This is a genomic window from Vibrio sp. Makdt, from assembly GCF_027587015.1.
In the GTDB taxonomy this organism is placed as follows: domain Bacteria; phylum Pseudomonadota; class Gammaproteobacteria; order Enterobacterales; family Vibrionaceae; genus Vibrio; species Vibrio chagasii_B.
Window position 1 is genome coordinate 1 of record NZ_JAPPTH010000026.1, and the last position, 57,671, is coordinate 57,671.

Annotated in this window: 51 protein-coding genes and 2 pseudogenes (1 of these 53 running past the window's edge); 22 read left to right on the top strand and 31 right to left on the bottom strand. The window is 42.8% G+C overall.

All coding sequences use genetic code 11. The features are described from left to right. From OH460_RS22690 to OH460_RS22700, 3 genes are all read left to right on the top strand, one after another. The coding region (locus OH460_RS22690) for a site-specific recombinase (protein ID WP_269999593.1) at positions 1 to 1,788 on the top strand (1,788 nt) is incomplete at its 5' end. After that, positions 1,781 to 2,293, top strand: a complete 513-nt coding sequence (locus OH460_RS22695) for a hypothetical protein (protein ID WP_269999594.1) — start codon at positions 1,781 to 1,783, stop codon at positions 2,291 to 2,293. The genes OH460_RS22690 and OH460_RS22695, both read left to right, overlap by 8 nt. Before the next feature lie 8 nt (positions 2,294 to 2,301). Beyond that, positions 2,302 to 3,696, top strand: coding sequence for a tyrosine-type recombinase/integrase (locus tag OH460_RS22700; protein ID WP_269999595.1), 1,395 nt, complete (start codon positions 2,302 to 2,304; stop codon positions 3,694 to 3,696). A gap of 39 nt (positions 3,697 to 3,735) precedes the next feature. Here OH460_RS22700 and OH460_RS22705 read toward each other — a convergent pair whose 3' ends face one another. From OH460_RS22705 to OH460_RS22725, 5 genes are all read right to left on the bottom strand, one after another. Further along, entirely contained in the window at positions 3,736 to 4,332 is a 597-nt protein-coding gene (locus OH460_RS22705) for a nucleoside triphosphate pyrophosphohydrolase family protein (protein ID WP_269999596.1), read from the bottom strand. A gap of 368 nt (positions 4,333 to 4,700) precedes the next feature. After that, positions 4,701 to 7,976: a type I restriction endonuclease subunit R gene (locus OH460_RS22710; RefSeq protein WP_269999598.1), complete on the bottom strand. Its 3,276-nt coding sequence runs from the start codon at positions 7,974 to 7,976 to the stop codon at positions 4,701 to 4,703. A 16-nt stretch (positions 7,977 to 7,992) separates the two neighbouring features. Then, positions 7,993 to 8,922, bottom strand: coding sequence for a COG2958 family protein (locus tag OH460_RS22715; protein WP_269999599.1), 930 nt, complete (start codon positions 8,920 to 8,922; stop codon positions 7,993 to 7,995). Next, a complete protein-coding gene (locus tag OH460_RS22720; RefSeq protein WP_269999600.1) occupies positions 8,922 to 10,247 on the bottom strand; it encodes a restriction endonuclease subunit S in 1,326 nt (441 codons plus the stop codon). Before OH460_RS22720 ends, OH460_RS22715 begins: the two co-directional genes overlap by 1 nt. Further along, a complete protein-coding gene (locus OH460_RS22725) occupies positions 10,237 to 11,940 on the bottom strand; it encodes a class I SAM-dependent DNA methyltransferase (RefSeq protein WP_269999601.1) in 1,704 nt (567 codons plus the stop codon). Before OH460_RS22725 ends, OH460_RS22720 begins: the two co-directional genes overlap by 11 nt. A gap of 109 nt (positions 11,941 to 12,049) precedes the next feature. Between OH460_RS22725 and OH460_RS22730 the strand changes: the two genes are divergently transcribed. The 4 genes from OH460_RS22730 to OH460_RS22745 are packed head-to-tail and all read left to right on the top strand — an operon-like array spanning position 12,050 to position 14,804. Beyond that, positions 12,050 to 12,646, top strand: coding sequence for a tyrosine-type recombinase/integrase (locus tag OH460_RS22730; RefSeq protein ID WP_269999602.1), 597 nt, complete (start codon positions 12,050 to 12,052; stop codon positions 12,644 to 12,646). A 9-nt stretch (positions 12,647 to 12,655) separates the two neighbouring features. Then, complete coding sequence (locus OH460_RS22735) at positions 12,656 to 12,829, top strand: hypothetical protein (protein ID WP_198599911.1); 174 nt, start codon at positions 12,656 to 12,658, stop codon at positions 12,827 to 12,829. Then, the gene (locus OH460_RS22740) at positions 12,822 to 13,421 is read left to right on the top strand and encodes a hypothetical protein (protein ID WP_269999603.1); all 600 of its coding nucleotides are present in this window, start codon (positions 12,822 to 12,824) and stop codon (positions 13,419 to 13,421) included. Before OH460_RS22735 ends, OH460_RS22740 begins: the two co-directional genes overlap by 8 nt. Positions 13,422 to 13,451: 30 nt before the next feature. Beyond that, positions 13,452 to 14,804 carry a KAP family P-loop NTPase fold protein gene (locus OH460_RS22745; RefSeq protein ID WP_269999605.1) on the top strand — a complete coding sequence of 451 codons (1,353 nt, stop codon included), beginning with the start codon at positions 13,452 to 13,454 and terminating at the stop codon, positions 14,802 to 14,804. A gap of 257 nt (positions 14,805 to 15,061) precedes the next feature. Here OH460_RS22745 and OH460_RS22755 read toward each other — a convergent pair whose 3' ends face one another. From OH460_RS22755 to OH460_RS22780, 6 genes and pseudogenes are all read right to left on the bottom strand, one after another. Next, positions 15,062 to 16,180, bottom strand: a complete 1,119-nt coding sequence (locus OH460_RS22755; RefSeq protein WP_269999607.1) for a hypothetical protein — start codon at positions 16,178 to 16,180, stop codon at positions 15,062 to 15,064. 116 nt (positions 16,181 to 16,296) lie between these two features. Further along, positions 16,297 to 16,449 (bottom strand): annotated as a pseudogene (locus OH460_RS22760) (recombinase family protein); the annotation flags it as partial. A 211-nt stretch (positions 16,450 to 16,660) separates the two neighbouring features. Further along, positions 16,661 to 18,463, bottom strand: a complete 1,803-nt coding sequence (locus OH460_RS22765) for a UvrD-helicase domain-containing protein (RefSeq protein ID WP_269999609.1) — start codon at positions 18,461 to 18,463, stop codon at positions 16,661 to 16,663. Between the two features lie 2 nt (positions 18,464 to 18,465). Next, complete coding sequence (locus OH460_RS22770) at positions 18,466 to 20,676, bottom strand: ATP-dependent nuclease (RefSeq protein WP_269999610.1); 2,211 nt, start codon at positions 20,674 to 20,676, stop codon at positions 18,466 to 18,468. Positions 20,677 to 20,953: 277 nt separating this feature from the next. Beyond that, a complete protein-coding gene (locus OH460_RS22775) occupies positions 20,954 to 21,412 on the bottom strand; it encodes a hypothetical protein (protein ID WP_269999611.1) in 459 nt (152 codons plus the stop codon). Between the two features lie 260 nt (positions 21,413 to 21,672). After that, positions 21,673 to 22,572, bottom strand: coding sequence for a hypothetical protein (locus OH460_RS22780; RefSeq protein ID WP_269999612.1), 900 nt, complete (start codon positions 22,570 to 22,572; stop codon positions 21,673 to 21,675). Positions 22,573 to 23,092: 520 nt separating this feature from the next. Here OH460_RS22780 and OH460_RS22785 point away from each other — a divergent pair. Further along, positions 23,093 to 23,614, top strand: a complete 522-nt coding sequence (locus tag OH460_RS22785; protein ID WP_269999614.1) for a hypothetical protein — start codon at positions 23,093 to 23,095, stop codon at positions 23,612 to 23,614. A 306-nt stretch (positions 23,615 to 23,920) separates the two neighbouring features. Here the strand turns inward: OH460_RS22785 and OH460_RS22790 are convergent, their stop codons facing one another. Then, a complete protein-coding gene (locus OH460_RS22790) occupies positions 23,921 to 25,138 on the bottom strand; it encodes a hypothetical protein (RefSeq protein WP_269999616.1) in 1,218 nt (405 codons plus the stop codon). A 157-nt stretch (positions 25,139 to 25,295) separates the two neighbouring features. Between OH460_RS22790 and OH460_RS22795 the strand changes: the two genes are divergently transcribed. Beyond that, a complete protein-coding gene (locus OH460_RS22795; RefSeq protein WP_269999618.1) occupies positions 25,296 to 26,483 on the top strand; it encodes a DNA sulfur modification protein DndB in 1,188 nt (395 codons plus the stop codon). A gap of 24 nt (positions 26,484 to 26,507) precedes the next feature. After that, positions 26,508 to 26,870, top strand: a pseudogene (locus tag OH460_RS22800) (nucleoside triphosphate pyrophosphohydrolase family protein); the annotation flags it as partial. Between the two features lie 135 nt (positions 26,871 to 27,005). Here the strand turns inward: OH460_RS22800 and OH460_RS22805 are convergent. The 5 genes from OH460_RS22805 to gntH all read right to left on the bottom strand — a co-directional run bounded on the left by OH460_RS22805 (position 27,006) and on the right by gntH (position 31,085). Next, positions 27,006 to 27,494 (bottom strand): GNAT family N-acetyltransferase, encoded by a 489-nt coding sequence (locus OH460_RS22805; RefSeq protein WP_008217559.1) that lies wholly within the window; start codon positions 27,492 to 27,494, stop codon positions 27,006 to 27,008. 285 nt (positions 27,495 to 27,779) lie between these two features. Continuing rightward, positions 27,780 to 27,959, bottom strand: coding sequence for a hypothetical protein (locus OH460_RS22810; RefSeq protein WP_269999620.1), 180 nt, complete (start codon positions 27,957 to 27,959; stop codon positions 27,780 to 27,782). A gap of 171 nt (positions 27,960 to 28,130) precedes the next feature. Beyond that, complete coding sequence (locus OH460_RS22815; RefSeq protein ID WP_269999622.1) at positions 28,131 to 28,640, bottom strand: hypothetical protein; 510 nt, start codon at positions 28,638 to 28,640, stop codon at positions 28,131 to 28,133. Between the two features lie 179 nt (positions 28,641 to 28,819). Further along, a complete protein-coding gene (locus OH460_RS22820) occupies positions 28,820 to 29,335 on the bottom strand; it encodes a hypothetical protein (RefSeq protein ID WP_269999623.1) in 516 nt (171 codons plus the stop codon). A 124-nt stretch (positions 29,336 to 29,459) separates the two neighbouring features. Continuing rightward, the gene (gene gntH / locus OH460_RS22825; protein WP_269999624.1) at positions 29,460 to 31,085 is read right to left on the bottom strand and encodes a guanitoxin biosynthesis MBL fold metallo-hydrolase GntH; all 1,626 of its coding nucleotides are present in this window, start codon (positions 31,083 to 31,085) and stop codon (positions 29,460 to 29,462) included. 193 nt (positions 31,086 to 31,278) lie between these two features. On the opposite strand from gntH, the gene OH460_RS22830 reads away from it, so the two are divergent. From OH460_RS22830 to OH460_RS22840, 3 genes are all read left to right on the top strand, one after another. After that, a complete protein-coding gene (locus OH460_RS22830) occupies positions 31,279 to 32,118 on the top strand; it encodes a LysR family transcriptional regulator (protein ID WP_269999625.1) in 840 nt (279 codons plus the stop codon). 97 nt (positions 32,119 to 32,215) lie between these two features. After that, positions 32,216 to 32,935, top strand: coding sequence for a hypothetical protein (locus OH460_RS22835; protein ID WP_269999626.1), 720 nt, complete (start codon positions 32,216 to 32,218; stop codon positions 32,933 to 32,935). A gap of 59 nt (positions 32,936 to 32,994) precedes the next feature. Next, the gene (locus OH460_RS22840; protein ID WP_269999665.1) at positions 32,995 to 33,162 is read left to right on the top strand and encodes a hypothetical protein; all 168 of its coding nucleotides are present in this window, start codon (positions 32,995 to 32,997) and stop codon (positions 33,160 to 33,162) included. 189 nt (positions 33,163 to 33,351) lie between these two features. Here OH460_RS22840 and OH460_RS22845 read toward each other — a convergent pair whose 3' ends face one another. The 12 genes from OH460_RS22845 to OH460_RS22900 all read right to left on the bottom strand — a co-directional run bounded on the left by OH460_RS22845 (position 33,352) and on the right by OH460_RS22900 (position 46,334). Beyond that, on the bottom strand, positions 33,352 to 34,812 hold the full coding sequence (locus OH460_RS22845) for a lytic polysaccharide monooxygenase (protein WP_269999661.1): 1,461 nt from the start codon (positions 34,810 to 34,812) through the stop codon (positions 33,352 to 33,354). A gap of 380 nt (positions 34,813 to 35,192) precedes the next feature. After that, positions 35,193 to 36,638, bottom strand: a complete 1,446-nt coding sequence (gene gbpA, locus OH460_RS22850; protein ID WP_269999628.1) for an N-acetylglucosamine-binding protein GbpA — start codon at positions 36,636 to 36,638, stop codon at positions 35,193 to 35,195. A 419-nt stretch (positions 36,639 to 37,057) separates the two neighbouring features. Next, entirely contained in the window at positions 37,058 to 37,417 is a 360-nt protein-coding gene (locus tag OH460_RS22855) for a DUF6559 family protein (RefSeq protein WP_105057019.1), read from the bottom strand. Positions 37,418 to 37,477: 60 nt separating this feature from the next. Further along, the gene (gene btuD, locus OH460_RS22860; protein ID WP_269999630.1) at positions 37,478 to 38,236 is read right to left on the bottom strand and encodes a vitamin B12 ABC transporter ATP-binding protein BtuD; all 759 of its coding nucleotides are present in this window, start codon (positions 38,234 to 38,236) and stop codon (positions 37,478 to 37,480) included. Continuing rightward, complete coding sequence (btuC, locus tag OH460_RS22865) at positions 38,223 to 39,218, bottom strand: vitamin B12 ABC transporter permease BtuC (protein WP_269999632.1); 996 nt, start codon at positions 39,216 to 39,218, stop codon at positions 38,223 to 38,225. Before btuC ends, btuD begins: the two co-directional genes overlap by 14 nt. Before the next feature lie 134 nt (positions 39,219 to 39,352). Further along, entirely contained in the window at positions 39,353 to 40,381 is a 1,029-nt protein-coding gene (locus OH460_RS22870) for a succinylglutamate desuccinylase (RefSeq protein WP_137407745.1), read from the bottom strand. A 266-nt stretch (positions 40,382 to 40,647) separates the two neighbouring features. Continuing rightward, positions 40,648 to 42,444, bottom strand: a complete 1,797-nt coding sequence (locus tag OH460_RS22875) for a M3 family oligoendopeptidase (protein ID WP_269999634.1) — start codon at positions 42,442 to 42,444, stop codon at positions 40,648 to 40,650. 125 nt (positions 42,445 to 42,569) lie between these two features. Continuing rightward, positions 42,570 to 43,187 carry an alpha-ribazole phosphatase family protein gene (cobC, locus tag OH460_RS22880; protein ID WP_269999635.1) on the bottom strand — a complete coding sequence of 206 codons (618 nt, stop codon included), beginning with the start codon at positions 43,185 to 43,187 and terminating at the stop codon, positions 42,570 to 42,572. 9 nt (positions 43,188 to 43,196) lie between these two features. Beyond that, a complete protein-coding gene (cobU, locus tag OH460_RS22885; RefSeq protein WP_269999636.1) occupies positions 43,197 to 43,790 on the bottom strand; it encodes a bifunctional adenosylcobinamide kinase/adenosylcobinamide-phosphate guanylyltransferase in 594 nt (197 codons plus the stop codon). A gap of 26 nt (positions 43,791 to 43,816) precedes the next feature. Continuing rightward, positions 43,817 to 44,623 (bottom strand): adenosylcobinamide-GDP ribazoletransferase, encoded by an 807-nt coding sequence (locus tag OH460_RS22890; protein ID WP_269999637.1) that lies wholly within the window; start codon positions 44,621 to 44,623, stop codon positions 43,817 to 43,819. Further along, complete coding sequence (cobT, locus tag OH460_RS22895; protein ID WP_269999638.1) at positions 44,623 to 45,651, bottom strand: nicotinate-nucleotide--dimethylbenzimidazole phosphoribosyltransferase; 1,029 nt, start codon at positions 45,649 to 45,651, stop codon at positions 44,623 to 44,625. Before cobT ends, OH460_RS22890 begins: the two co-directional genes overlap by 1 nt. 71 nt (positions 45,652 to 45,722) lie before the next feature. After that, positions 45,723 to 46,334 (bottom strand): flavin reductase family protein, encoded by a 612-nt coding sequence (locus OH460_RS22900; RefSeq protein WP_269999639.1) that lies wholly within the window; start codon positions 46,332 to 46,334, stop codon positions 45,723 to 45,725. 185 nt (positions 46,335 to 46,519) lie between these two features. On the opposite strand from OH460_RS22900, the gene OH460_RS22905 reads away from it, so the two are divergent. The 3 genes from OH460_RS22905 to OH460_RS22915 all read left to right on the top strand — a co-directional run bounded on the left by OH460_RS22905 (position 46,520) and on the right by OH460_RS22915 (position 49,234). Further along, positions 46,520 to 46,777, top strand: coding sequence for a hypothetical protein (locus OH460_RS22905; RefSeq protein WP_269999641.1), 258 nt, complete (start codon positions 46,520 to 46,522; stop codon positions 46,775 to 46,777). Positions 46,778 to 46,979: 202 nt separating this feature from the next. Continuing rightward, a complete protein-coding gene (locus OH460_RS22910; protein WP_269999643.1) occupies positions 46,980 to 47,675 on the top strand; it encodes an NAD-dependent epimerase/dehydratase family protein in 696 nt (231 codons plus the stop codon). A 185-nt stretch (positions 47,676 to 47,860) separates the two neighbouring features. Continuing rightward, complete coding sequence (locus OH460_RS22915) at positions 47,861 to 49,234, top strand: L-cystine transporter (protein ID WP_116870446.1); 1,374 nt, start codon at positions 47,861 to 47,863, stop codon at positions 49,232 to 49,234. Between the two features lie 97 nt (positions 49,235 to 49,331). Here OH460_RS22915 and OH460_RS22920 read toward each other — a convergent pair whose 3' ends face one another. Then, positions 49,332 to 49,724 carry a GlcG/HbpS family heme-binding protein gene (locus tag OH460_RS22920; protein WP_269999644.1) on the bottom strand — a complete coding sequence of 131 codons (393 nt, stop codon included), beginning with the start codon at positions 49,722 to 49,724 and terminating at the stop codon, positions 49,332 to 49,334. A 9-nt stretch (positions 49,725 to 49,733) separates the two neighbouring features. Beyond that, positions 49,734 to 50,744: an aldo/keto reductase gene (locus OH460_RS22925; protein WP_269999645.1), complete on the bottom strand. Its 1,011-nt coding sequence runs from the start codon at positions 50,742 to 50,744 to the stop codon at positions 49,734 to 49,736. A 142-nt stretch (positions 50,745 to 50,886) separates the two neighbouring features. On the opposite strand from OH460_RS22925, the gene OH460_RS22930 reads away from it, so the two are divergent. From OH460_RS22930 to OH460_RS22955, 6 genes are all read left to right on the top strand, one after another. Then, a complete protein-coding gene (locus OH460_RS22930; protein ID WP_269999646.1) occupies positions 50,887 to 51,771 on the top strand; it encodes a LysR family transcriptional regulator in 885 nt (294 codons plus the stop codon). 307 nt (positions 51,772 to 52,078) lie between these two features. After that, complete coding sequence (locus OH460_RS22935) at positions 52,079 to 52,840, top strand: YdcF family protein (protein ID WP_269999647.1); 762 nt, start codon at positions 52,079 to 52,081, stop codon at positions 52,838 to 52,840. 460 nt (positions 52,841 to 53,300) lie between these two features. Continuing rightward, entirely contained in the window at positions 53,301 to 54,773 is a 1,473-nt protein-coding gene (locus OH460_RS22940) for an aerolysin family beta-barrel pore-forming toxin (protein WP_269999649.1), read from the top strand. A gap of 217 nt (positions 54,774 to 54,990) precedes the next feature. Beyond that, positions 54,991 to 55,212, top strand: a complete 222-nt coding sequence (locus tag OH460_RS22945) for a hypothetical protein (protein WP_269999651.1) — start codon at positions 54,991 to 54,993, stop codon at positions 55,210 to 55,212. 330 nt (positions 55,213 to 55,542) lie between these two features. Next, the gene (locus OH460_RS22950; RefSeq protein WP_050634483.1) at positions 55,543 to 56,193 is read left to right on the top strand and encodes a DUF3299 domain-containing protein; all 651 of its coding nucleotides are present in this window, start codon (positions 55,543 to 55,545) and stop codon (positions 56,191 to 56,193) included. A 67-nt stretch (positions 56,194 to 56,260) separates the two neighbouring features. Next, positions 56,261 to 57,671: the 5' portion of an amidohydrolase family protein gene (locus OH460_RS22955; RefSeq protein WP_248383601.1), read on the top strand. It continues 146 nt past the right edge of the window; only the first 1,411 of its 1,557 coding nucleotides appear in the window; the start codon lies at positions 56,261 to 56,263; its stop codon lies off the right edge, out of view.

A 57,671-nucleotide genomic window follows, 5' to 3' on the forward strand; every position in this document is an offset into this window, starting at 1 on the left:
ATAGCAAAACTTCCCTATATTTCCGAAGAAGTCTCTTTTGAAGATTTTCTAGAAGAATACCCTTACCTTCTAGATAATGTTAACATATTATTTGTTTCAGAAAAAGAAAGACAAAGGCATCTCGATAATGCCTACAAGCTTTATACTAATGGGTTTTATAGAAAGTCATTAGAAAAAAAAGATCTTTTGCCTCAACCTAATTATGCGAGAGTTACAAAGGCAATCTTTGGTAGAAGCATTATCCCACTAACGAACTATAGCAATATTAGTGCTTTAGAGAAGTATCAAATCAAACCAAATAGTAGTGACCGTAAATATAAGGCTATAAACCATTATACGGATAAAGATAAGGAGTCAATGTCTCAATCTTCGGTTACAGCCTTAATCTACATTATTAAACACATTCCAGTTAGCGCACAACTTGCAAAATTAGATAACCTTAACATTGATCCATCATTAATCACCCTGAAAAGGCTAAAAAACTTACATGATTTCAAGCCAGTAGGACGAACATTCAGCTTACCACCAATATTTGTCTTAAGATCAATGGAGAAAGCATTTGAGTTAAACCTTGGACAAAAGTTTAAAAAGGATGACTTATGGTATCCAGATTTAATAACTAGCAATGAACCCGTGTTAATGATTGACCTACTATTTGATACCATTTTAAAGTTTACAGAAGAAACAAAAGGGTTAAAAAGAAATAGCAGTCCATATAAAAACATAATTAAAAAGTCTACATTTATCAGCGATAAGCTGAAAGATTTAGGATTTAACAAGTTCCTTAATAGTAAAGGTTATGATCCTCATGAAGTAAACTCAGTTGTGTACTTTTACAAGGTTTTGATGGGTTCAGTTCATGTGTTGACGGGGACATTAAATGCTCGAAGAGTCAGTGAATTCATAAGCCTTCCACCTTTTGAAAATCTGGTTCCAAGTGATGAAAACCCATGGCTCAAAAATAATTCAGTAGCGTTTGCTGACTATAATTTAAGATTCTGGCCTGCAAAGACAGGGGTTGGCGGAAAAATTTCTTTGCTTGAATGTATAGAAAGACCAACTCCACTTATTATTGCCAAACTCATTTACAAAATAGAAAAATACAACATGCTATTTATTGAAAAAGGGTTGTACTCGAAAGAAAATATTGCCCTATTCAATGGGGTTTCATTCAATAATTTTAAGTTACACCCTTTGGACAATAAGCAATTTAATGAGGCTATAAGTTATTTTTGTGATTATATAAACACCCCAACGACAATAATAAATGGGACGATATATAGGTACTACATTCTTGAGCACGAACTAAGACGGTTTTTCGCACTCTTATTTTTTTGGTCTTCAGGAGATAAAAAAATGGACTCTCTACGATATCAATTAGCCCAAAGTGATGTTAAGCACTTATATAATTATATTTCAGAGTCTATTACTGGCGATGTGTTAAATAGCACTAAAGCAACTTACTTAGCATACACGTTTAGAAACTTGAATAGCACAGACTTGGAAAAGCTAAGTGTTGCACTTATAAATCAGTTCGGAGTCGATAGCATAAACCTCAAGTCGCAAATCGATTTTATGGAATTGTATTTCCCTAATGGTGCTCTAGACGAGGACTTCAATTTGAATATAGATTCAAAAGTTTTGATAGAGCAGTCTAAACTTGAAGGTCAAATTCAGTATCTTCTTGACCATGATATTATTACATTAGAACCAGAGTTTTTTAAGAATGAATCAAATGAAACCGCATTTAACTTCGTAATCAAAGTTAAGGATTTAGATAATGAATAGTAGAGATAGGAAGATTCAATCCATACACAATATGATGAGCTTACTTGCCTCAATTGAGTCACATCCTAAAAAATTCAGTAAAGATGAAAATTTAATGTCCATTCTTTCATCACAAACATCCCTAGCTAAAGCATCATTGCCCGGAAATGACTCCAGTGAATCAATTATTCCGATGTCTTTAAATACTCAAAAATCTTTATGTGCTCTGGAGTTCCTAGAGGGTTATAGTAAACTCGACAAGCAAAGGTTAAAAGCAATAGCAGCAATAAATAAAATCAAGAACAAAGGAAACAAGCGTAAAGAGCAAAGTACCATCACTACACTTGAGGTTAACCAGTCATTAATGTTAGAGAATTCTCTATATGCTCAAATTATTGACAAACTTAGGGGAGAACTGAAAAAAGCACTATTGTCTAGACCTGACAATCCTGAAGAAGAGTTTGAAAACATAAACAGAATAATTAACTTGCAATTACAGCATGTAAAATTAGCTAAGAAATCTTAAGGTTACTTATGACTGTTAGATATATTGAGAATCATGTTCTTTGGTATGGGTATAACCCATTAAATGATGAGTTAGATACTCTCAAGCCCATAACGAGATACCCCTTTATCATGTACCCAAATGGAATACCGTGCTATGAAGCAAACCTTTATATAAGAAAACTGGTTGAAGAAGGCGTATCTACATTCGGGAAGAAGGGTGGAACTTTACACGCTTACGCTTCTCAAATAAGCTTGCTCGTTGATTTTACTTATAACAATAATATCAGCCTATCCCAACTAACAGATTCTTTTTTTACGATATTTATTAATTCTCTTTCTGCTGAGAGACGAGCGGATAAAGTAACTGCAAAAAGAAAATACAACACCGTCATAAGCATTGGTAAAAGATGTTTGGATTTTTTAAAACTAGTGGAAGAGACCAATCATTTAAAATTTTTTATTGGTACGACGTCGGGACATGCTATAACCATTTCTGTTGAAAAAAGATCAAGGAAAATTGAGGGATATTCTGGAACTCATGACACATTCTCATATAAACACATCTCATTTCCAGATCCAAACGCCACAAATAAAAAGACACCTATATCAATAGATGTACATGATAAGTTGTTCAACTACCTAAGATCTAATAATAACATTCAAGTTAGAGAGCGTGACTTAGCTCTATTTCACGCTCTCGATCAATTGGGAGCTAGGAGGGCTGAAATCATTAACATACGTGTATCTGATATCAAGGATGCACTAAGATCAAACGACAAGTTCCCACGGTTGCGACTTATAAATTTGAAACAAAAAGATGCCGAGAGGAAAGAAAGGTATGTACCTGTATCTAGGGTGTTTCTTTCAGAGATATCAAATTATATAAGACGCTATAGACGCGTGCTTATAAAAAACAAATTAGGCAAAGCAAAAGCGAATGATCATGGGTATCTATTCGTAAGCACAACAACTGGAAAGCCCTTATCCGAGGACACATTAACGACATATTTTACAAATTGGCGTAATGCTCTAGGTATAGAAGAGGAACTACATGCACACTTGTTTAGACACACCTATGTTACGAATAAACTAATTGAAATAATTGAATCACGAGGCGATGTGAAAAATCCAGACGACTTTCAGCGCTTAATAGTCAACACAGAATGGTTCAAACGTCAGCTACAGGAATGGACAGGCCACAAATATCTTTCTTCCATGGAAGACTATATAAACCTTGCATTCGCTAGACGCTTTAAATTTGACGCTCAGTATAAAACTCTACAGATTCGGTCAGCTATTGAGTCAACAAAAAAGGCTATTGGTAGAATCAAATCAAATCTTGAGAGCGGCGCAGTCACCAATCATCAGGCTACTGAGGAAATTCAAACTATATTAAAAAGTTTGGAGTTAGATATTGCATAAAAAGGAGGCACTACGCCCCCTACTTATTTTAGACGCCCATTAGGCTTCTTTTAGTACTCTCACAAGATCAACAGGTGTATATTGCACAGACTTTAATACTTTACCTTTGCGTATTGTTGAACCTGTTTCATCGATTGAATCTTTGCTACACTTAATCAGGTATTTACCACTGTCAGCAACAAAAATCTCACCTGCAATTCCACGATTTTTATAGTGTTCAACAGTCGCCAAGGCTTCTTCTTCGCTAGACGCTGCCTTAGTCATATTTGATGCGTGGATAGCTCTCCAACAAGCTTCGTAAGGAATTTCTAGCGTTAACGCCGTAGCTAGTAGGATATCCACCATATGGGCTACAGCAGAGCTTTCCATGTCGTATTCACCAACTTGAGCTGTGCGACCGACCAACGTGTAAACGGCATCAAGAATTGCATCAGCTTGCTCTTCTTTATTCGTTGCTAATGCTAGCTCGACTAGCTCTTCAATGTGTAGTGCATTGTGAACATTACAATCATTCTCTGAAACTGGTTGATTTACAGGAAGCTGAAATGTAGTTCTGAAATCATTGATGTCTTGGCACATCTGTAACCAAAACTCTGGGCTAAGTGTTGAAAACTTAGAGGAAAACTCACGAAGCATAACTATCTCTTTAGGTTTAACTTTCCATTACTTTAACACATTTGACGTGGAGATAGTAAAACCGCAATACGTTATAGCATAAAGTGATGAAAACATACCCAACCCCCTTTGTTTTACTGGACCAATTTGAGTAAAAAGCATATCCACGAACATAAGAGTAATGAGCATCAAGTAATTAACACTCAACAGAAGGTATGACAATTTTCTTGACGGAACTTAGGCAGTTCAACAATTAATCTAAACTGGACAAAGCACTGAAGCACTCCATACCTTTTGACACTGGAATTGAGTCCCAGATTTACGCTCCTTTTCAATTAGTTATGGCGAGAGATGCAAAACATAGCTTTCACACCTACTCCCCAATATGCTTAAGCCACACACCACCCATCGGCCAACACCTCAGCCTGCTCTAACACAAGCTTAATCGCCTCTTCAGCAGCATCAGGCGGGTACTTCCATCTGCGCAGTAGTCGGCGAACTAGGTTACGCATACGAGCACGGACACTTTCCCGCTTCTGCCAATCTACCGTTGCAGACTTACGAAGCTGATGAGTCAGCTCTATAGCAAGCTTACGTAGGTTGTCATCCCCCAACTCTCGAACAGAAGACTCGTTCTCGATCAAAGCTCGATAGAATGCAATCTCATCAACAGATAAGTTTAACCTATCCAACATGGCCGCATCCTCCTGCATCTCTTTCGCCCATTGAATCAGCTCTTCAATAACCTGAGCCGTTTCAATATTGCGGTTGTGATACTTTTGAAGCGTGGTCATGATGCGATCAGAGTATTTCTTCTCCTGAATCACATCATTTTTCATGCGAGCTTTCACCTCATCACGTAGTAGCTTTTCTAATAGCTCTACTGCAAGGTTCTTCTCTTTCATGTTCTTGACGTCTTCAAGGAACTCTTCTGACAGCAAACCAATGTTCGGTTTGTCTAGCCCTACCATTGAAAAGATATCATCAACGCCATCGGCAACGACCGCATTGTTAAGGATTTGCTTAAGAGCGGTATTACGCTCTTCGTCGGTACGCTTTTTATCAACCGTTGAGTGCTTGATGAATGCAGCTTTTATCGCGGAGTAGAAAGCAATTTCGTTCTTGTAGCCGCCAGTCTCATCCATCGTGTTACATAGCGAGTAAGCCTTGGTAAGTGCCGCCATTACATCAAGAAAGCGTCGTTTACCATCTCGAACTTTTTTACCACTGCTATCGTTATGGGACAGACCGGATAAATGGTTCACAGCACCGGGCAACAATCGAAGTGCATCGGTTTCAAAATCAGGTCGATAATTGAAGGTGTGACCATCGACAGGTGTTGCGAACATGCCTCGAATGATATCAACCTTTTCCATCAACACTGCAAAGGCTTCTGCTGTGTCTACCGTTGGCTGACCTTTACCCTGACTGTTGGTATAAGTCTTGAGAGCATTTTTCAACTCGTTAGCAATACCGATGTAATCCACCACTAAGCCACCGGGTTTGTCTTTAAACACACGGTTTACTCGGGCGATAGCCTGCATCAAGTTATGGCCTTTCATCGGTTTATCGATGTACATGGTATGACAACACGGTGCATCAAAGCCTGTTAGCCACATGTCACGTACAATCACCAATTGAAGTTCGTCTTCGGTATCTTTGTAACGCTTCTCAAACAGCTTTTTTGTTTTCTTATCATGAATATGAGGCTGCATCTTTTCTTTGTCTGATGCACTACCTGTCATAACGATTTTGATTGCACCTTTTTCAGGATCATCGTTATGCCATTCAGGCTTTATTGCTACGATAGCATCATACAGGTCGACACAGATCTCACGGCTCATCGCCACAATCATCGCCTTGCCGGGGAATGTAGAAGTACGTGTTGTGAAATGATTAACGAGATCTTTTGCCACTTGCTTTATACGAGGTTCCGCACCAACAAGTTTCTCTAACGCAGCCCATTGTGATTTGATTTTTTCGCGGTCTGCGGTCTCTTCATCTTCACCAATTTCATCCTCTACTTCATCGTTAAGAGCTTCGATCTTGTCCTGATTGATATCAAGTTTCGCTAGGCGTGATTCGTAGTAAATCGGAACGGTTGCACCATCATCAACGGCATCTTGAATATCATAGATTGATACGTACTCGCCAAATACACCGCGAGTGTCTTTGTCATCCATGGCGATAGGAGTGCCTGTAAAGCCAATGAACGAGGCATAAGGCAAAGCGTCACGCATGTACTTAGAATAACCAAAAACGTACTTGTAGGCTTTTACAGCGCCATTTTCGTCTTTAACTTCAACCAGTTTGGAATTGTTACCATACTGACTTCGGTGTGCCTCATCCGAAACGACAACAATATTTGCTCTCTCCGATAAAACTGGATGCTCGGTTTCATCGGCCAATAGCGCAAATTTTTGTATGGTGGTGAAAATGATGCCGCCTGATTGACGGTTAAGTAATAACTCACGCAGGGCATCACGATCATCAGCTTGCTGTGGGATCTGTTTGAGCGTCTCTTGCGCCATGCCGAACGTGTTGTAGAGCTGACCGTCCAAATCATTTCGGTCTGTGACGACAACAATCGTTGGGTTGTTCATAGTTGGCTGCTGAAGCAGTTTGCTGGCGTAGCACACCATTGAGATACTTTTACCACTTCCTTGAGTGTGCCAAACAACACCTGCCTTACCACTTCCGGGTTTAATTTTGTCTAAGCCTTTTGTGGTTTGAACCTGATACTTTGCAATATTATCAGCCACTAAAGGTAAGTTGGCATCGGCTTGCTTCGCTTTTACTGTTGCTTCTACTGCCGCTCGAACAGCATGGAATTGGTGGTAACCAGCGATCTTCTTGATGATTTTGTCGTTGTCAGTTTCGAATAGGACAAAGTAGCGAATGTAATCAAGCAATAAATCAGGTTTAAAGAATCCCTTAACGACAGTTTCAAGCTGGTAATCCCAAAGTGGTTTATCATCTTCACCAGAAACGGTTTTCCAAGGTAAAAAACGTTCTTTGTTTGCAGTCAGAGATCCAATCCTCGCCGTCCAACCATCACTGACGACTAACGACTCGTTAAATGCAAACAGATCAGGGATCTCATCTTTGTAGGTTTGCAGTTGGTTGTATGCGTTCCAAATATCGGCGTGCTCATCTGCTGGGTTCTTTAACTCAACAACTGAGATAGGAAGGCCATTAATAAACACCACCACATCTGGTCGACGATTGCCCTTGGTGCCAGTAATAGTGAACTGATTAACAACTAGGAATTCGTTGTTATCTGGATTGATGAAATCCATTAAGCGAGCATGGGTATGTTTTGGAGTTAACTGACCATCTTCAATGGTAGTGTATTCAACAGGTACACCCTCAATCAAAAGCTTATGGAATGCGCGGTTATTTTTGATAAGCACGGGGGTTTCAGGTGTGCTTACCGTGTTCACAACCTGATTGAGAGTCTCTTCTGGCAATTCAGGGTTCAGCATCCCTAGCTGACTAAGCAAACGTTGTTTGAGAACTACCTGATGATAGTCATCACGCTCAGGGACGCCTGTAGCTGGGTTAACAGGGCCATCCGGTGCGATGTCATAGCCATTTTTATATTGGTAGCCAAGCTCTTTAAACCAATCAAGGCATTGTTGTTCTAGTTGGTCTTCTGTGATCATTAAGCCTTTATCCTAGTTATTTATTCCATGCACTCTTAATCAAACGTCCGGTTTGGTTATAAATTCCAACCTGCTCAACGTAGTGGTGGAAATCCCTATTTTCAGTGACTATTCGGTTTGCAGATTGCCAATCGACGTTGACTCTCTCTTGAGCTGGAATGAGTATTTGGCTATCAAACAAAGATTCAGTATCAAGGATCAGCACGCCAATCCCATGTAAGCTCGACAGCATTTGCAGCTCACCTTCTACGTCGCCATTTAGGCCAGTCGCCACAAGGTAGCCGAAATTAGCCCAACTCGAATTTGATACCGCTTGGAAAAAGTATTTTCGTACATTGCCTTTGGTAAGGTGCTTCTTCACTTCAAAAGACCAAAGCCGAACTGAGCTATGATTGCCACTGCGCACACAGCTCCTCACAATTTCATCCCAACCTTGGTCAAGCGGCTCTAACGCCACGATATCAGGGTGTAGCCAGTGGTTACCCCCGTTGCCGTGAGAGTTTTTAGACTTACGCTCATCAATTCGCTGGCAGTAGAGACCCAGATCTTTACTGAGGTAGTCTATGAGCATAGGGTACAAGTCATGTTCACTGAAGCTTTGTGAAACAAGGGGGGTGTCAATTTCCGGCTCATCGGCTTCGTCTTGGATATCATCAAGAGAAGATAAATTAGGATTCTCATCCCAATAATAGATTCTTGGGCGGGGTTTATCGCGAGTTGCTACATTGGCACACGCCTTTTGTGCTCTGCGAGTTCGTTGTCCGCCAACCTCGGCGGCCAACTGTGCAATCAAGCGTTCTTCGGTATCGTAGCGTGGGTTCGTTTGCTTCTCAGCGATTTCTTCTGGGTATCGAATTAAAAACTCTTTAGCCAAATCCCGAGCAGTAAACTTCTTGTCGGGATTCGCCTTGAGCGTTTCGATAATCATTTCTACTCGGGTTGCCATTACTCGACCTCAGCTAATTCTTGAGCCTGTCCTAACTCGATTTCGCCGGAAAGCAATTTAGGAAGTAGCGTGTCACGTAGGTCTTCAAGAACTGTATTTTGAGCATTATTTTTCGCTGCCATATCGACTAGATTACTAGCTACAGCACTGTACTTTTCTAGCAGCTCTCGTGGCGGGGTCAAAATCTTAACCTTACGAAGCTCAGCTTGCTTGATGCCTAATGCAGTTGTACCTGAAGCTCGACCTTCCATATCTGCCTTTGCTTTTGTTGTTTGAAGCCAGTTAAACAAAAATTCTGGACTACAAACATCACTATTAGCTCTGAGGCCGTATAGTCGTTGGCTTAAGCAAAAATCTTCTGAACCATCAAAAAAGTACAGTTCGCCCATAGGCGCTTCAGAAGTCATGATGATGTCACCTTTAACAAGCGGCTCTTTCATCCATTTCTTGTATGTAGCTTCATCGATAAAACGAATTGTGTCTGGGCGAACAATCTTTTTTGATTTAATATTTTTTGCTGATATCGCTGGGTAACCTTCCTCGACCCAATCACTACCTAACTTCTTGGGTGTTTTGCCACGATGATCGATAATCATAGATGTGTGACTGTCCAGTGTTCCAACTTCCCAACCTTCCGGGATCAACCCTAGCTCAGACTCAACTAGCTTTTCTGGGAATAGCGAGGTAGTCGCAGCATCCATACCTTCTGGCTGTTTGCCATTCATTTTGGCTTTAACTGGATCGAAATCGACAAACCATGATTTAAAGATAGTTTGCGCCATTTCCTCAAGGGTTTGGTTGGTTTCTGAATTGAGCATTAGCTTTCGATCATAGCCCTTCAAAACATCAACTATTTTCCGTTGTTCCGAGAGTGGTGGTACTTGTATAGGAAAACTAGGTAGTTCTTTTAATGCAATTCGATCAACTGTCGCCCCATGAATTGTTTTTGAGCGAATAGTCTCTTGAAATGCAGGCGATTGATATGCGTATAGAAGATACTCAGGCAATATTTTAGAGCGGTCAGGACGCAACAGTCCCATTCGTCGCCCCAAACAAGCTGTTACCCCTGCGGGCATCATTGCTACTTCACCAAGCCTTGTTTCATAGGAGAACAAAATATCACCTTCTTCAGGTGTTACTCTACGTGTCCACTTTACGAAATCTTCGTCACTGACATGAGCTGATTTAGATAGATCTAATTTGCCATTTTCTAAGCTAGATATGCTTAAAAAATATGGGCCTGCTTCTATTTTCTTTGGTGTTGCATGAGGGCCATCAAATACTTGTGCAATATCACCAACTGTTAGAGTTTGATTACAACTCATAACCCAACCCCACTAGATTTTTCTTGATTTCAGCCTCTAGCATTGCTGATTCTGCAAACTGCTCGCCTAACTTTTCCGTCAAGGTTGCCATTTTTTCAGCAAAAGGAACACCATCGTCCTCTTCCTCAGCAGCACCTACGTAACGACCGGGAGTTAGAACAAAATCATGCTTAGTGATTTCTTCGAGCGTTGCTGATTTGCAGAACCCCGCTTGGTCTTCATAGCCAACATCATGCACTTCTTCGCCTGTTTTCCATGCGTGGTATAGATCAGCTACTTTCCGAATGTCATCAAAACTAAAGTCCCGTAGAACACGGTCTTTCATGTAGCCAAGGTTACGGGCGTCAATAAACAGCACTTCACCTTTACGAGCACGTAGCTTACGACCTGCTTTATCAGTACGAGCTGTTTTGTTCTTCGTTAAGAACCAGATACATGCTGGGATCTGCGTGTTGGTAAACAGTTGACCGGGCAACGCGACCATACACTCAACAAGGTCGTTCTCGATAAGCGCTTTACGGATTTCACCTTCATTGTTGGTTGTCGAACTCATCGAGCCGTTTGCCAATAGAAGCGCCTGAGAGCCATCAGGAGCAAGATGATGAAGCATGTGCTGCATCCATGCGAAGTTCGCATTACCTGACGGTGGTTGGCCATATTTGAAGCGCGGATCATTATCATCAACACCCGTATTCCACTCTTTCATGTTAAATGGAGGGTTAGCCATGATGAAATCAGCACGTAAATCAGGATGTTGTACATTGGTGTAGGTACTTGCTGGCTCTTTACCGAAGTCGTAATCAAGACCACGGATCGCCATGTTCATCGCCGCTAGTTGCCACGTTGTATGATTGTATTCTTGACCATAGATAGAGATCTTCTGCTTCTGCGTTAGCGCATCGACTTTCTTCTCATTAGCATGACGCTCAATGAACTTCTCTGATTGTACAAAGAAACCGCCTGAACCCATTGCAGGGTCATATACTCGACCTTCAAACGGTTCAATCATCTCAACGATTAGCGTTACGATAGAGGCTGGCGTATAGAACTGACCACCTTTTTTACCTTCAGCCAGAGCAAATTGACCAAGCATGTATTCGTATACGTGGCCGAGGATGTCTTTACTGTTTAGGTCAGCATGAACAAACGGGATAGTCGCTATCAAGTTGATAAGCTCGTTCAACTTGGCCTGATCTATTTTTAAACCAGAGTATGACTTGTTTAGTACACCTTTCAATTTCGGGTTATCACGCTCGATACCTTCTAGAGCATTATCGATTAGGTGACCTACTGAAGTAATCTTCTTAGCTTTACCGTCAATCTCAAGGTCGGCACCACCAATAACCAGTGGTGCGTTATCTTGTAGGAACTGCCAACGAGATTCCGTAGGTAGCCAAAACACGTTCTTCTCAGTGTAGAAATCCCGTTGCTCTAACTCGATAGCAATCTCTTCAGCTAACTCTTCTTCTGAGAAGTCAGCCGGATCTAGGTAATATTCATGCTCAGGGTTAGCAAGTTCAGCTTTAATCTCGTCCTGACGCAGCTTAAACGCATCAGAGACGTATTTGACGAAGATTAAGCCAAGCACAGCGTGTTTGTATTGCGCTGCATCGAGAGTGGAACGTAGCTTGTCTGCCGCTGTCCAGAGCTTGCTTTCAAGCTCTTTAAGGAATTGTTGTTCTTGTTGGTTCATTTCGGTGTTCTTTAAAACGAAAAATTTTTGCCATGATACCACCCAAGCCTCAAAAGTCCTTGATTTATGCCTTACTTAGAAGTGGATTTTATGAAGTAAGGAGCACATCATGGTCGCTTGGAACAAAGGTAAACGAGTTGGTCAGAAGAAAGCGTTCAAATTAGAGGATATTTGGCGTATTCGAATTCGTTTGGAGCTGGAAGAACGACTGTTCGAGTTAGCGCTTTTTAACCTTGCTATCGATAGTAAGCTTCGGTCTTGCGACTTACGGAATTTGAAAGTGCAAGATGTCAGTCGCAGTGGTTGTGTGATGTCCAGAACCATCGTTAAACAGCAGAAAACTCACCAAGAAGTTCACTTCGAGATCACTCCCAAGACGCAGCAGACGTTGTCGCAATGGATCATTAAGAATGCGTTGTCACCAACCGACTTCTTGTTTCCTAGTCCACGCAGAGAGGGTCAGCCGATTTCGTATCACTACTACACAACTTTAGTAAATAAATGGGTGACTGATATCGGCCTAGACAAAACGCAATACGGGACGCACTCATTACGACGTACCAAAGCATCTTTGATCTACGCCAAAACCAAGAACTTACGTGCTATCCAGTTGCTTCTTGGTCATGCTAAGTTAGAAAGTACAATTGAATACCTTGGTGTTGAAATTGAAGATGCGCTAAGGATTTCAGAGAGTTGTGAGACTTGAGGAGCCGTTATGCAATGCCCCGAATGTGAGAATCACTTTGGCTGGGACTGGATTGAAGACGAATGCATTGAACCAAACGAAGAGTTTGATTGCCCAAGTTGTGGCGTCGCGCTGCGTTACACCATTGATGAGGGCACCTACTTCGGTGCGCAACATAAGACCGTTGAGGTTGTAGATGAGTAATTCACTACCTGATAAAGAGCTATTCGTTGAGTGCCCTCAATGTAAAAAGGATATCAAACAGAAAAACCTTAAACGCCACCTTAGAAAAATACATGGCGAAAAAATAGCGTCTATTCAACCAACATCCTCCTCAGTAACGCCAAGTACCAGCAGAAGAACATCTAGAACAGAGCGTATAAACGCTCTGTTTTCAAAGATAAATCAAGGGCAATACGATAACCAAGATAGTCTAGTTAGGCTTATGAAAAATGCTGAAGCTAAAGGCGAACAAACAATACTGAAAGCAGTACAACAACGTTTACGAAAAGTATTTCCCAAGCTTTACCGTCGATATGTAGGCCCAATAACACTGCGAGACCCATTAGGTAGTAAAAATTGTTACTGCGCCAAACCTACATCACTCCACAATATAGCACACGACATTTTAAACATGACCATCCCTACAGAAGCATTACAGTGCGACCTTTGCTGGGACGAAGACATTACAGTCGCGTGGGGTGTATATGGGCCTTTTGGAGCAAAAGTGATTGATAAACACACATGGACGACTACTTGCCACGAGCGTGGCGATGTCAAGTACGCTACTCACTAAGAATATAATTTATAAGGCTTAATTAAAAAAATGAACAATATAACCTTTGCTTGTCGTGACGAGTTCAAACGAGAAACCGTAGCAGAAAAAGTAGCTCTATTGCTTGAGTCGTCAATAGATATCTCCCCAATGGTCGTTGACGGTGGATGGGGAACCGGAAAAACGGAGTTCTGCCATAAACTAATCAACTTAATGAAAGGCAGAGATTCGCATCATCTGATTTACGTTGATGCATTTCAGGCTGATCATGCCGATGAACCTTTGCTAACAATACTAGCTGAAATCTTGAAAGTTCTACCTGAAGGTGAGCAGCGAGACAGCTTCGTACAAAAAGTCTTACCAACCGTTAGGTATGGTCTAAAAACTTTAGCAAAAGCAGGTGTTGCCCATGTATTAAAACAAGATACAGAAACTGTCCTTGATGGATTTGATAAAGAGATCCAGAAAGTAGCAGACAAAGCGATAGATTCATCCGTAGAGTCGCTGTTAAAAGATCATATAAAGGCTAATGAAAGCCTAGAAGCTCTACAAAAAATGATGGCTGATATTACGGAAGAAAAGCCTATTGTAGTATTCATCGATGAACTAGATCGGTGTCGACCTGACTTTGCAGTGAATATACTCGAAGTAATTAAGCACACATTCCCTGTGTCTGGTGTTCAGTTTGTCCTAGTGACCAACTCGACCCAACTAAAAGCCTCGATTAATCATCGATATGGTGACAGTGTTAACGCTCAACAATATCTCGATAAGTTCCTCAAGTTTACTTTCGTATTACCAAACACTTTCTCTGATCATGTAGGTATGAATAAATCTTTGGCTTCAGTTCGACACTATCAAAATTTGGTAGAACAAAGTACGATTCTAAATGCTAGTAAGCTATCAGAAAATGCCGAGTTTGATTTCATAAGACATATCATCAAAGAGCAACGATTATCATTGCGTGAAGTTGAAACTCTGGTCAGATATCTCGAGGTTTACCAGCACCTTACTGCTGGAGAACATTTGGCCTCAAGTGTTGCATTCGGATATCGGCTACTAAGGTTATTCGGTGTTGTACTCTTTTGCTTTAATAAACAGTTGGCGAGTTCGCTCACTCAATCAAAAGGTGATGCGAAAAAGCTTGCAGAATACTTAGGCGAGCATCAAATAGTCCCAATCCGGGAAGGCGGTCTTGAAGCTGCTCATCACCAAGTTGTTTTAACAATGATCGCTCAAGAGTGTTTTTATAACTCTGCGCTTTTCAAAGCAGAAGAAGGACAACATGAATCTGAGTGGGAACAACTCATTAATCAATACTTTATCAAAGGTGGCTTCCCCCCACGTGAAGGAGAACGTTCAAGAATAGTGGTGGAAGCTATTCAAACTCTGAATCTAATGTAGCACTCTATTTAGATTAGCTTCTAAGTCGCTTTTGTTCCAATGGTGAGGAAACCGAATCAGAGAACGCACTCAGGAAGGGCTTAATAGCGCGAAAAATGAAGGTAAGAAGCTAGGTAGACCAGCAGCAAAAGATACCACTAAAAATGTACAGCGATGCAAAGCAGAGGGATTGTCTCAAAGCGCTACAGCGAAAGAGTTAGGTATCGGTATCTCACAGTTAAGCGTCATTGGAATAAGTAGTAGAAAGCTAGGGTCACCTAGCTTCTTTCCATTTCATACTCTTCAATCATTTCTTCAAAAACTCTTAGGACGTAGCCTTCCATAATTAGCTTGTCGCTTAAAGCTTTATAGCAGGATTCATCTGATAGCTCATCTACAGAGATAACGGTTGTATCTTGTGGTGGGTTCGCTCTGAATGTTGTCCGAGCTGGCTCTGGTAACTCATCGCAAAAAATAGTGCATTGAACATCAATTGGCTTATCAGTCTTCAACAGTACGCATTCATCCGCCTCCAGCTCAGTTTGTGCTTGAAGACGATTTACTTTCCATTTGATGTAGTAGTTCTTAGTATCTGAAGATACCCATAAATCCGGCATTGATACATTGTTATAGCTAGGAAGTATGAGGGAGAATTTATCTTCGTACTTACGTACTGATTTGGGTTCTGGTGGATATTTGTTATCAGGTACTTTGATTGATAACCCTTTGTAGCGAGGGATTGTAAGTACAACAGAAACCCCACTAGCTAAGATACTACTATCATTAGAGATGTTTAAGTAAAGAATCTCAGCCCCAGCCCACTCCTTTAATACATCTGCTCGCTCTCGGTATAAGCTCTTATTTAGTTGATCACCAAAGGGAGATCTGTGGATGGCCTGCATCGTACGGAAAATAGAAGCGTTGTGACCATAGATAGCTTCATCAAATATAGGCTCTTCTTGATCTGGAATGCTATCTCTATCTGGAAGACAGACTAGCTTACCTCGTACAGTGAATTCTGAATCTAACTTCTCTCTATCGCCATTCAGTAGAAAGCAACTGAGTACGGGATACTTTGGTAGCTCTGCTTTTTTTGTGTCGATGAAGTCTTTACCAAGGGTGACAGCTACGTGATACACCATGCCCGCAAGAACAAGTAAGATGCCCACTGTGGGATCACTCGAAGCATTAAGAACAGAGCGAAGAATTTCGGACTTGCCTACATACTCTTCGAATAGTGCCACTACCACTGCATGAAGAAAGTTCACCTGTGACTCAACTATAAGACCTATACCAGTAAGGACGACAGCCTTAGCTATAGTGTTGTAAGCCTTGGGTCTGATTAGGTTTAGAACTCGCTCTGCTATATCTAGCCAATCATTTACTTTCTCTTGCATTGAGCCTCGATGACATCATGTTCAATCCGATGAATATAGACTACCCCAGAAAGAATGATTGATCACTTATTGTTCTATCGATACCAAAGTAAGTTTGTCATTTCCCCAATAGGGACATCCAGTTTGAGTGTCTTTGCTTCACCCTTTGGCTGACCCAGTGCCATCCCACTCTTTTTCCGTGCTGCCAGTGCTTCTTTCGTGCGCATGGAGATAAACTCACGCTAGATTTCGGCAGCCAAGCCTAAAATCGTTGCGGTGATCTTCGATTGCACTAACGAGAAAAGGAGCAGAAGTGCTTTAGAGCAGTCGCACTAAGGCACTTTTGTCCCAAAGCTTGGTTCTGTGAAACGTTTTTGGACAGAAATGACTTAGAGCAATCATTTAATTTAGGAGTTACTGAATTAGTTCAGGTATTGCAAACACCAATAAATAGGTTACGAATCAGTTTTGCCCTATCTAGAGCTAGGGCAAGATCTAATTCTAAAGCGATAAATTATCGTATGTGAAGGCTAAGTGGCACAGGACTTCTGTAGGTTGGCGCTCGCTTCTATATCGACCATAGCCAAACATTCTTCCTTTTTCGGAAATAAGGTGCAGATTCTTTCTAGCTCTAGAACCTATCACGTATAGCAGCTTCTTTGAACTTTCAACGGAAGAGTCATTGAAGTTTGGAACTAAACCTTGAAGCAGACCAAAAGAGATAACAACATCATATTCACCACCTTTTACTCCATGTATAGTTGACACTTTAATGCCAGTTCTAGGTTTAAATGCTCTGCGAAATGCCTCTATGTCTGTTGCAAATAGTGCACTCTCGCTCCTTAGCCTTTCAATCCGATTTTGTGTACCGTTAAAGAATGATTCATGATGTTCCTTTAACATTGGATATAACGAGAAGTCTATTCCCAGCTCACATAGTAATTCATCAAAAAATGAACGAAGATAAGCCAGACCATCATCTTCATCTATTGAAGTAGAGTTGATGGTTTTAAGTAACTGTTTTGGAGTTATCGAACTAACATCAACCAGCGCAAGTTCCATGTCATATAAGATATCAGATGCCCACCGAAGACGCTTAATATACATATTGGGTGATGGCTCTGTTAGGATGATTTGAGTCAGTTTAAACCAAAAATTATCAATGTCTCTTGAGAATGGTACTAGACCCGGCCCATCGAAGCTATATTGTGGTAATCTGTTCACCAAGCTACGGGTTAGCGCAGCCAAGTGCATCCACCAAGGTGCGATCACACAAATCTCTTTTTCCAAGATTCCCAAATTCTTAACACTATGCTCAATATGCCTACTAACTTGCTCAACTAAGTAATCCTTATGAGTAACCTGATCATAAGTAATAATACTCGCATGATCTTTATGCTCACCTTCAGCGGCAGTGGCGCTAGGAACAACATTATAATTACAGTAGTAATCGATAATCCTTCTTGAGCTTCTATAATTTTTATCTAAAGTCATTGGAGTAAATGATACTTCGGCTATTTGCTCAAGTTCCTGTTGTGTTATTGCGTAGCCCCCGAGTGAGCCATAGATAGCTTGGTTTGGGTCTCCAACAATGAACGTTTTTACAACACCTTGGCTAGCTTTTATGATACTCGCAACAATTGAATACTGTATTTCTTTGGTGTCTTGATACTCATCAATAAGAACATACGAGAATAGATTAGCTATTATCTTAGCGATCGCCGAATTACTCGATAACATCTCATAAGAAAAATAAAGAATCTGTTCAAAATCAATCTGATTATTTTCTTTAAGATGGTGGTGATAGTCACCTAATACTTGCCTAGCTAGTGAAGTTTTATTTCCTGCACAAGTCAGCTCTAACCCCCTTGGTGTGTAGTAATGACTACACTCTCCATAACGAATACGTTCGGTACGTATGTTAGAGCATATTTGGGAAATTATTTCTTCAGAATCATAAGAGTTGATTATTTTAAATCCATGTTTCAGCTTGTCATGGTATAGGCCGTAAGGCTTCAATATCCACTCTAAACAAAATGCGTGAATTGTTCCGATCCACAGTTGTGATGTGTCTACACCAAGGGTTTCTATGCGTTCACGTATCTCATCAGCAGCTCTATGCGTGTAAGTAATAGCGACGACCCATTTTTTGGGGGCGTCTAACCTCGAAAGCTCAAGAGCAATTTTGTAGGTAAGAGTCCGAGTTTTACCACTTCCCGGACATGCAACTAAAAACACATTATTCGGCTCACTAATCGCCGCTACTTGTTCATCGTTTAGGTCTTCCTCATCCCACACAAACATGATTATATCCTTGCTAAGATGTCACTTTTTTCAGTAGGTAGATCGTTCATCAATTGAGCTTTTATAACGTTTATGTCGTCATCTAGTGGATTAAAAGCTTCCCATTTAGGAGTAAATGTCGCTAGGCCACTTTCATATGGAGCCAAGTATGTTTCCCACTTTTGTTTTAGGTTAATTTCGCCTTCTCCATCTAACCGTTCAATGATTTCTAGACCATATTTGACATGTTCAATGACTGATTCGTAACGGTGCTTGAGTATTTTGAAGGTGAGTTCGGCATTGAAGTCACCATGCGCAAACTTGATAGCATCGAAAATGTACTCAGGAATAGCTACTTTAAAGTCAATCACTTTACTAAGCGTAAGGGCAAACCAACCTTTACCCTGATAATTTGCCATAGTTAATGCTCTAGAGCCGGAGGTGGCAATATCAGTTGAAGATAGTTCAGTTGTAGCGGTGTTTTTTTTAGCTTGTTGAGTGTATATATCCCCAATAATATTCTTAAGATAGACCTCGTTGGACGACTTTATGAAATCAACTTCAAACGTGTGGTCTGCGTAATAAGTTGAAATCCATGGGTTGTTTAAACAAAAGTCATCAAGCCTTCCTTTCCGAGCCAAACCTGCTTCTTGAGAGCCTATGGCTTTTTCTTTCTTCTTTATGTTTGTAGCATTATCCGTGGGTAAAATTGTAGTATCGAAAAATGCTTCATCTAGATCCGTAATAATGCTGCAACGTTTCTTAATTCTTTGCTCATCGAACAATAATGCAATATTCTCAAAACCAGTGCTTCGAATATTAACTAAACTGATACCAATTTCGTCTAAACTTAAACCTAGAACCTTTTTCAGTAGAACAGGAATAAGAATCTCTTCAGCATCTCCTTCAACTAGCACAACACTTCGTGCAAATAGTAAGTTGCTTCGAATCGCATCTAGATATCGCTGTACGAAGCCAATTTGTGCCTTACAAAGCCCCGATGACGGCTGAAACACCTCACAAACACCATTGACAAGACCAATGATGTTCATATTCTTGATGTTACTTACCTCTGAAATATGTGAAGAGTGGGTTGAGTAGATAATCTGAGTGTTTTTGTAGTTAATATTGTCGAAAAGTGACTTTTGAATATGAGTATGTATGTGTGCTTCTGGTTCTTCAATCAACAAGAAATTTGCAATTGATTGGTTAGCCTTTTGGTATTTGAACTCTAGTAGCTTCAATGTGAGATACAGCAAGTTCGCACCACCTAAGCTCATTTCATGGATAGCACCTTCATAACCATCACTTGACTCAGCGACAAAAAGCTTTAATGACTGGAAAAGTTGATCTGAATCATCAGTTAAACTAGAACGAATAGAGATTGAATTGGGAGAATATGTATCGCCGACCGTATCTCCTACCGTAGTTACAATATCATCGCGAATATCACAGATGTCAGGTAGCCCTTCAATTTCATTGTTCAGTGTTCCAATCAGATCTGCAATAGGTTGGAAATCAGCCTGAGTAATGTCACCCGATTTACTTTTTAGTAGAGTGAGCAGGGGATTGGTTCTATTACTATTAAAATCCGATACTACATCTCTTAGTGCTTTGATGAAAGTAAACGAAACTTCATTGGACATATTAAGGATATTTGGTAAGCGTATACCAATATTTGGGTTATTTAACACATCAGGAAAATCAACCCTTTCAAAGTCACCAACTATGCTCTTGTAGACAGCGGGATCATTAAAATTAGCGACACTTTTGCCTGTTAGGACGGTTTCATAGTCATCGATAGTTATACTGTCCAAGTAGCTTTCTAAGGCGGCTAGATCCCCAGTTGGAAGTTGTGCTAATGCCTGTCTAACGTAAGCCTTAGGCCTAAAAATGAGATTGTACGTTGCTCTAGAGACAACTTCATCTTCCGCATTTCCAACACCGTGGAGAAATAAAGACTGACTTGCTTCATCACCAGCAATATCATCAAACTCAAGACTAATGATAATCCAATGACCACGCCAGTCGCCGAGTGCTCTACAAAAATCGCCTTCCGCCAATTTGGTCGAGAAACGAGGCATTGAGCTATCAAGCAGCAATCTCATAGCTCGGAATAAGTTGGTCTTACCAGAGCCGTTCTCGCCAATTATTGTATTTATTCCCTTATTAAACAGAAGCTTAACATTTTTAAAGTTTCTGTAGTTGACTAGGGATAGTTTGGTAATGTGCATGTGGCCTCAACAATCATTTTATACTCAAGTGATTTTATATTGTTGAGGTCACTTTTAAAACAAAATCAGCATGTTAGATTTGAACAATAACGAACTTGTCACAAGGTTCATATTGCACGTGCGCTTCGTTCATTGCCTTAGCAAAGGTATGGCAAAATCACACAATCAAGCAATGGGAGAGGCTTTTCTCTAACCAATAATTGGGGCAAAGACGTATTTGCCGAGTCTGCGACAAAAACACGCCCTTGGATAGAACTGTGCCAGTGATTCGACTAAATTAGCACTCAACCCTAGGTACGCAGTAATCAGGGACATTTGAGCCATTGCTACCTACACAGGTGTTCAAACCATATAAAAATAGGAGTATCAATGCCACTTGAATGATGCGTGTTAATACCAAAGTAGCAATGTCCCCAGCTTTACGTTTTGCTCGGTTTACTCGTTCTTCATGAGTAGGCAATGGGCGAAGAGACCAATTCAATGTGCCATCATTACGCACAACGCAGAAAGAGCCAGTACCATCACTAAAACGAACATGAATATCAACTTCACCCTCCTCCCAAACGTACCTCTCTTGCATCCCTTTGAAAGTAGCTTTGGCTATTGTTCTAATACCTGTCCAGCTGTCAGAAAAACAGACTTTTGTGCCTATAGGATATGTTTGTAGGAATAGATGCATAGCGCGATCTACCTGTGACTGTTCAGGCTGAGGGGCTGGCTTTTTTCTATAGTTCATCGGAGAGGTCTCTGGCAGGGTAATTGACATAAAAAAGTAAGCTCTAAATAGCTACCAATTCCATAGACACTTTGTGGCATAAGAAAAAATAGGTCAAACAACCTCGTATAGAAATGAGGTACAGAACAGTTCTAGCTTGGAATGGGGCAGAAGTGTTTTAGAGCAGTCGCACTAAGGCCCTCTTGTCCCGTAATGAGCTCGAAACTTGGTAGTTATTAATAAACGAAGGAGGATAATATCCTCCCTCGTTCTAAAAAACTTTAAATCACCACCAAATTATCTATTACACGCTCAAACAACCACTTATGATGGTGTTCATTAAAATCAGTTATGAACTGCCCTTGATTAACACTAATTAAGCGCTGAGCGTTGCTCTCTTCAACGCTTTCTTTTATGAAGTCACCATAAGCTTTCATATTGTACTTACCGACAATGGAGTGGTAAGCAAAATTAATTTTACGCTCGTCACAAAAGGTCAAGTAAGCCTTTCGTCCACGACGACAAGCAAAGATCCACTTCTTAAAGCTACGCCCGACATATCCCGCGATAACCTCATCATCAGAACGAAGATTGTCAACGAAGTCAATTGAGCTGAGAGCTTGAACCTCGTTGATTGAGATTTGCGTCAACTCAGCTATTTTGTCCCATTCCTTTGCTTTATAAATAGACTTAGAGTAGGTTTCATAAGCTTCATTATTCACCGACGTAAACTCATGCCAATGAGGGAGCAACGACTTAATACCCTTCGCCTTAATCATAGTTACAGTTAAGAGCGGGGTTTGTTGAAAAACCTGCGTATATAGACGTTTCGTACAGTAAAACAGGCGATCGCCAAAACCCAGATAAACAAGCGTTCGGATCATAGAGAGAACTTCGCTTTCTCTCGGAGAGCGATTGATCGACATCGAGTGCTTGTCAAACAACTCTATATGCCCATCACTGTATTCAATGAGGTAAGCCAGTTCTTGCTCTTGTGGCGAACCCTCAGGGTTGGCATGAACAGCAATTGTAAAGGCTTGGACATAAGTGTCGTTATCAAAGTTTGCCTTGATAGAACGTACGATCTCAGTTTGATTTGTACTGGTAGAACCGTATGATTCATGGCGCACGATAGTACAATTTGCGCGAGGTAGCACTTCCTCTGGAGCTAGAATAGTCATTTAGTATTTCCTCTTAAGTTCCCTACGGAACCTCAAAAAAATTGTGTATTGGCAAAACCCTGAAATACTCAAAACTTCGCCTAGTGCACGATGACACCGCCATCGCTTACTAATTAGACTATTGGTTTATTTCATATTCTGCAATACTCTTTTGTAGAAAACCCGTTGCATTTGTCGTACTACTGTCCCAAAGCGGGCAAAATCAATGACCGTGGGCTAAACCGTTAAGTCGCTTCTGCCCCTAAGCATGACGCAAAACTGACTCAACTACGGAAAATCCTAATATTCAGATTAAGAGCTCTACCCTCATACTCACCGCAAAATCCTCACGACTTATCAGGAATTGACCATCATTGTGTTCCCTCCCATATACATGAAGACGATTACTGAAAAACGGGCGCATTCTCACAAACATGTAAAATGTTAAGTGTAATGTTTGAAAACCATGTTTCTTATGGCTAAAACTACTTATAGGACAAATTTTTGTAAAGTTTCGGTAAGCTACTGAGTAAAGGTTAAAATGAGAAAATTTGATATAGCAAACGACGATTATCTGCGATTACTATCTAGCACTGAAATGTGTGAAATGATCCCATCATTACTGGAGAAGCATTATGGCATCCAAATGGCCAACATTTGGAAATTTGGGGTTAGTACTGGACTTTATCTAGATATCATGTTGAAAATTAAAATGAATAGTATTTCAGATGAGAAAGCTACCGTAACAACTATCAAAGCACGTACTGACGAAACACATGAAGTATTTTTGCCGTCTGAAGCTCTTGATATTATTTATTCAATCAGAATGGCTCACCCAAACTCTACATATTTATTTCAATCACATCGCAGCCGAAATATAGCAAAGAAAATATCTAGTCCATTAACACGACAAGCTGTAAGTCTAGCTTTCAGAGAGGTAGGCAAAATACTTGGTATTTCAATCACCCCTCGGACGATGCGTCAGATGCATTTAGTTCAATCGATTGACCGACTCTCTCCGTCTGAGCGCAAGCTCATTGAATCTTATGTAAATATTACTTAAGAGCTTTCATCGCCTCATCGATAGACCCTGTATGACAGATTACACTAATACAATAAAGGTGGCACAATTTTCCAATTAGAGCTTGTATATTTAATAGTTATGAAGCTACTGCCTACGTGTGTACTAGAATGGTTACATATCTCCTTTCTTCCACTTTTGGAATAAGTTGAAGAAAGGAAATATGCAACCATGATTGATGATTAGCTGAGAAAAATTCAAATAATATTATTGACCCGAATTCAACTATCGAAGTAAATACTCTCTCAACTCTGTGGTACAAAGAGTAACTCCGTAGAGAGTTTCTTACTAACCGTATGATATTCCAGCTTTTTTACACAAATGATGAGCAAAATGCTTTCGCGTAGTAGCACCACCGGATGCCACTTTATATGCACCCTCATCAGTTAAAGTTAAAAATTCACATTCAGACCAATGCATTGCTGTTCTCGAATAATCGAGACGACCTAATTTCTCTGCTACAGAGTAAATCTGATTTGTACGACTTGCGGGTGGCAAATCCTTACAATTGTTCCACACCTGATGAAACACCAGACCTAAAGATTGAATCAGAGTAGTCACCAGTTGAAATCCGTTTCTGTCGGTAGAAAAACTTTCTCCTTGTTCGTAAACCCACGTATTTAAAAATAGTATCAGGTCATTTTTAATGGCATTAATATGCATATCCCCTAAAATCGCGCCGTCAGGCATCTCTCGCATCCCTTTCAATCGACTCTGCATACTGAAACCACCTACACTGCCAAGAACAAAACGAGTTAGGGAATTTAGAGTCATAACAAATTCACTATTTTCTGTAATTTTTTCGCCCTCAAGGGACATCCCACCGTGAGATGCGATTACCGGAAGTTCACCAAGTTCGCGCGCAAGCGTAGCTACAGGATCAGAGCGCAACAATTTCATTAATTTGTTCATCGTTAGAGGCTGCTGTTGCGCGTTAACATCTACAAACATCTGTGCGAACTCGTCTTCTGTTAATGATCCTCCAGAATCCTTGAAAACAAACATTACCGGAACTTCCAAGCATGCCATTTTATTTCTGATTTCAGCTCGCCGAGCAAGTCGCGCGCTAGAATCTCGGCCAATTTGAAGGAGGAAATTATCAAACCCGCCAATAATCGCTCCTCCAGTACTCAGCCTTCCAATTCCATCAATAACAAAAGTATTTTCTGGTTCGATCTCAAGACAGTCATTACCGTTGATTAGGGCGGATTGTTCGAGATTGACGTTATGCATACAACCAACCAAAACCGGAGGAATAACACTGCCTATATTAGTTGTACCACTAAGATGTTTGTAGCAAAAGTCTTCGAATCCATTTCTACGTCGGGCTGTCGCAACTCGCTGAATATCATCATATATTGGCCTCAAATGCTCAGGAACAAGGTCTAACGAGCAGCTTCGTAACAACTCAGGTAATTTCATATGCGCCAAAAAAGATTTAACGCCGTTAAAGCTTCCTTCGCTACCAGAACCATATACGCGCTTTTTCGTTACCCCATGTCGCATTGATGGCTCTAGGGTGCTTATGTTCAAAATATTGCCTCATATCTATTCAATTGTTTAAGAATGTGGCGGATTATTGATCGGGGCGGCGCCCCGATCAAATGTTTTTTATGTTTTTTTGTTAAGGTATTGGGGTTGGAAACGCTAAGAATCTGAAATAATGACAAAAAAGAATGTTGTGACGCTAAAGGGGGTTAGTGTCCTGTCCAGCGCCAGCGGGCGAGGGGCAAAATCGATTCACTGCACCCTACCACTATCTCAGGCTGTAAAGTCATGCTGTTTACCTGATGAACTAGAAGGTGTGCAAAGCCTGACTTTAGACATGTCTAGGCCGATTAACGTAGCACAAGTAGAAAATGTTCAACGTTTGTTATTAGATTCAGTTGGCGACACTAGTTTGACCCCACTTTTGAGTATGACGCTAGTGGTAGAAGGTTCAGTCAATGAGATGAATGATGACCGATTAGGTCTAATTTCAATAACCTACTCATCGCAGAAAGCTTATATTGTTCAGGGAATTCAACTGTTAGCAGCATACGGGGCGTTCACAAAATCTGAACTCTCAATCACAAAGTCTGCATTGCTTGGTATTCAACCGAGTCCCTCTGAAAAAGTACTTGCCCAGATAGCTAGATTACCGATTTCGGTCAATGTTATTTATCGAAATAACACAAAAATATCTCAGCGTGAGATTGTTTCCTTACTGCATTCATATAACAAACTCGATACCAGAGTTCATTCTGTTTCACTTGAAGTGTATAACGAAGTGACTCATCCAATAATGCTAGCTGTAGAAGAAATTGCCAAAGAAATTAATTTAGAAAAGTTTGGGGGGATGTCTACATCTTCAAGACTTACTAAGAGTGATTCCTTCATAACAACACAGTCATCAATGGCTGGTTTAGTATTAGCTGCCATTGGTGGCAAGAGTGCTAGACTGACTACCCCGTTACCGCGCAAACTACCAAATAAAAAGGAAATTACAAAAGAACTTATTAACGAACGACAGCAGTCAATTGTCACTTTTTTAAAAGCATGGCTTGAAACTGTTGAATATCAGTTTGAAAATACAAACGACAATTTCCACTCTTCCCCTCAGGTATGGCAAGCGCTTGGTCTGGTCATTCATCATTTACATGAGACTTGCGCGACGGGCTCTGCTAGAGAAGCAGGTTTTATGCTGGGCTCCTTGGAGTATGACAAATCGGCGAAACATTGGAGTCAATGTAGTGCTCTTAAGCTGGACGCTACTGGCAAGTATTACATCAATGCAACTGGAGGTGGAAGGAGCCTGCGTGATGGCGTTGCGCGGTATTTCATTTCTCTCCTGTCAGACGTAACAAATTGACAACCTCCATACCACTTAGGAAAATATGTTTTGATGGGACGTTTGGTTCACCTTGGCCAATCCAAAGTAGAAGACAACCTAGCGATCAGCTACTTAATCGACTTACTGTTGAACGTTGCCAAAAACCGTTCAATTGACTTCTTACCTTGCTGGGACGAAGTACACTCAAGCAACATGAGCAAAGTATGCCGTAATGAAACAGAATACGCAGAAACAGAAGCATTCTATGCTGAGCAGAACATTAAGCTAATGGCGGTTCAAAAAGGTGAATACATCATTGCTAAATGCGCTGAAGATTTTGTATCGGAAGGTAAAACGGTTCGCCAAGGCAAAGTACTAAAATCGGTACACTACCGTCCTGCGAACCTTGAGCCTCTTACAGCTTAAGTAAAGTTAAAACTGAAGCGCTTCAAAGCATCAGTTGACTGAAATAGAAAACGCCACGTTATTGTAACGTGGCGTTTTATTCTCTATTGGAGAACTCTAGCTGTTTTAATTGTAGCCGTGGTTAGAAGCCGAGCGCTATACTAGTCGAGCCATGTGATAAGCCGCCACATATTCGCCATTTCTAAAAGCGAACCCTGCAGACTCCCCCTCAATCACGAAGCCAAACTTCTTATACAGGCTGATCGCTCGTTCGTTATCGGTATAAACGGTCAGTTCCAGTCGTTTGATGTTAATCCAGTTATCACACAAGTCGATCGCCGTTGCGAGTAACTGGCTACCTACGCCTCTGCCTAACACATCGTCTTTAACACCCATACCAAAAGAAGCGACATGACGCCTTCTTGGGTTTACACATACTTCCAAGCCTAAGTTGCCAACAATTTCTCCATCCAATAACGCGACATAAGAGTAAACGTTATCTGGAACATTTGAGATTCGTTTTTGCCAAGTTTCCAGAGATGGATTTGGGAGTTGCAGCGTACCGGTATAAGCATTAGTGCATTCGTAAACTTCTTTTATTCCCTTTGCATCTGACGGTTCAGAGCGTCTCACTACAATACTCATCGCAACTCCTACTGTTATTATTTTTTGCTAAATTTGAAGTACACTTTTTATGTGCACCTAGACACACTATCAAATAGTAAATATTTAACAATAGGTTAGACGAAATTGTTTTTATTGGGGCTGATGTGGGGAATGTATGTGGATGATCTGAAGAAGTAAATTTGAGGAATCAAGATTAGTTAAACTAGAGGTAATTCGATATGGGCACCTCGGGTGTGCCCACGCAGCCAAATCTATGGAATTAGTTAGCTTTGGTTCATCATGGTCTAACTAATACTGTTCTGGTTAATCACGTTCGCATTGAACTTGAATGACTTTAAGGTCTGTTGCATTTAGCTTCTCAGCTAGCGCTGCGCCTTCTTCATTACATTGCTCAAGAGTCGTAAAATGGGTGTTAACTTCCATTTCTGCTGTGCTGTCAGCGCCACCCATCATTAGGCTTAGAATCAGTGTTAGTTCGTACATAAAATAATCCTCTTTCGAGCTTTCAAAGCATCCATTCGAATAAGATAAAGTGACTAGAACCCGCCCTAATTCACTTGTTTCGTTTGAGATAATTCTAGTCATTCGCTCGATTCGAGTCTTACCATTTTGTGCCAAGAGGCAACAAAGTAAGTACGCTTAATCTTATTGGGCTTAGTTGATACTGAGCAAACGCCCTCGTTCGATATCTTGCTCGAGCACCTCTGGTGCCAAATCGCCATGTCCATGGTGGTCATGATTATGGTGATGCCCATGATCGTGTCCGTGGGAATGACCTTGTTGTTCATTTGCTCTTTCAGCCAACTTATCTGAGTCCAAATAGGTATCAGTTAAATCAGCACAATAATCTTCAGTCCATAAGCGACGAGCCTCGTCATCACTCATGATTTGCTCGGCTTTAGGGCCCAATTTGTCCATGTAGAACATCCCTAACTCCTCTCCTTCCACATTGGCGTGGTTGATAAGGTTCATAAAAGCAGGTTCTTGGTTTTCATCAGAAAGGTGACCATTTTTGTAACACACGGTTAGACCAATAATGTCATCACCAAGTTGTTCTAGTGCAGGGTTGAAATGATTGTGACTGTGATTATGTTCAGCAGCGGCTACAAGCATTGGAGTAAGTAAAACACATGCGATAGCCAGTAATTTAATAGTGTTATTCATGGATAGACCTTCTAAATTTGAGAGACCAATTTGATTAATTGCTTGCCTTAACTTCTGGTGAGATAAGCGGATGGGAACGTCAGGAATATTTCAGCCTGAGCCCCCTCTTCATCTCACTACAAATAATCAATATGATTGGATTACGAGGCTCGATATAACGAGCGTTCTGTAGACAAAAATCACTTATCAACCACGATTCTTGCTGGAGCGATGGTGTAAGCCATCTGCTTCATCTCCCATTGCCCTTTTGCTTCTAAGGCAACCGCTAATGCTTGCGCCTCTTCACATACCTTCGCGGGTTTTCCATCAGCCCAGAATGAAGGACCTGAGGTGTATCCACACATAACAGAAAAAGCGTGTTGGCCATCCTTTATTGTGTATTCCGTCATAATGCCTCCACCTTCACCGTGCGTTATTTTTAGTGAGCCTTCATCGGCAACATGCATTGCATCGGAAGGGTTCGGTTTGACGTACGTTGTGTAGGTGCCACCATCTGACATGTATTGGTTGTCGTACATGGTGTAGCCTTTTTTTTCTGAAGGTAAGGCCAGTTCGTAGTTAGGATCAATGTCCGCTAAACGTTCTGAGTTATTCGTCGCACCAGGTTGATAGTTGTGAGCATTTGATTGTCCGTTAGCGAATACAGACCCTGCTACTAAAGAAAGGATAACGACCGCTAAAATTGATTTTTTCATAATGAACTCCAGATATTCTAAGCAAAGATGTTACTAGCAATGATTTTATGGTTGAGTAATAGAATGGGTTTGTTTACCTAAGTTTTTAGGATGTGAGGGCACATCAGCCCTCACTACAAATACCCTATTTGTTATCGGTTCCTGCTCCTTCACCAGGCTCAGTTGGACGACTTACCGACTTGCGCTCAAGGTTATGGTGAGCACGCACTCTATCCATGTATTCTTGCTTGGTGTTCATACCTTGCTTCATTGCTTCTGGTACTTGTTCAGCTGGGATCACGATGTCACGGTCGACTGGCCATTCAGTTAACAGCTCTGGATGGTAGCCTTCTGGGTAGTACAGTTTTGGATCCAGCTCTAAATCACGAATCTCTTGTTCTTGTATGTCTTCACGGCTGTTTTTCGGCAACGGAATTCTAAAGTCAGACCCATCTGCCATATCAAATTGTGGCGCTCGTGCATTCGGGAAATCAGGTAAAATACCTTCACGAACCCACGCATTATCTTTAGTCATGTTAACGACAATGCCATCTGGCGCGCCGAAGTGGTAAGGTCCTTGCCAATGGTGGCGAACCTCTGCAACGGTTTCCTCATTAAGATATGGGTCGAATGTCATGTGCGTTGTCATAAACAAGCGCGGTTGTACTTCATTCGCCACATAACCCGCCGCGTACGCTGGCGTGTGGTGAGTATCAACGGTGTAGCGTGCTAAGAATGGCGGCACACCTTGAATAATCGAAGACACACCAAACGTTTCGGTTTGCAGTTCAGTAATGAACAAGTCTGCACCTTTTGCGTATTTCAAATCCAACTCTGTTGGGCGACCGTCTCCTGTCCAGACAAATGAAAGCACTCGACCGTCATCTTGAGTCCAATTCAAGCGGTAACCAGACGCGCCATCTTTTGCGTGACTGCGTCGCCAGTGAATCACTTCCACATTATCTTGGTCATAGATAACGCCACCGTCGTCGCGGAAATCAAACTCGTGAACCACAATGTCGTTGCCTGATGGGAACACATCAAATGCATCGGTGTGCCAGTTCAACATTTGCTGCATACCTTCAATCATATGACGAGTGCCATACTCTGGAGTCGCACCACTCGGGCCATAAATGTTAAGCGGCTTTTCCCAGCGACCATTCCAACCACCAAATTGATACAGGTAAGGTAACGAGCCGTAATGGTCTACGTGTAAGTGAGTGATGAATATATGGTCGAGTTCATTCATCGCGACACCCGCCGCTACGTAGTTCGCAATAGAGCCTTCACCTAAATCAAAGACAAAGTTAGAGCCGTTACCCAATTCGACGTATATCGAGGTGTTTGCCTGCCCCGGGCGAATCATTGGTGATGTCCCCATGAACGTGACACGCATTTCATCCGGTTGAACTTCTTCAGTTCGTGGGAACCAGTTGGCGCCCGACACCATGTGATCTCCATAAGGTGCAATGCCCTCAAACATCAGGCCTTCTTTCCAACCTGAATTGGTTTCTTTGCGATAGTCACCATTATTTACACCGCCCATTAACACAGAAAGCACTTCTTCTTCTGAAGAGTACAAGTTCCCCTTAGGTTGGTTGCTCAGATACTCTTCAAGGGTTTCGCCTTCGTGATATTCAAATTTCTCGAGTTTTTGAATGTCAGAGTTAGTCTGCTTGGTGTTGTATTGCATCATTGGGTCAGCAGCAAAAGCGGTTGACGTGATGATCATTGCTGTAGAGATGATTGATAATTTTGCGAAAGTTCTCATAGTTTCACCTATCGGTCTGAGTATTTAGTAAATGAATGAAGTTCCTTCCTCACTCCGATGCAAACAAGTTTATTAATAAACAGAACCTTGATATATAGTGTAAACTTTACTCAAAACCTCCATTTCATTTATGAGTCAATAAAGACTCCACCATGATTTGGATGAGTGGCAATAAGAATAGAGGGAACTGAATTTGGACCTTAATCTACTAACGACATTTTTGGCCGTTTACAAACACAGCTCTATCACCGTGGCATCAGAGCAGCTCGATATTTCTCAACCTGCAGTAAGCGCGGCAATTAAGAGACTCGAAGGTGTTGTGGGGAAAACTTTATTTGTGAGAGAAGGACGAGGTATCGCGCCTACTGGTGCAGCGGTATCACTCGCTAACAAGATAGAAGATCCATTGAACATCATTGGAACGGTTGAGCAGCAAAAGAATGACCTTAAAGTCTATTGCACAGAGAGCTTGCTTCATTTCGTTAGCCAGGTTGAAGGCGTAAGCTTTACAGAAGCGCCACTCGAAGAGGAAGAACTGTTTGATGCGCTTACTGCACAAAAAGTGGATATCGTCATTGATGTACTTTCGAGTAAGAAACACTCATTGATTGAAGAAACCATCGTCGATGAGGAACCCGTGTGCCTGACTCGAATCAACCACCCTAGAATTGGTGAGACACTGAGTAAAGAAGAGTATTTCCAAGAGGAACATATTGCGCTCAAGATCAAACGCGCAAACATGAACACGGTCGAATTTTTATCCGAGAACGATATCGAGCCGCGAAAAGTCAGGATTGAAACTAGCTCAATTTCAAGCATGCTGATTTTGGCAAGCACGACGGATTATATCGCCGCTTCTACTCGCTCTTTTGCAGAAATGCTTGCACCAGCGCTTGGCTTACGCGTTCACCCTATCCCTATCAAATTAAGACCGATCACGTTTCGAGTGCTCTATCACCGCCGTTACGCTAACGACGAACAGCACATCAAAACCCGAGAAGCAATCAAATCGGCATTAAGAAAACATAAATGAAACTGAGGTTTTAACTAAAGTTAACCCTATTAATATAAATTTGGTTTCATTAGATACTCTCCAGCAAGTTATTCAATAGAACAACACTGGAGAATCCATGAACAAACTTAACCTTATTGCACTACCACTTACACTACTCAGCAGTGCAGCGTTTGCGACTTCGACTCAAGTTTACATCGAACAAAACGTTGCCTCTAATGCTGCTGATAACGGTGTCTATAGCACCGAAGCTGGCGCATTAATCAACACCTCAGAAAATGGACAAGTTTATATAGGTTTTGATGACCAGGGTTGGTTGGCTGCGGGTTATGGCCACGACTTTCACATCAGCGAGTCCTTCACGTTCAACCTATACGGTGAACTCGGTAAATGGGACAATGGTGAAGAGTTATTAATCGAAGGTATTATCGATTATCAAGTGAACGATAATTTCAATGTATTCAGTGGATTGGGATATAACCAGTCAGGCCAAGTACTCGAGAATGTAAGCGACACCACGATTAATACCAATAAGTTCATCGCCGGTGCGGGGTACTCACTCGCCGGTTGGGATTTAGCTTACCAATACACTCACGAAAACAGTGATGGATCCAACGGCGGGTTTACCCATGAAGGTGACAATGTCTATTTTCATCAAGGCGACTACCGTACCAATGAACACGAAGTCGTTCTTTCTAAGAGCATCGACGACTGGACACCCTACGTGAAATACACCTATTTCAATACCAACGAAGGTGACCTTTACTTGAACGGCCAATCGATGGGCCCGATCGACAACGACAGCATCATCACACTTGGTTTGTCTTACGACTTCTAAACATCTCAGATTCAATTCTCATAGGCAGATGGATTTGCCCACCTTTCGAGGGCACTACTATGAAAATGACTCCTCAACGTAACAAAGTCATTAATATCGCTGCAGCGATCAGTATCGTTTTGTTTTCTGCGATTCCCACCTACGCTAATAACGACGAAGCCTATTTTACTGCTCAGGACCAATATGAGTGCTGTTTTGATGATAAAAGCGATGAGCTGCATATCTAAGAGGTATCAAAGACAGGCCTAAAACCAATGCCCCACCTCATAACAACCTGACTTAAGCATAATCAAACCTATTTCATTAGAGGGATTACAACCTTTAACAAAAAACACCACACTCATATGTAAGCGTGGTGTCATGATTATTAATTCCATTGGTTAGTCAAAACGAACAAACGAGTTCAAGCGTTGCGACTAGTTAGCTGGACGCCAAACGCCCCACTTGTCGTTTTCGTAGGTAGCTTCAGGGTTTGTACCACCCTGAACCCACCATTGTGCTTTCCATGACTGGTTCGAGTAAGTCACGATTTCACCACCAAGGTAAACCTTAGACGAGTCCCATGTGCCATTGTCTGGGTCCGGAGTCGGATCTGGATCAGGCGTTGGATCTGGGTCTGGTGTTACGCCACTATCATCAGCAATCACTTCGAATGTGAAGGTTTCAACGCTCTCACTTTCAATAGAGCTAGCAATGAAAGACAATGTTTCGTTCGCTGTGATCGCTGTAGTATCAACCACAATTGAAGCCGTACCATTGTTTTGGATGCTTACTGCAGAACCTTGAGTCTGAGTTAGGTTTGCAGCTTCGCTTGTTGCAATCACTACTTTGTCGCCCGCATTCACTACGTTGTCACTCTTCACAAGTTCGTAGATGTCGCCTTTCAACGGTTCAACACCGCCATCACCACCGTCAATCAACGTTAACTGACCAGATGCACGGCCATCTTTTGAGTTGAAGAAGTTACGTGAAGGATCATTTTGGAAGTACATATAGTGCTGCATTTCAGCATGCCAGTCGCCGATAAAGACCGCGCCATCTTTAAACTCTTCGTGCCAACCGTTAATCTCTGAAGCAAGCAAGCGAGCCCAATCGTTAACGTTGCTCGCATCAATCACGATGTCGAAGCTGCGCGCGATTTCACCATACTTGTTGATGATGTCGTACTTAACGGTGTCGCCAACTTCTGGCGTTCCAAATTGGTCTGAAACAAACAGATCACCACGCACTAGATCAGGCTCTGGACCCGGCTCTGGTGGAGGAGTTGTACCACCAGTAATAGTGATGTCTGAACAGTTGTAGAAGCCTTCACCTGCTGAATCATTACGTTGCCAGCGCACAAACAGGATTGCATCGCCAGAGCGGTCCGAAGGAATGGTTACATTGATACGGTATTTACCGCCATTTACAGGGACATTGCCCTCTTCTTGGATAAGCTCTAAATCTCCCCACGCTAGGCCTTTGCTTAGGTCTGCATTTGGTTTGGTTAGGTAGAACTCCCAGAATGAAGGGTTGTGTGGTGCTGTCGCGTTGAATACATATTCAAAGGTACCAGTGCTTAGCTCGGTACGAGTCCAGCCTGTATGAGGCGCACCCATACCACGCTTTTGCGAATCATTGGCGTAACATAACGTGCCGTCAGGAATCGCTGCTTTTACAGCATTGATGTTGTTGAAATCCTGGATATTTTTTGCATATTCGTTACGCTGAACAAACGGATATGAACCAGAAATGTCTTTTGCTTGAGCACACGCGGCATTAGGTGGTGTACCCGACCAAATACCACCTTGCTCGTAACACGTGTTCTGACGTGCACTTGGAAACTCAGACCAACCATGAGCATTTGCCACTGACGGCACACTCGATAGCAAAGCCATACCTACTGCAGCTTTAAGAAGATTATGATTTATTGTTGTCACTTTCCCACTCTCTATTATTTTATCCTAAACAATGCCAATGACTGCTAATCAATCAGGATTGTAGTTCAAGGATTTATATTTTTCGTTTAAAGAACAACGAAAAATATATACGTCAATTTTATCAATAACAGCGAGTTTTATATCGATAGGAATCGGAATCACACAACTCAAACAAAAGCGTTGTAGATAGATGATGTTGCTTCTAATTATTGGATCTCAGTATCCTGTCCTGATTGTAGAAACAATATTCAAAGTGAAGAAAAAAGCGGCTTAGCGAGTAAGCCACTTTGAGGTTCTCATAGTCAAAAGAGGATTAAATCAGCTAGATGAGTGAGATCTTAGTCCAACTTTTCCCATTGCTGCTCCACCCAATTTGGGTCGGCAGCGACACCTGGTAAGTAAGCTTCATTGTTACATTCTGCCGCCCAAGGGCCGTAACATTGATAGACGCCCTCCCCTTCGAATAGGACAATATCCCCTTCGATATAACTACCAAACCCTTCAGGGTAAACATAATCATGTTGTGGCGGCGGAGTGCCCGCTTCAACCAAGTGGAAATTGAGGGTTTGCTGACCGACTAGCTTACCTTCACTGTTTTTAACACTCACCACTAACATATGGTGACCAGCCTCAGATTTGGATAGCGGAAGCGTGACCGATTCAGAGGTTTCATCTTCAACCAGGCCACTCCAATGCGCTAGTGACTCACGCCCATGGTTATAGACAGTAAGCTCAGCTTGAGCGTCACCTTCGGCAATCAATGTAAGATCGAGAACCGTCGCTTCATCGCCAATGATGTATTCAGGCTCTAGCCCTTCAACAGTCAGTGATGTATCTGGTTCAGGTACTTCAACATCGTAGCCTATCTCGACACGCTGGATGCCACTGTCTTTATTGACGTATATAGGGTTAACGCCATAAATTGGATCGAACCCGTTTTCACTCCATACGCCAGACTTAATATCGTCATGCTCTTGGTTAACTTTGGTCGCTAATGCCTTTGACCAGTTCTTTGGTTGTCCGGACTCACTACTCGCAATCTCGACTCGGGTACTCAATGATGTGTTTTCACCTGATCCATCGAATACACGTGTATATACCGCATCCCCCTTTTTCAAATTCATAGTCGGAATTATCTGGCCTACTTTTTCCCAACCCGGTAAATGAGAGTCATCGCCATCAAACACAACATCAATTGCATTATAGAAAGCCTTATCTGTATCACCAACATCCCAAACCGCCAAAATCACGTGATAGCCTTCTCGCACCGGTACGTTACAAGTGTGAGTAGCCGTATCTTGTGTTATCTCTCCATGACCATCAACTTCACAGAAAGGTGTAAGGTCAAACGAAGCACGTTCCAATGGTGAGTTTTGGTCCCAGCCTTCCTTCGTGATGTAATACTTAAAACCGGCAGCTACGTGGTTAGCCTTAAAGGTCCACTCAAACTCTTGGGAGCCCGCTTTGATTGAGCGTTTCTGCCAGCGCTCGGAAGTTTGCTCATCTAAGTTTCTCGCTATTGCGATTTCAGCACTGGCGATGTAACCATCACGTGGTCCATTTTCCGGGAAGCCATCAAAGCCTTCCACACTTTGAGGCTCATACTGTATGTTGCCACAATCCATGTTCTTCGGCTGTCCCTCTGAGTCTTCCAAGTGACACAAAGCAACACGGCTTATAATGTTGCCGTCGTCATTTAGTGACACAAAACCGTGCGCCATTGCACCACCACAGACTGTAGACAAAGCGATTGCTAAAGCCGTTTTCTCGATTTTTATTCTCATAGCCATTCCAAATTAAAGACTTTATTTGCCAAGCCGCAGGCTACTTGTCTTGTCCTGCTAGCTGATTTGACTTTCTTGCATGAACCAACAGCCACACTTCAGTAATCGTTACTTGGCTCGAACATTAATAAAGTGAGTGCATATCGTTCAATTTGAGCATGGGTGATGAAGATTGAATTATTTAGTCAATAAGCCTAATTGATACTCAACAAAGGTGACATGAGGTAGAGGATCGCTTATATATCTGAAAAAATTGAGGTGTACCCAGAAAAAGATTGGATCAAATACTGGTTGTTTAAAGAGTTTTAGGCTTGTTTAGTCGGTGAGGTTTAAAGAATAGAAAGTTTTGAAAAGGAGTTTCTCGCCAAAATTACGATTTTAACGAGAACGATAACGGATGAGATAAATATCAAAAGACCTTAATAGCGGCTATTCATACCCATGCGATGTGACATGTCATCATCCATGCGGCCGCCCTTCCAACCACTACCTCCCAGAAGATTCAGAATATCGCGTGCGTTGTAGTCCTCGCCGCCAAAGAAATCGTTAGAGACATCATTTCTCAGCAATTGAATGGTGGGCAGCAATTCAGTATCAAGATCTTGTGGATCAGCAAACAAAGCCAATGCAATGTGTTGTTGACGCTTGCTCAGCTCTTTAGAACTGGTTTCAACTTGTCCGATAGAGAAGAAATCACGGCTCCCATAACTCTTTACCATCTTGGCTGAAAGAAGCTTAATCACTTTTTTAATTCTGCGTCGTTGAATGTATCGAAGCACACCAACTCCTTATGTTAAAACACCTAATGTTTCTGAACGGTTTGTTGACTCAAGATCCACTTACTCAAATATAAGGTATGTTTGATCATCCACTGATACACTTTTCACTTGAGTGTTGAATACAGCCTCAAGTTGCTCTGGAGTCAGCACTTCTGCCGCTGTACCAGAAGCTTGTAAAACGCCTTTGTCGAGCAGTAGCACTTGGTCAGCATGTCTTAAGGTGCGGTTAAGATCATGATTCGCCATGATCACCGCAATGCCCTTCTCTGCCACTCGTTCAATGAGCTTGTAGAGTAACGCTTCTTGAGCAATATCCAATGGCGCCGCTGGCTCATCGAGAATCAACAACTTCGCGTATGGGTTAAGTGTCGGCCAAATTTGCAAGCACATGCCCGCCAAGCGAACGCGTTGCCACTCACCACCAGATAAAGCTTGAATAGAGCGATGAAGCTTGTCTGCAATATCGAGCATCTGGGTTATCTCTTCCAAAGCAGCATTGATTTCAGTATCAAGTCCTTGTGAAGAACTTGGCAGAGACAACGCAAGGTATTGGAATACTTCTAAGTTGAAAGCAGGTCTTGCGCTTTGACACAAATAAGCGCGATGCAGTGACAAGTCTTGCAGCGATAGATCTGATAAGTCTTGTTCATCGAGCTTGATATCGCCCTTGTAACCATCACCGATACCCGAAATGGCCTCAAGTAAGGTACTTTTACCGCTGCCATTGGGGCCGATAACGTGAGTCACTTGCCCTTGGTTAAGCTCGAATGATAGCGGTAATAAACGAGCGCCGACGCTCAGGCTCTTAATTTGAATCATGATTTCTAATTAACATCCAAATGAAGATAGGCGCACCTATACTTGTGGTCATCACACCCAAAGGTAATTCTGCAGAGTCCAGTAAAGTACGCGCGCAAATATCAGCAAACACCAACAATGCAGCACCCGCAACTGCAGACAAAGGAAGCAGGTATTTGTTATCCGTACCAATCGCTAAACGCAGTAAGTGTGGCACAACCAAGCCCACAAAGCTGATTACGCCGCCTAACGCCACTGCACAGCCGACCAAAATAGACACAGCGAAGATTAAGCGCCAACGTAACTTGGGTACATTCACACCCAGTTGCGCAGCGTGTGTCTCCCCTATCATCATTTTGTCTAGCTTACTGCCTTGTAAACACAACCAAATAATCACAGGGATCATCACTAACGTTAGCGAATGCTGATACCAAGTCACACCACCTAGGCTGCCCATTAGCCAGTACATCAATAAGCGAAGGCTAAGGTCGTCACTAAAATAAAACGCCCATGTCACCATCGCGCCAGAAAGAATGCCTAACGCAACACCCACCAACAGCAGTTTGGATGTGGTCAGTCGCATCGCTTTTACCATGCTCACCAGAATCACGGTGAAACAGAGTGACCCTAATACGGCTGCAATCATAAAGAGTTCTGGAGTCGGCGCAAACGGCAAGAAGAACAGCACAATCACCATGGCGAGGCTTGCACCACCAGAAATGCCGAGCACACCTGGTTCTGCCAATACGTTGCCTAATAACACTTGTAAGCTTGCGCCAGAAACCGCTAGCCCTGCCCCGATGGCAATAGCTGCTAATAATCGAGGTAAGCGTAAATCAATCAGTAGTTTTTGTTCTAATGTGGACAAGGTGCCCAGAGGGGAAATGAAGAGATCGCCAACCATTAGGTAAATAGCACTCAGCGCGATAAGCAGTGATGCCATCAGATAAATGGCTCGCGTCCATTTGCGCTGTTTTTGGTGAAGAAGTTGTTGGAAATCCATATCAAGCTACTTTGAGATTGTTCGCGTAACCTTACCTGTATCCCCAAATAAACTCAAGGCTCACACCGTAATGTGAACCTTGATATTTCAACCAGTTGAGCGGTTATTCAACAAACCGTCGTCGCTGCTACAGATTAATCGTAAACCAACTGACCATGGTCGAATCGCGTTTCCACTTCACACACCATTAAAGCTGCTCGTTGACCGATAGCAACATTACGATTAGGGAACACCACCGCTTCATTTTCATTCTTCGCCATCAATGGTTTGTCACCATCATGACCAAAGACTTCACCGTGCTTAAAGGCAGTAAAGTTCTCTACAGAGTCTGAGAACATGAAGTCGAAATCATCATGTAAGCGAACAATAGTGCGGCTAACGCGATAAGTAATGGTTGGCTTTGGCAGATGCTCTGGCTCAGCTTCCGCGATTAAATTACGCATAGCGAGATCAAAAGCCGTTAGTCTATCTAGTTGGTTCTCACCAATTCTCGCGACCTGCCCGAGTTCCATTGTAAGAGCCTGCGCTCCGAAGTTTTCAGCGCTGTACCAGCTGAACGTGCTGGTAGGTGCATTCGACAGCAACACGGCTTCAACGTGAGCACTGTTGATGAAGTCGAATAACTCTTTGCTACGTACTTCGTGGCGAACCTTAGGGCTCACTGCAAATGAATAATGCTTAGATAAACGGATTGCACAGTGCAGATCTAAGTGCCAGCGTGTTTCTGGCTTGGTTTCTTTATAAAACTCTGTCACCAGATACTTTAAGTTCTGGGCGATATCCACTTCTCGATTGCTCTCGTACTGCTTTTCATCAAACAGACGGTTCATATTCACATCAAGAAAACGGGTATGCGCGTTGGTTGCTTCTGGGTGAGCTATGATAAACAAGCATCTAGCGTTCACTGCCTGAAAGCCTGTTTCAATATCCTCAACGAGCTTATCAATCAGCTCCATTGGTGAGGTTTCGTCGCCGTGTACACCGCTTGAAAAGATAATGTTCTTGGTTTCAGAACTGTAATCAGCGGGAATCACTTCCAACACGCCACGTTGATGAAGCTTAATTTGAACACCGTTACTCAGTACGGTCTGTCCTGCAAACACTTCTTGCTCAAGATCTAGGCTGTCAAAAAGAAATGATTGGCGAAAGAGGGTCTTCGTCATGCGTTACTCCTTAATTGCACGGCCGTATGTTAATAAATTGTACATAGAAATTGTGTTGCTAGGATCGCACTTATCAACAGAAACTCCGTTATCACTCACAAATACTACCCATAAATTTTATATTTCCTGCTTATCAACAAACCGAGGCCTGTGCTAAATAACTTTCTCTATTTAAAGCAACTTTTGGTTGTATCAAGTTCTTTCAGCAAGATAAGAGCCACGTAAGCTAACACAGCTCTTACCTGCTATGAACAGATTGAGATCAATTAATCTTCCTGATCGAGCAATCTTTCAAATTCATCGATCTGAACTTTGACCATGTCGATGCTTTGTTGCCAGAAATCGGCTTGAGTCAGGTCCATTCCTAAATGTTTTTGAACCACTTCTTCCGCCATCATGCTACCCGTGTCACGAAGCAATGAGACATAATCATCGTAGAACTGCTCACCTTTCGCGTCACGCTGAGCGTAAACACCTTTACTGAACAGATAACCGAATAGGTATGGATAGTTGTAGAAACTCACTTGAGAGATGCTGAAGTGTAACTTGCTCGCCCAAAAGTAAGGGTCTGCTTCGGTCATTGCATCGCCGTACCACTCTTTCCAAGTGCTTTCCATCAGGTCACACAATTGTTGCGCCGTCAGCTCGCCTTTTTCACGCTGCTCGTAAAATGCTTTTTCGAATTCGAAGCGCACTGGAATGTTGACCATTAAAGCCAATGAAGAAGACAGCTCTTCCCACAGCATTTCAAGTTTCTCGTTTCGTGTTTGGGCTTGCGTTAACAAGTGGTCACGAACGATGTTTTCAGCAAAGATAGAAGCTGTTTCTGCGAGCGTCATTGGGTAGCGTGTCTTGCACAACGGCATGTCTTTCATTACCCAGTTATGGAACGCGTGGCCTAGCTCGTGTGCCAATGTCATTAAGTCAGAGCGGCTGCCACTCCAAGTCATGAACACAAGCGGCGTGCGTGTCGCGGCAAACTTAGTACAGTAAGCGCCTAAACGTTTGTTGGCTGCTGGTGCTGCATCAATCCAACCATTCTCAACCATCAAAGCAACGAAGTCAGCCATCTCTGGATTCACTTCAGCGAAAGCGGTTTTGATCACTTCGATCGCTTCATCAAATGGGTAAACCTTAGATTCGCTGTCACCTAATGGCGGCATCGCAGCTAAGTGGTTCCATGGTTTCATTTCATCTAAGCCGTGAACTCTAGCCATCAACAGACCCGCTTTCTGGCCTACTGCGCGATTAGCTTTCGCCACAGACATCATAGTGTCTAGCGTTTCAGGCACAATTCGGCTGCCGTGCAAGCTTGGATCTAAGAAATGTACATCTGAGATTTTCGAGCGCTTTTTGTTTTCAGTCAGACGCCAACCTGCAAGCGCATTTAGGATCGAAGCAAATGACTCTTGGTGAGTATTCATTGCACCTTGAACCGCGCGCCATGCAGGCTCTTGTTTATCGAATTCGCTACCGTACAACAAGCTCGCCGCTTGCGAGAAACCAAGTGCTTCTTCTTCACCATCAAGTTTCAAAGACAGTTTCAAAGAGCCGGTAAGGTTATCGTATAAACGACCCCATGCATCACGGCCATCGACTTTCATGGCTGCTAAAAGCTGTTCTTCAGCCACACTGAGACGGCTGCTTGATAGCTTACGTGAGCTTTCAATCGCGAAGCGTTGGCCTGCAACATCAGCACTCTCGTGTTCTAAAACGGCATCAATAAACTCTGGTTCTGCGTGAATCAGCGTATCTTCATAAGGGCTGAACGCTTGTGACATTTCAGAGTTCAGCTTTGCGACACGGCCAAGCAGCGCTTTGGCTTCTGTATGAGTCGCATCTACTGAAGCGTGACAGTTAGCAAAGGTGTTAATTGTGCTCAGTAGCGTGCCTGCCGCTTCTGAGGTCTGGATTGCGTTTTGCATTGCCAGAATGATGTGACGCTTTTCAACATGCAGGTACAAGAGTTCGATACACTGTTGAATGAGTTCAATATCCTGTTCAATTTTTGCATCATCAAGATCGCGATAAGCAATGCTTAGATCCCAACTCGGTGTTGTCATGACTAAATTCCTTTCACGTAGGTAGTAATACCAATCTGGTATAGCGACTGTTAACGCCGCTTTATACTTCTAATTACTTTTAATACTTCTAAGATTGTTAATTCTTAAACTGTGTTTTTGGACACTCAGAGAACAGGCAGGCCTATCGCTTTGACGCTGATAAAGCTCTGCGCAAACTGAGTGACTTGAATATGGGTTATCGAGGCATTCTCAATCGATAGCTTCGAGTACAAGCTCGGATTTTTCCAATCAATATCAAGGCAATGCGCCAATAGCATTCGAATTACGCCACCATGAGTAACCATCAATAGATTGTCACTTGAGTTATTCAAAAGTTGCGACCAAGCTTGAGTTACTCTGTCGTGGAAGCTCTGTAAACTTTCCGCTCCAGTCAGTTGATGATTTGCCGGGTCTTGCCAAAAGGTGTCTAGCATCGCCCACTTATCTTCAAGCTCATCAAACGCGATGCCGTCCACCTCACCAAAGTTCATTTCTTGAAATTCTGGTGCAATCGACAAAGGCACCGACATGCGCTCTGCATATAAATTTGCTAGGTCGCTGCAGCGCCTTAATGGCGAGGTAATAACACCATCAAGAGCCACACCGTGTTGCACCAAGGCTTCACATATTTGCTGTTGAAGCTCAGGGTTAACCAGCACGTCAGATACACCGTTTAGCGCAGCTTTTCCTTCAACCTTGCCGTGTCTTAGCAAATAGATATTTTTGGTTGTTCCATTGACCATGTATGAGACCTAGCCTTGAGCATCAAACGAATGATTTGAGGGTTTTAAATTCAACGGTAATCCTGCGGCGATCAACGTGACTCGTTCGACAACGCTTGCGAGCGCTTGGTTCATTCGCCCAGCATTGTCTACAAATAAGCGCGACACTTTACCCAGAGGAACAACACCTAAACCCACTTCGTTAGAGACCATGATAATTTGCGCTTGGCTTTGCTCGACGCTTTTGACCAATACTTCAACCACGGCTTCAACCTGTTCATTGGTTGCGTCGTCACCCAGTTCAAAGATGATGTTGTTCAACCACAATGTTAGGCAGTCAATCAGCACGACATCTTCTTTCTCAAAAAACTGCAATTTTTCGGCTAATTCGACGGGTACTTCATGCTCAATCCACTCTTCACCACGACGATCTTTGTGATGAGCGATTCGCTCGCGCATTTCATCGTCTAAATAGGTAGCTGTCGCTATGTAATGTAGACGCCCATTTGAACATGCTTCAATTGCACATAATGCTTGTTGTTCTGCAAAACTCGACTTACCTGAGCGCGCACCACCTAAAACAAGATGGCGATGACTCTGGTACGCTTGATTATTGGTTGTCATGTGTTGCCTCTAAAATCCTGAATGAGTTACATAAAGCCGTTATAAAACGCAGCGGTAAACACAACGTAAATCAGCAGTTCCATCAACTGTTGAGCCGCGCCCAAACAGTCACCAGTAAAGCCGCCAATTCGAGCCGTTAACCACTTTTTGAAGCCCACTCTAAACAGGTAAGCAATCACAGCTAAAACACACGTAAACGCTAGCCCAAACCACAAGCTTGGCAACAGGCCAACCAACATAAGGAAGACAAGCTCCCCCTTGGTTTGTTTGTTGGCTAAAGGCTTACTCTTGCTCGTATCCAAGTCGCTAACATAAGGCATGTCATAAATCAGGGAGGCCGCAATCGCTCGGCTAAAGGTGTAGCTCGTCACGATGACCATAAACAATTCAGCCATGCTGACGAGTTCATTGAGCAGAACCCACTTACCAAGCAAAGCCATGATCAGCGCAGCCGCACCGTATGTACCGATGCGGCTGTCTTTCATGATGGTCAAACGACGTTCCAATGTCATACCACCACCGATGCCATCCGCCATGTCGGTCAAACCGTCCTCATGGAAAGCGCCGGTGAGCATTAAGCTAAAACTCATCATCAAAAAGATGGCAATCGAGCTTGGTAACACAGTATCAAGCAACAGAAACAAACCGCCGCACAAGACACCCAGCAAAAAACCGACTGTTGAAAAGTAACGACCAGAACGGTTCATACGCTCTTCTGAATAAGGCGTATTCTTCGGCATCGGCAAGCGAGAAAAAAAGCCCATTGCCAACGAAAACAGTTGCCATTGATAAGCAGCGCGATCTTTCCAAGATCTGTCCGGAAAATCACTCATTAAACTGTGACTCCAGCGCTCTCGAAGCTCGCCATGCTGTTATAGAACTCCGCTGCCGCTCGGATGATTGGCATAGCTAAAGCTGCGCCCGTGCCCTCGCCCAACCTCAAGCCAAGGTCAAGCAACGGCTCCGCGTCTAGAAGTTCTAGTAGGATTTTGTGCCCTGACTCTTCAGAGCGATGCGCAAAGATCATGTAGTCACGGCAATTCGGTTCAATTAAGGTCGCGACATACGCAGCGACTGACACGATAAAACCATCGACCAATGCTGGAGTCCGGTTTTGATAAGCACCAAGGAAAGCACCGACCATTTGAACGATTTCATAACCGCCGACTTGGGTCAAAATCGATTTAGGGTCGAGTCCTTTGCAGCGAGCTACGCCCTGTTCAACCACCGCGACTTTTCTTGCTAACTGCTCGTTATTGATACCAGTGCCTAGGCCAACACACTCATCTGCAGTACGGTTTGCTAGTGCACTCAAAATCGCTGAAGCGCTGCTGGTATTACCGATGCCCATTTCGCCAAACATGATGATATTGGTGCCATTCGAAATGGTTCTAGATACAAGCTCTGCGCCCAATTCAATCCCACGTTCTACCGTCTCTAAACTCATTGCGGCTTCATTAGCAAAGTTATTGGTTCGTGTACCCAAACGCTGGGAGATCAGCATTGGGTTATCAGATTCGATTGGTAACAATATTCCTGTGTCGACCACCGTAATATCGATGTTATTCACCGCACAGAAACAGTTAATCGCTGCGCCACCACTTAAGAAGTTCAATACCATCTGCTGTGTGACGGTACTCGGGGCAATACTCACGCCTTCATCAGCAACACCATGATCACCTGCAAAAATGATGATGCGCGGTTTATTTAATTCAATATGTTCAACCGCAGCTTCTTTTCCTTGGCTTTGAATCAGAGCCAATTGATGAGCAACCTTTTCTAGTAAACCAAGCGCGCCTAGCGGCTTAGTTTTTTGGTCAATGCGATGTTGGATGTACTGCGAGTATTTTGTATCTAACATAAAATTAGTTGGCACTTAGATTGAGGAACGGGGTTTAACGATCTTATTCGCTTAAGCTAAATAGTTAACGCTTACTTAGGACGAGCGACAGAAAAGACATTGGACAGCGTGGCGTATTCGCCTCCGCCTAGTCGGGATAAAGGATCCAGTGCTAGTGCATCAATCTTCAAGCGTTCGCTCTCTTTATCGATCACCTCTTCAGCTATATACACCTGCTCAATTTGCGCAAAGATAAGGCTTTGCGGTACTTCACCGACTTCTTTAACTTCATACAAGGTGCAGCCAAAAGCCACAGCGCACTCCTTCACTCTAGGTAAAGAAAAACCTTCAAACTCAACCAACTCGATATTATTCGCGGTGACTTCAGAGTCACCATGATCGAGCGAGGCTGCTGTCGCTGTCATCACCTCGGCAGAACTGGCTGACGCGATGTGAATAACCAACTGACCCGTTTCAAGGGCATTACGAGTGGTGTCTTTGATTTCGCCCGATGGCTTCTTCCCGACCGATAACATCAGTAGCGGCGGGTTACTTGAAACAGGCGTGAAATAAGAGAAAGGCGCTAAATTGTATTCTTGGGCAGCAGATTCCGTTAATGCCCACGCGATAGGACGAGGCACGACGGTTTGCGTCATCAGGTGGTAAATCTGAGTAGGAGCGAGAGTATCAAGCTTGAGGTTCATAGCACATCCTTGGTCTATGTGAATTACGACCCAGTTTACGTGTTAAGCAAAGCTGTATCTATGCCTAAGTAACAGAAACCGCAGAGAGTGTTCTTAATTTAAGCAATTCAAAACCACTTTTTCTCAAATTGAGAATCAAAAAGACAATGTAGTTGAGCTCCTAGAACTACAAAAACGAAGAATCAATGACTTACGTTTTGGCACCCTTTATGCTTTATGTAATGTACTTGTTAATCTCTCCATTGATAAGTACCCATACAGTGAACACCCACGCTGTTAGCTACAAAATGCAACACCAAGCAACACAACCGGTTGAAAAAAGTAAAGCTCAGAAAAATGATTTAGGAGGTGCGATGATTCCAAACTCAAGCAAAAGAAAACCAAATAAATCAGGTAAGAAAGCAAGCAAAAAGGTAAGGAAAATCCCACTGTCCTTCACCTAAATTTTGCGAAGAAAGTAACAAGCCCGTCGCCCAACGGGCTTTGTTATTTTGGGGGGCACCAATACCGGATCCAGCTCCTTGCTATAGAAAATACATCACTAACAACCACCGCATTAACCCCTCATTTATCAAACTTTAATTCGCTTAAAATTCGCACACTGTTTATATTAAACAAGCACTTGTAAACGGATTAAGGATAGTTATGAGTATTTCTGGAGATAAGACATCAATCATAGTGGCTGGTGCTACCGGACTGATTGGTCATCATGTGATGAACCTGCTCATCAACGAGCCTGCGATACAGCACATTTACGCTTTGTCCCGAAGAGCACTCGATTCACAGTTCCACTCAGAAAAACTCCACACGCTGATTCATAGTGATCTGCAAGTCACCAGTTGGGACGATAACAAAACCACACCCAACCTTGGGATCATCTGCTTAGGAACCACCAAGAAAAAGGCAGGTTCGAAAGAAGCATTGCGTAAAGTCGACGTAGAGTTGGTCAGCCACGTAGCTCAGTCGATGAAGTTTCTTGGAGTTCAACGCCTTGCGGTTGTGTCCAGTTATGGCGCGTCCACTGATTCCTATTCGCACTACCTCAAGTGTAAAGGGCAAATGGAGCAGAACTTAAAGCGTATCGGCTTCAAGCAACTGTTCATTGCACGCCCTGGGCCATTGGTTGGCGAGCGAGAAGAACCAAGAGCCGATGAAAAGCTGCTACAAAGCGTGTTTCCTCTTCTGACACCATTTATGTTTGGCAAGTTCAAAAACCTACGCCCTATCCAATCAAAAGATGTCGCTCAGGCCATGTTGTTCCGATTGTTCGAAAATAATTTCCAAAATATCGAAATTTACTCATCCAATGACATGCTCAATTTATTGGCAAAATATCGCTAAAAAGCTCATCTATTCACCATAATGTTGTATATCCACTCATATCATTCAGTGGATATTACCTATCGTTCTATTTAATTACTTTTCCTTATTTTACGTTTTGTTACAGGTCGCTACTGTAGCTAACAGTATTTGCGCCCATATATCTAAGCGCCCTATCGATTCAAAGAAATTCATAAGGAAAACAAATGTCACTTTCAGCTATCGCTGCCTTAGCGGTATTCACTGGTATCCTCTTCTTTCTCTACGGACAGCAGAAAAAAGAAAACACGTTATCGCGCTTAGTTCTATTAGGTTTAGTTTTTGGTAGTGCTTTCGGTCTTGGTCTTCAGCTGCTATTTGGTGAAGGCAACCCTGTTATTAACGAAACGCTAGACTGGGTAAACATTGTTGGTCGTGGTTACGTTGGCTTACTGAAAATGGTCATCATGCCATTAGTACTAGTTTCGATGATTGCGGCGGTAGTTAAGCTTGAGAAAGGCGGTTCACTGGGCAAAATCTCTGGCATCACGATCTCTGTATTGTTAGCCACCACAGCGATTTCTGCGATTGTTGGTATTGTAGTAACTCAGGCATTTGGCCTATCTGCTGAAGGTTTGACAGAAGGTGCGCGTGAAACAGCACGTATCGCAACGCTAGAAAGCCGCATTGGCAGCGTTTCAGACCTAACAATTCCACAAATGCTGGTTAGCTTCATTCCAACCAACCCATTTGCAGACCTAACAGGCGCTCGCTCAACATCTATCATCGCAGTTGTTATCTTTGGTGTGCTAACGGGTATTGCTGCTCGTAAAGTAATGGCAGAGAAAGAAGAGCTAGAGTCACCAATTCGTACGTTCGTTGAAGCGGCTCAATCTATCGTGATGCGCTTAGTTAAGATGATCATGGCATTAACGCCATACGGCATCGCAGCGTTAATGGCGAAAGTAGTAGCAACATCAAGTGCTTCTGACATCTTAAGCCTACTAGGTTTCATCGTAGCGTCTTACGTTGCTATTCTATTGATGTTTGTGGTTCACGGTGTGTTGGTTTCTTTTGTTGGCGTAAACCCGAAAGAATACTTCCAAAAAATCTGGCCTGTTCTAACGTTCGCTTTTACTTCGCGTAGCTCTGCTGCAACGATTCCACTGAATGTCGAAGCTCAGATCACGAAGCTAAACGTGCCACCAGCAATTGCTAACCTTTCGGCCTCTTTCGGCGCAACAATTGGTCAAAACGGTTGTGCGGGTATCTACCCTGCAATGCTTGCAGTTATGGTTGCACCTACGGTTGGTATTGACCCAATGGACATCAACTTCATTCTGTCTCTGATTGCAATCATCACGGTGAGCTCTTTCGGTATCGCTGGTGTGGGTGGCGGTGCAACGTTCGCAGCACTTATCGTACTTCCAGCTATGGGCCTTCCTGTAACGATTGCAGCACTGCTTATCTCTATCGAGCCACTTATCGATATGGCTCGTACAGCGCTTAACGTATCTGGTGCGATGACGGCCGGTACTATTACAAGTCGCCTATTAGGTAAGAAAGACAAGCAACAAGATCTGGAACAGGCGAACGCTTAATTCTGAATCAAACAGCTCGAACAACAAAAAACCGATGCCCATGCATCGGTTTTTTATTATCTGTCTTATGTCAGAACTGCGTTGTAAACGTTAGAACTTAAAGCACTAATCGAATCACATTCTCAGCTAATGCTTCATCGTCATCTTCACTTAATCCGCTAATACCAATAGCACCAATCACCTGCCCTTGATGTTCAATTGGAACACCACCTTTGAAGCCAGTGATTTTTGAGTCCGTCCAATAGCTGAAATCTTTGCCAGTTTCTCTCGCCCAAGCGCCTAAATTACCACTCGGTTGTCTATCTCTAGCTGAGGTATAAGCTTTGTTTTGAGCCAACAAGCCTGCTTGCACGCTAACATTGTCCATTCGGGAGAACGCCAGCAGTTCACCATGTGTATCACATACACTCACAGCGATGGATTGGTTGTTGTGCCCTGCAATGTCGAGAGCACTGTACACAAGTTGCTGTACTATTTTTTGATTCAACATGTTCTTCCCCTATGGCAATGCTTGACCACGTGAGTACACGTATAAGTTGTACCACTCTTCACGAGTGAGATTAATCTGAGTCGCAACCGCAGACGCCTTGATTCGCTCTAGATTGGTGGTGCCGATGACAGGCTGAATACTAGCAGGGTGACGAAGTAGAAACGCCAACACAATCGCTTCGCTTTCTACGCCATATTGATTGGCTAACTGGGCGACATAGTGCGCGGTCTTCTTCACATTCTCATGTTCTGAATATAAACCTTGTTCAGCAAATCGACCTTGTGCCAAACAGCCCCAAGCTTGCAGTTGGATATTATTCATCTGGCAATGTTCAATAGTACCTGCAGCGAAGTCTGATTGATGGTGCCCTTGCGAGTTAATCATCACCCCATCATTCAACCAATCCAATTTGGCTAAGCTCATCTCAACTTGATTCGCGACGATAGGTTGCCCGAGCGCAGATTGCAGGTACTGGATTTGGTGACTGTTCATGTTAGACACACCAAAGGAATCTACCTTGCCCTGTACTTTCAGATTCTCCAGCGTTCTTGCCAGTTCATCCAAATCCATCAACGGATCAGGGCGATGCAAAAGCAGCACATCTAGCTTTTCAGTATTCAATCGCTTCAAAATACCTTCTACCGATTGGCTTACCCAATCAGCCGAAAAATCATAGCGACCAACGTTGCCTTCACCTTCAAATCGAATACCACACTTGGATTGAATGAACATCTGATCACGCAGTTCAGGGGCTTGTTGTAACGCTTGACCAAAGGCTTGCTCTGCTTTACTGAAAGTATAAATGTCAGCATGGTCAAACAGGTTAATTCCCGACTCTAATGCTGTGTCAATTACGCTACGTGTTTGAGCTACATCAGCAGTCGTTACCGGGTTGTCGTTCCAGCCACCTCCAAGCCCCATGCATCCGTAAGCGATTTGTCCAACACCGTCTAGATGTTTTGATAGTGGGATGTTCTTTTGATTATCATTTTTGTTCGTTGAATCAATGCTGTTCGTCATACTTGATCTCGCTTAGAAGGTTTGATGCCAATAAATATGCCTCTATCATATTGTTCTTTTTAAAAAACAGAATATGCTAGTAACGAAATGATTGTTTGGTATAGCGAACAATAAAGATGGGTAGCTTTGAAGGAATACGCGAATGAACGAGCACAAAAGAATAGAACGTCTGATCCTATTTGTAGAACTTGCTCAGCAACTTAACTTTACCAAGGCAGCGGAAAAGCTTGGTATATCCAAGAGCTACCTTTCAGAGCAAATCAAACGACTAGAAAGCGACTTACAGTGTCCATTGCTTGTAAGAACCACGCGCAGTGTACGACTAACCCAAGAAGGCGAACGCGCACTGCAACAAGGTTTAACGATACGCTCTCAAGTGTTGCAGCTCGAGCGCAGCGTTTCCGAGCAACACGACATCGTAAAAGGCACGTTACGCCTTACGGCACCAAAGATGTTTACAGAGGTGTTCCTGTTCGATATCTGCCAGCAGTTTAGACAGCAATACCCCGAGATTCGCTTTGAGATTAACAGCAGTTACACCAACTTTAATCTCAACCACGATGATATCGATATCGCCTTTCGTGCCACCAATACTCCGCCAGATAACATGATCGCGAAACAATTGATTACCTATCAACACGATTTGGTTGCAACCCCCAGCTATCTTAACCAATTTGGTCGCCCCACCAGCGTGAGCGATTTAAGCAATCACCAATGCTTAGCAACGCTTCATCAAACTGAGTGGCCTTTAAAATCGGCAAATATCGATGTGTCAGGTTGGCTCTCAAGCAATGACAATCACTTACTCAAGCAACAAGCCATGATGGGAAACGGGATTATTCGTATCGCGAGTTATTACGTTGACAAAGAAGTTGAACGTGGCGATTTAGAGCGAGTATTACCCGACGAGTGCTTACAACAAGGGAACAGTATTTACCTGTTCTATCCGCAAGTCATCTACCCTGCTAAAAAGCACCAAGTGTTTATTAAGTTTGTTCAGAATTACTTTGAAAGTTTGAGTCGATAAATGATGGGCTAGTGATTTAAGGCAAGCGAAAGTAACTCATTTAAATAACACGAAACAGAGTTTAAATAACACGAAATAGGGTTTAAATGATCCCTTCGTTTATATACCTATATTTTGCTCGGGGTTATTGAACAATAATAAAGCACTTTTACTCGTCCTCCTATTAGATATCTTATTTAATTACAGGAAATCGTGCATTTGTTCAATAATACAATGAGTTAGCTATGAAGTATCACCGTGATTGATATATAATTCAACACCTCAATATGCTGCATTAAATTGACACCAGTTCGATAACGGGATCACCATGAGCTTTATTATACTTTTACTTCTTCTACTATTGGTTTTCATAACTCGCTTACTTCAATGGCGAGCAGCTTCCACTTTTTTATCTCTTGTTCTTATATCGTCATTTGTGCTGATTGGTACGGGTTTAATTCCTCGTTATTTACTAGACGACCTGCAAGCGAATTACGAAAGCAAGCCTGAGATCCAATGGTCGGATAATAATGCGATTGTTCTTCTTGGTGCAGGCACGCAGCTAATTAAAAGCACACAAGAGTTCGAGCCCACCTTTTTCTCTTATGGCCGAATCAGTGAAACGGCAAGCCAATATAAAGAGTGTGCTAAAACGCAAACTACATGCAAAGTAATCATCAGTGGTGGTGATGCTCAGAATAACGGTGTCACAGAGGCTGAAATTTACGAGCAACAACTGCTTAGACTGGGTGTTCCAATCGCCGACCTTATCCAGGAGCCGAACAGCGTGAACACTTGGAAAAATGCGCAGCTGACCAGCGATCTGATGAAACATCACCAATTCGACAACATTGTGCTGGTTTCATCTGGCCTGCACATTCGCCGTAGTGAACTCTACTTCAACCACTTTGGATTGAACGTGATTCCAGTGAGAGCTGATTACATGGCAGCTCAAACTTCATGGCTGCCATTATGGTATAACTTTGCGGTAACAGACTTTGCTCTGCATGAACAAATCGGGTTTGCGCGATACAACATCTACAACTTTATGGGTTGGAACAGCAAACGCGAAAAACCAGGCGAAGCGTAATAAGACACTCGCCGATTACCGAAGGCTGCTCTAAGTAAGGTAGTCAAATCACTATAAATGAAAATGCAGCGACAACCCTTGGGTTATCGCTGCATTTTTGTATCTGTTTTGTCTATGTTCTTTACCATCTATGCAAGACAATCAGTATCAACCTGTTTGTTGAACTCGCCACCTTTGATCGTTTCATCGAAAGCCTTACACACACCTCAAAAGGTATCCCGTACCTGAGTACGCACCGCTCAATAAAAAAGACAGAGAATAAAGAGAAAATCTTTATCAAATGACACTTTAATCACTAAAAGCAACTGAAATTAAAGAGAATTTCTTTTCAATTCAATTCAGTATTTTTGCGATCGTTTTATATGACAGAGTACACGCCGCTAGGAGCCCTCGGCTTCAAATAACACATATAAATAATATCTAATAAAAAAGCCAAACAATGGCAATTAGGAACTCATTAATGTTCAACGTCAGTAAAACTGCGCTCTTTATCGCTGCCACATCATTAACGTCTTATTCTGTTAATGCCAAAATCTATTCAGACCAAGTCGTGTTGGATAACCTCGGTGAGGATGTTTGTCGCTCCGACTATCGCCCACTGACTCATACTGAAGCGCAGGAACACAAAGCTGCGCTTGTTTCTCGCATGAACGTTTGGGATATCTTTGGTCTTAAAGATGATTGGGTGATCATGGGCTCTGGTTACCACGGGCTTATTAAGCATGGAGAGTTAAGTGACAAAACCTGGTGTTACCCCAATAAACCAGAAGCGGGGTTACCATACTACCCAGCGCAAGCAATCAAAGAAAGCAGTAACCTTGGGGTTCAGAGAAGCTTGGTCAATGACAATGCATACTTCATCAGGCCATTAGCATATCTCGCACACAACCTTGGTTATGCATGGGTAGGTGGCGATGACGGACTCTATGTTGGTCAAGACATGGCGATAAATCAGCTTAACGATGGCTGGGAGATCAAGGGAAATAGTAATGGCAGTTGTACAGGTGACCGTTGTAATGAGAAAACGACAATCACCGTCGATAACTTCGCTTACACGCTCGATACGAAAGGCTTCTCATACGGTACCGTTGAAGAAACAGACCAAGAGCTAATTAGCCCCCTCTCAGCTTACGCCATCAATAAGACCGAGCAGCCTAAACAGATCATCGTCGATCTTCATTTCTTACAATCAACGCAGTGGAATAAAACCAATCGTTTTGACCTTGCAGATGTTGTCTTGATGAACGAAGACTTTAACTGGCCTCAAGCTGGAAAAACCGATGTTCGAGTGGTGTTAGAAAAAGGCCAGCATTTCGCTGATACCAATAGTGGGCAGCGCTCTAAGGCGAGTGACCTTCAAGCCATCTTAACGGTACCTGCTCGATCAGTATTACCATTTAGAGTTGAGTTCTTACGCTCTACCATCACTTACCCATACCGTATCAAAACCAACATGAGTTACGACGTGAACTTCACAGGTTTCCTTCGTTATAGCGGCAATGCGCTAAGCTCACACCCAACAAACCGCCCGACGGTCTCTCACACCTTTACCATGGGAACCACCAGCGAAGATCAAGCCAATATCCGCTACCAATGGGACCACCGCTATATTCCTGGAGAGATGAAATGGTGGGATTGGAGCTGGGCAATCAACACCAATGGCTTGAGTAGCATGCAATATGCCGCTGGCGCGAGTGTTCGCCCTTTCTACTCTTATGTTTCTGGTCAGTTTAATGCGGAGTCACAATATTCTGGAATGATCGATATCGGTACCGAGCACTCTATTGATTCATTTAATGCCATGACACATTTAGGCGATTACACAACCTACTACGCAGGTGACATCGAAGTTCTGACTGACTTCGACCCTGCGGCTCTAGCGCAACTGGGTTATAACAGCGCTCAGCTAACGCTTACCCCAATGCAGCAATAACCCATAGAAAGTTTCAGCTGTTATTCCAAGCCCATTGCGTCTGCTCTGGGCTTGATTCGTCTTACATTCTCTCAGTCATACATCTTTATTAGCCGCTAAGCATTCACTTTCTGAATCGTTTTTCATTGACTTAAAAATGAAATCATAACGACACACTAATTTGCGTAACTTAGGGTGCAAATAGGCACTCAGATTACAGAGCCTATCAGGAGGATGTATGAAACCAAATCGATCTACGGTACTCACTGGACATGTAAAACACTGCCCATGCTGCTCTACCGAACTGGTCATCAAAGACCACATTCACGTTTGCCCGCGCAATGAAATTGGCGACTGTTACTTCGATGGCTATGACCAACACGAACAGCGCGCCGATACCGATTTTATCGATCATGCAAGTGCCAATGATAGCTTTGTTTACGGCATGTCAGAACATTAGCTAGCGAACGAACGTCAATCAGTCTCAATTCCTGTTCAAATGCAAACAAGCCCTGATGCTCTTTCTAATTAAAAGCGCATCAGGGCTTTTCATTTATTACGCCCTTTTTATTCTTCAATAATCCCTCTTCCTCCTATCAGAATACCCACCCACTCTTGGCGCAAAGTGACCTATCTGTATTTTCATTGGTTGCTATTATTCACAGCACGAATTACGGAGAGAAAATCAATAGGATTTGACAAAGCTTCGTTACTTACTATTCGTTTAGATTGATAGCGAATAGCTGAGACATTGCGAACGACCCTACGACAACGCTGGAGAATCCATCAGATGCTATTTCGATTTAGTTCACTCTTTACGACTCTGTTACCAGGTTTACTGCTTAGCTTTAGTGCTATGTCGTCAACTATGGTGATGTGGGAAGACCTGATTCCGCCGCCAACAAAAGAAGTCGCACTACCCGCGTTGAATCAAGACCAAGTATCTAACCTATTTGCCGTTTTGAACTATCAGAAAACGAGCCTCAAGCGCGAGATGAACTCTGAAGAGACAGAGCAATACGAAGCAAGCAAGCTCGCATTAAGTGAATCTGGTTATGATGCTGATGAACTACTGGCACTGAGAGAAGAAGCATTGGCGGTAGAGCACATTCGCTTAACTACGGTCAACACCGACCTCGAACTGAACGATGTAACTATTCCGGGCTTTGTTGTCCCGCTTGAAATGGACGGCATGTTAACGACGAAGTTTCTTTTGGTACCCATCGCAGGCGCGTGTATCCATACCCCGCCACCACCGGCAAATCAGACCATTATTGTCGATATTGATGAAGGGTTCCCACTTCAGGACCTTTACAGAGTCGTTATGGTATCGGGAGATATCGCAACCTTTGAACAAGATCTACCTATCTCATTCATTGATGGCACTGAAGTGATCAGCACGGGTTACTCAATGGCGGCGCATAAAGTCAATTACCCTTAGTAATTCGCCAACTTGCAATAACGTATTCATTTTCAATAACGTATTTATTTTCAATAGGAAAGCAGTCATGAAATCATCCATTCGCTCTGTTGCGTTACCCATCGTTTTAATTGCGTCAGCAGCTAATGTTTACGCAGAAAGCTACGACGTTGTCATTCAAGGTGGTCATGTTATCGACCCAGAGACAGGTTTGAGTGATGTACGAAATATTGGTATCAACAAAGGTACCATTGAAGCGATCACTAAAGATTCAATCACGGGTAAAACCATCATTGATGCGAACGATCACATTGTTTCTCCAGGTTTCATCGACCTCCATCACCATGGTCAAAACATTGCTGGCTATCGTATGCAGGCGCAACAAGGTGTGACCACTGCCCTTGAATTAGAATCGGGTATTTTGCCTATCGGCGACTGGTACAAAGGACAGGCAGAAAAGAACCTGCCGATTAACTATGGCGCATCAGCAGCGTGGACATTTGCTCGTATCGCAACGTTCACCGACAGTGAGCCACAAGCTAATTTGCAGTACTTTCAAAGCATGCAAGGGCTCGATAACTGGAAGCAGAAAATCGCGACACCAGAGCAGCTAGAAAAGATCATGGCATACGTTGAACAAGGCTTAGACGAAGGTGCAATCGGGATTGGTATCAATGCGGGTTATGCGCCGGGCTATGGTCAAAAAGAGTATTATGCCCTTTCTAAACTTGCAGCAGAGCGCGACGTTGCGACTTACACGCACGTTCGTTACGCCAGCATGATGGAACCAGGAAGCAGCTTTGAAGCTATTCAAGAGCTGATTGCGAACTCAGCACTGACTGGCGCAAAGATGCACATCAACCACATCAACAGTACCTCACTGCGTGATATTGACGCGACATTAGAACTGTTCGATGAAGCAACCGAGAACGGTTTTCATGTTACAGCCGGCGCTTACCCATGGGGAGCAGCAAGTACGGTGGTTGGCGCGGCGATGTTTAGCGGGCCAGAATGGAAAGAACGTTTAGGCTATCAAGAAGAAAGTATCCAAATGGGTACCGAACGCCTAAATAACGAAGAGCTTCTCAAAGCACAGAAAGAACAACCGGGCTCAATCATTAACTGGCACTTCTTAGATGAAGCGGTACCAAGTGAGTTGTCTGCACTGGATAAGTCAATCATACATCCCAATGTGTTGATTGAATCAGACTCTATGCCTTGGATGTTGATCGAAGATGGCAAGGTAAGCTATTACGATGGTGATGAGTGGCCAATTCCAAGCGAGGCATTTGCGCACCCTAGATCGAGCGGTACGTTCACTAAAATCTTAGGTACGTACGTAAGAGAGCGTGGTTTGCTTTCTATGGAAGAAGCGATTCGCAAAATGAGTTACATGCCTGCTACTGTGCTTGATGGCTTCGTTCCTCAAATGGAGAAAAAAGGCCGTATCCAAGTGGGTATGGACGCAGACATCGTTATCTTTGACCCAAAAACAGTAG

What these genes read in the sequence shown, in the direction of transcription:
- OH460_RS22720 (WP_269999600.1), bottom strand. Translation starts at nt 10,247, where the DNA reads ATGAGTTGTAATCAAACTCTAACAGTTGGTGATATTGCACAAGTATTT.
- OH460_RS22710 (WP_269999598.1), bottom strand. Translation starts at nt 7,976, where the DNA reads ATGATCACAGAAGACCAACTAGAACAACAATGCCTTGATTGGTTTAAA.
- OH460_RS22780 (WP_269999612.1), bottom strand. Translation starts at nt 22,572, where the DNA reads ATGACTATTCTAGCTCCAGAGGAAGTGCTACCTCGCGCAAATTGTACT.
- OH460_RS22765 (WP_269999609.1), bottom strand. Translation starts at nt 18,463, where the DNA reads ATGTTTGTGTGGGATGAGGAAGACCTAAACGATGAACAAGTAGCGGCG.
- OH460_RS22945 (WP_269999651.1), top strand. Translation starts at nt 54,991, where the DNA reads ATGAAACCAAATCGATCTACGGTACTCACTGGACATGTAAAACACTGC.
- OH460_RS22785 (WP_269999614.1), top strand. Translation starts at nt 23,093, where the DNA reads ATGAGAAAATTTGATATAGCAAACGACGATTATCTGCGATTACTATCT.
- OH460_RS22905 (WP_269999641.1), top strand. Translation starts at nt 46,520, where the DNA reads ATGACTTACGTTTTGGCACCCTTTATGCTTTATGTAATGTACTTGTTA.
- OH460_RS22940 (WP_269999649.1), top strand. Translation starts at nt 53,301, where the DNA reads ATGTTCAACGTCAGTAAAACTGCGCTCTTTATCGCTGCCACATCATTA.
- OH460_RS22695 (WP_269999594.1), top strand. Translation starts at nt 1,781, where the DNA reads ATGAATAGTAGAGATAGGAAGATTCAATCCATACACAATATGATGAGC.
- gbpA (WP_269999628.1), bottom strand. Translation starts at nt 36,638, where the DNA reads ATGAGAATAAAAATCGAGAAAACGGCTTTAGCAATCGCTTTGTCTACA.
- OH460_RS22915 (WP_116870446.1), top strand. Translation starts at nt 47,861, where the DNA reads ATGTCACTTTCAGCTATCGCTGCCTTAGCGGTATTCACTGGTATCCTC.
- OH460_RS22775 (WP_269999611.1), bottom strand. Translation starts at nt 21,412, where the DNA reads ATGAACTATAGAAAAAAGCCAGCCCCTCAGCCTGAACAGTCACAGGTA.
- OH460_RS22795 (WP_269999618.1), top strand. Translation starts at nt 25,296, where the DNA reads ATGACAAAAAAGAATGTTGTGACGCTAAAGGGGGTTAGTGTCCTGTCC.
- btuD (WP_269999630.1), bottom strand. Translation starts at nt 38,236, where the DNA reads ATGATTCAAATTAAGAGCCTGAGCGTCGGCGCTCGTTTATTACCGCTA.
- gntH (WP_269999624.1), bottom strand. Translation starts at nt 31,085, where the DNA reads ATGAGAACTTTCGCAAAATTATCAATCATCTCTACAGCAATGATCATC.
- OH460_RS22810 (WP_269999620.1), bottom strand. Translation starts at nt 27,959, where the DNA reads ATGTACGAACTAACACTGATTCTAAGCCTAATGATGGGTGGCGCTGAC.
- OH460_RS22725 (WP_269999601.1), bottom strand. Translation starts at nt 11,940, where the DNA reads ATGAACCAACAAGAACAACAATTCCTTAAAGAGCTTGAAAGCAAGCTC.
- OH460_RS22705 (WP_269999596.1), bottom strand. Translation starts at nt 4,332, where the DNA reads ATGCTTCGTGAGTTTTCCTCTAAGTTTTCAACACTTAGCCCAGAGTTT.
- OH460_RS22755 (WP_269999607.1), bottom strand. Translation starts at nt 16,180, where the DNA reads ATGCAAGAGAAAGTAAATGATTGGCTAGATATAGCAGAGCGAGTTCTA.
- OH460_RS22700 (WP_269999595.1), top strand. Translation starts at nt 2,302, where the DNA reads ATGACTGTTAGATATATTGAGAATCATGTTCTTTGGTATGGGTATAAC.
- OH460_RS22770 (WP_269999610.1), bottom strand. Translation starts at nt 20,676, where the DNA reads ATGCACATTACCAAACTATCCCTAGTCAACTACAGAAACTTTAAAAAT.
- OH460_RS22950 (WP_050634483.1), top strand. Translation starts at nt 55,543, where the DNA reads ATGCTATTTCGATTTAGTTCACTCTTTACGACTCTGTTACCAGGTTTA.
- OH460_RS22735 (WP_198599911.1), top strand. Translation starts at nt 12,656, where the DNA reads ATGCAATGCCCCGAATGTGAGAATCACTTTGGCTGGGACTGGATTGAA.
- OH460_RS22730 (WP_269999602.1), top strand. Translation starts at nt 12,050, where the DNA reads ATGGTCGCTTGGAACAAAGGTAAACGAGTTGGTCAGAAGAAAGCGTTC.
- OH460_RS22790 (WP_269999616.1), bottom strand. Translation starts at nt 25,138, where the DNA reads ATGCGACATGGGGTAACGAAAAAGCGCGTATATGGTTCTGGTAGCGAA.
- btuC (WP_269999632.1), bottom strand. Translation starts at nt 39,218, where the DNA reads ATGGATTTCCAACAACTTCTTCACCAAAAACAGCGCAAATGGACGCGA.
- OH460_RS22870 (WP_137407745.1), bottom strand. Translation starts at nt 40,381, where the DNA reads ATGACGAAGACCCTCTTTCGCCAATCATTTCTTTTTGACAGCCTAGAT.
- OH460_RS22930 (WP_269999646.1), top strand. Translation starts at nt 50,887, where the DNA reads ATGAACGAGCACAAAAGAATAGAACGTCTGATCCTATTTGTAGAACTT.
- cobT (WP_269999638.1), bottom strand. Translation starts at nt 45,651, where the DNA reads ATGTTAGATACAAAATACTCGCAGTACATCCAACATCGCATTGACCAA.
- OH460_RS22935 (WP_269999647.1), top strand. Translation starts at nt 52,079, where the DNA reads ATGAGCTTTATTATACTTTTACTTCTTCTACTATTGGTTTTCATAACT.
- cobU (WP_269999636.1), bottom strand. Translation starts at nt 43,790, where the DNA reads ATGACAACCAATAATCAAGCGTACCAGAGTCATCGCCATCTTGTTTTA.
- OH460_RS22805 (WP_008217559.1), bottom strand. Translation starts at nt 27,494, where the DNA reads ATGAGTATTGTAGTGAGACGCTCTGAACCGTCAGATGCAAAGGGAATA.
- cobC (WP_269999635.1), bottom strand. Translation starts at nt 43,187, where the DNA reads ATGGTCAATGGAACAACCAAAAATATCTATTTGCTAAGACACGGCAAG.
- OH460_RS22845 (WP_269999661.1), bottom strand. Translation starts at nt 34,812, where the DNA reads ATGGCTTTGCTATCGAGTGTGCCGTCAGTGGCAAATGCTCATGGTTGG.
- OH460_RS22740 (WP_269999603.1), top strand. Translation starts at nt 12,822, where the DNA reads ATGAGTAATTCACTACCTGATAAAGAGCTATTCGTTGAGTGCCCTCAA.
- OH460_RS22835 (WP_269999626.1), top strand. Translation starts at nt 32,216, where the DNA reads ATGAACAAACTTAACCTTATTGCACTACCACTTACACTACTCAGCAGT.
- OH460_RS22745 (WP_269999605.1), top strand. Translation starts at nt 13,452, where the DNA reads ATGAACAATATAACCTTTGCTTGTCGTGACGAGTTCAAACGAGAAACC.
- OH460_RS22900 (WP_269999639.1), bottom strand. Translation starts at nt 46,334, where the DNA reads ATGAACCTCAAGCTTGATACTCTCGCTCCTACTCAGATTTACCACCTG.
- OH460_RS22925 (WP_269999645.1), bottom strand. Translation starts at nt 50,744, where the DNA reads ATGACGAACAGCATTGATTCAACGAACAAAAATGATAATCAAAAGAAC.
- OH460_RS22875 (WP_269999634.1), bottom strand. Translation starts at nt 42,444, where the DNA reads ATGACAACACCGAGTTGGGATCTAAGCATTGCTTATCGCGATCTTGAT.
- OH460_RS22910 (WP_269999643.1), top strand. Translation starts at nt 46,980, where the DNA reads ATGAGTATTTCTGGAGATAAGACATCAATCATAGTGGCTGGTGCTACC.
- OH460_RS22815 (WP_269999622.1), bottom strand. Translation starts at nt 28,640, where the DNA reads ATGAATAACACTATTAAATTACTGGCTATCGCATGTGTTTTACTTACT.
- OH460_RS22840 (WP_269999665.1), top strand. Translation starts at nt 32,995, where the DNA reads ATGAAAATGACTCCTCAACGTAACAAAGTCATTAATATCGCTGCAGCG.
- OH460_RS22890 (WP_269999637.1), bottom strand. Translation starts at nt 44,623, where the DNA reads ATGAGTGATTTTCCGGACAGATCTTGGAAAGATCGCGCTGCTTATCAA.
- OH460_RS22820 (WP_269999623.1), bottom strand. Translation starts at nt 29,335, where the DNA reads ATGAAAAAATCAATTTTAGCGGTCGTTATCCTTTCTTTAGTAGCAGGG.
- OH460_RS22715 (WP_269999599.1), bottom strand. Translation starts at nt 8,922, where the DNA reads ATGGCAACCCGAGTAGAAATGATTATCGAAACGCTCAAGGCGAATCCC.
- OH460_RS22920 (WP_269999644.1), bottom strand. Translation starts at nt 49,724, where the DNA reads ATGTTGAATCAAAAAATAGTACAGCAACTTGTGTACAGTGCTCTCGAC.